Source organism: Streptomyces sp. NPDC051907, assembly GCF_040681075.1.
GTDB lineage: Bacteria > Actinomycetota > Actinomycetes > Streptomycetales > Streptomycetaceae > Streptomyces.
Genome location: NZ_JBFAYB010000084.1, coordinates 1 through 40426 on the forward strand (window position 1 = coordinate 1; position 40426 = coordinate 40426).

Genomic DNA, 40426 nt, shown 5'->3' on the forward strand with positions numbered 1-40426 from the left:
CCTTGGGCCGCTCGATCACCGCGGAACGGATCTCGGGGTCGGCCTCCTGGGTCAGGACGTGTCCGCGGGGCTCCCAGTTCTTCAGGTCCTTGGAGAGCGACGGATCAAGGCAGGCGGCCGCCCCACTGCCTGGTCACTTGACGCAAGCAACCGCAGTGGGTTGCATACGTTCTGTGATCGCGCACCGGGCTCCAACCGCACCTTGCCGCATGACCCGACGGGCCCGAGGAGTCATCTCGTGGACCCGGTGATCGTCGTCGGCGCAGGGCCGGTCGGGCTCGCGCTCTCCCTCGCCCTGGCCGACCAGGGCGTCCCCTGCGTACTCCTCGACGAAGGCCCCGGCAAGGAGGAGCCCCGCCCCGCTCGCACGGTCGTACTGCGCCCCGACACCGCCGCACAGCTGGAGCGGCTCGGCTGCGCGACCCTGCGCGACGAGGGGGTGCGCTGGACGGGCTGGCGCTCGATGCGGCGCCGCCAGGAGGTGCGCTGCCTGGACCTGGGCGAGGACGGCGCCCACGCGCCCCTGCACATTCCGCAGCAGGCGCTCGCCCGAGGGCTGCGGGACGCGGCCGCGCTGCACGACCTCGTCCACGTCGTCGCCGACAGCCGGCTCGACTCGCTGGAACAGGACGTGAGCGGGATCAGCGTGCACACCCGGGGGCCCGAGTCGACCTGGTGGCGCGGCAGCTATCTGGTCGGCTGCGACGGCGCGCGGTCGACGGTCCGCAAGCTGCTGGGCGTTCGCTTTCCGGGGCGCACGGCGGTGGAACGCCACGCCGTCGCCGCGCTGCGCACCGAACTCCCCTGGCCTGAGGAAGCGTTGCTGCACCGCCAGCCGCCCTGGCGCACGGGCGGCCCCGAGGTCGCCGCGCGCCCGCTGCCGGACGATGTGTGGCGGCTGGACTGGCTGCTGCCGCCGCGGGGCGAGCTGGTCACCCCCGACGCGCTGGTGGCGCGCGTACGGGACACCCTGGCCGGCTGGTGCGGCGAGACGCCGCCGTACGACCTCCTCGACACCGGCGTCTATACGCTGCACCACCGTCTCGCCCGGCGCTGGCGCGTGGACCGGGCCTTCCTGGCGGGCGACGCCGCGCATCTGCTCGGCGCGGTGGGCGCGCAAGGGCTGGACGAGGGGCTGCGGGACGCCGACAACCTGGCGTGGAAGCTGGCGCAGGTCTGGCACCACGGCCCGTCCGAGCAGCTGCTCGACAGCTATCAGGCGGAGCGGCGGACGGCCGTCGCCGCCCGGCTGCGCGCCGCCGACCAGTCGCTGCCGATACTGCGCGGCAGCGGGGCCCTGCGTACACGCCTCCCCGGCGTCGCGCGGGGGCACGATTCCCTGCTGGCGGACGGGCATCTGGGACGTGGAGCGCTCGGTGCGCCCCCCGTCTACACCCACTCCCCCCTCGCGCCCGAATACGCCCCCTCGCAGACGCTCGTCGGCACGGAGGCGGGCGCTCCGGTCGAGGACGTGGTGGTGACCGCGCCCGACGGTTCGAGCACCCGCCTGCGGGCCCGGCTGGGCCGGGGGCGTCTGCTGGTGGTGCTGGTCGCACCGGGAACCGGCGTCTGGGACCGGCGGCACTGGATGAGCGCGGGCATCATGCCGCGGCTGGCCGCGGCGGTCACGGCGCTTCCGGTACGGGCCGAGCTGCTGGTGACCGAGAGCTACCCCGAGGCCTCGGCTCATACGGTCCTGCTGGTCCGGCCGGACGGGCATCTCGTGGCGGCGTTCACGGGGGTGCGGCCCGCCGAGCTGTACTCCGCGGCGGACGCGGCACGCGGCGGAGCTCCTAGCAGCAGCTCGTCCCCGACCGGCCCGGCGGCGCCGCGGTCTCCGGCCGACTCCGCGCCCGCGTCCTCGTCGGCTTCCTCGTCGGCGTCCTCGTCGGCATCGGCGTCGGCGTCCTCGTCCGGATCCGGTTGACCTCGTCAGCGGTGCTCGTCAGCGGTGCGCGGTGACCGCACTGCGGACATCAATTGACCCTCGAGGGTCCGCATGGTCTACTCCGGAGCGTGACCGACACCGATGTGCGCCTGTGGCGGAGGGTCCATATGGACCTCGTCCGCTATGCGGGCTGCGTGTGTCGACCGTCCTGCTGAATTCGCCTTCCCTCGCGCTGCGGCTTGCTGAGCCCGCGCGCACTCCAGCGAACTCCCAGGACGGTATCCGTGTCCCAGCCTGTCTCCACCGTCGTCGTTTCCGCCGACGGCTCTGCTGCTGACGCTTCTTCCGCCGGCTCCGCCGACTCCGCCACTTCCGGGGTCGGCCGTTCACTCACTTCCGGCTCTGCTGCCTCTGTCTCCTCTCCTGCCTCTGTGCCCTCTATTGGCTCTGTCTCCTCTGCTGGCTCTGTCTCCTCTGCTGGCTCTGTCTCCTCTGCTGGCGCTGCTTCCTCCGTCGGGGCTTCCTCCGTCGGGGCTGCTGTCGGCTCTGCTTCCGCTTCACCGACCTCTGCCGATTCACCGAGCTCTGCCGAGCTGCTCGACTTCGTCCGACGCACCGCCGCCGACCGCGAGCTCATCGCCTCTCTGCCGCTCGACCCCGACGGCCGTACGTGGGTACGCCTCGAAGGCCCGGCCGGCAGCGAAGCCTGGCTCATCGCCTGGCCGCCCGGCACGGGCACGGGCTGGCACGACCACGCCGAGTCCCTGGGCGCCTTCGCCACGGCCTCCGGCGAGCTCAAGGAGCACTCTCTCGCCGTACGCCTCCCCGCCAGCGGCTGGAAGACCCTGGAGCTGAAGGAGGGCGTCGACCGCGAGCGGCGGGTGGGCGCGGGGCAGGGCCGGGCCTTCGGCAGGCACCATGTGCACGAGGTGCTCAACGAGTCGTCCGACGAGCACGCCGTGTCCGTGCATGCGTACTACCCGCCGCTGCCGCTGATGCGGCGCTTCAGCCGCAGCGGCGCGGTGCTCCGTCTTGAGCAGGTCGAGCGTCCGGAGGACTGGCAGTGAGCGACCGCGTCTCGATCGACGAGCTGTTGGAGCGGGTCCGCGAGGACCTGGACCGCGTCGAGCCTCAAGAGGCCTTCGAAGCGGCGGCGGACGGCGCCCTCCTGGTGGACATCCGTTACGCGGAGCTGCGCGACCGGGACGGGCTGATCCCCGGCGCGCTGGTCGTGGAGCGCAACGAGCTCGAGTGGCGGCTCGATCCGCAGGGCAGCCACCGCGCGCCGGAGGCGACCAGTCACGATCTCCGGGTCGTCGTGATCTGCAACGAGGGATACGCCTCGTCTCTCGCCGCCGTGTCCTTGCGGCAGTTGGGGCTGCACCGTGCGACCGACTTGGTCGGCGGCTTCCAGGCGTGGAGGGCCGCCGGCCTGCCGGTCGCACGGTAGGAGCCCGTCGTGAGAGCTCGCTATGAGTTTCTCCATGAGTGCTCTCTCTATGAGTGCTCTCTATGAGTGCTCTCTATGAGCTCAATGCGAGCTGCGCGCGAGCTCCGTGCCAGACCCGGCGCTACTGCCGAGCCGTGGCGACGTCGACCGGGCGGATCCTGAGGGCCGCCCGGCCCGGCAGCGCCGTTGCGGCCAGGGCCAGCAGGGCTGCCACGCCGACCACCGTCGCGTAGACCAGCTGCCGCACAGCAGGCGCCGCGCTGCCCGTCATGCCGACGCTGAACGCCGTCAGCACGGCCAGCGCCATGCCGGTGCCTATAGCTGCGCCGATCAGCACCACCACCACGGCCTCGGTGCGGAGCATCCGCAGTACCTGACGGCGGGTGGCGCCGGCCAGGCGGAGCATCGCGAGCTCGCGCACGCGCTCGGAGACCGACATGGCGACCGTGTTCACGGCGGCTATAGCGGTGAAGGCGAGCACGAGGCCCATAGCGAGCAGGTTGACCTCCGCGTTCGCCCGCTGGCGCTCGGCGTGCACCGCGTCGGCGGCCGCCGGGGCGAGGACGTTCATGCCCGGGAACTCCTTGACCGCGGCCGCCAGTCCAGCCCGGTCGCCGCCGCTGACCAGGACGGTCGACGCGAGCGGGTTGTCCTTGTGGTGGGCGACCGGGTCTCGGGGCAGGGTCAGATCGCCGAAGCCGAGGCCCTTGGCGTAGACGGCGACGACGGTGAAGGCGGCCGGAGTGCCGTCGCCGAGGGTGAGCTTCAGCGGTGATCCGGGCTTCAGGCGGAGCCGCTCTGCGGCGAGTTCGCTGACGGCCGCGCTGGTGGGGCCGAAGGCGTCCAGCGAGCCCTCGGTGACGCCCGGGTCCCAGGTACGGGCGAGGCCCGCAGGGGTGACGCCCTGCGTGGAGTACTTCTCCAGGCCGACCCGGACCGTGGTGCGCACGACCTCGGTCGCGGCGGTGACGCCCTGCGCCCGGCGGATCTTCGCCACGGCTTCCGCCGGGACCCCCGGGCCCTGGGCGGCCAGCACCCAGTCGGCGCGCAGCCCTTCGCGGGCCTGAGCGCGAGCGGCGTCGCCGAGGGTGGGCTGGACGAACAGGACCGTGCACGCCATGCCCACGAGCAGAGCGAGCGGTGTGACGGCGGCGGCCATCCGGGCGGCGTTGCCGCGTACGTTGGCGGCGGCGAGGGCGCCGCTGGAGCCGGTGAGCCCCAGCGGGCCTGCGAGCAGGGCCATCGCCGCCTTGACGATCAGCGGGCCGAGCAGCGAGACGGCGGCTGCCAGGACGACGACGGCCGCGAAGGTCACCGGCGTCGCAGCAGGCTCGGTGCGCAGATTGCTCAGCACGGCGACGAGGACCACCCCGCCCGCGAGGAGCACCACGCCTGCCACGAGCCGGCCCCAGGGGCGGCGGCGCTCGACTGCCGCCTCGGCCATCGCCTCCGCCGGTCGGACCCGGCTGATGCGGCGACCGGAGATCTGGGCCGAGATCCACGCCCCGAGCACGGTGACCGCGACTGCTGCGAGCATCGGGAACACACCAGGAGCCCGCTCCAGCGTCTCGGGGACCGCTTCGAGTTCGACGAACCGGCCGTGGAGCCAGGCGGCGAGCGGAAGTCCGGCGAGCGCGCCGAGGACGCCGGCCGCGGTGCCGACGAGCAGGGCCTCGCGGCCGAGGAGCCTGCGGATCTGCTTCGGCGTCGCGGCTATGGCGCGCAGCAGCGCGAGCTCGCGGTAGCGCTGCTGGATGGAGAGCGCGAAGGTGCCGACGACCACGAGGACGGCGACCGTGAGGGCGCTGCCTCCGATCGCGCCTCCCATAGAGACCAGCTTGACCCGGGCGCCGGCAGCGTCCAGGAACTCCACCGGACCGCGGTCATCGCCGGTCGACACCTGCGCTGTGGTCCCGGCGAGCGCCTTCTTGAGGCTCGCGGCCAGCTGCCCGGCACTGGTTCCGCTTTCGGGTACGACGCCGATCGCGGTGACCTGGCCCGGGCGGGCGGCGAGCCGCTGTGCCTCGGCGGTGGAGAAGAAGAGTGAGCTCTGACGGTCGAGCGCGCTGCTGATCCCGGTGACGGTGTACGTACGCGGGGACTGCGTCGACTGGACCGCCAGCCGGTCTCCGGGCTTGAGGCGCGCACGGTCGGCGAGGGCGCGGTCGACGACGAGGTCCTCGGCGGCCTTGGGAGCGCGGCCTTCGAGCAGCGTGAAGGGGGTGAGCGCGGCCGAGTCCCAGGCGTGCCCGTACGAGGGTCTGTCGGACGATTCTGCGATCAACGGCTGGGCGGGGAAAGTGAGCTCGGGCAGGACGATGCGCACGCCCTCGACGCCGCGGACCGCGGTAACGGCGCTCTGCGGCAGCCACGCCCGCTCGGCGACCGGCTTGGCCTTGTGCTTGACCTTCGTCCTGCCCTTCTTCTGCTTGACGGTGGTCTGGTGGACGTTCTGGTCGGCCGAGACGATCACGGGGGCGGCGGCGTACCGCTCGGTCGCGATCGTGCCGCGCAGACCGGTCTCCAGCAGGGATCCGCAGGCGGTGATGAGCGCGGCGGCGCACATCAACGCGGCGAAGGCGCCGAGGAATCCTCCTTTGCGGTCCCGGATGGTCTGCAGGGCGTAGCGGAGCATCATGGCTGGTCCTCGTGCGGGGAGTGGAGGGCGTTGAGGGTGTCGAGAGGGAGGGCGAAGAAGCGGGTGAGCACGGTGCGGGCGCCGGGCGGGGTGTCTGCCTCAGGGCGCTTGTAGCGGTTGAGGAGCGCGATGTACTCCTCGAAGAACTCCCGTAGTTCGGGGAGCGCGAGCGTGATCGATCCACGGGAGTACGGAAAGGCGTCGACCCACTCGCCATAGCCGTCGCCATAGCCGTCGTCGCCATAGCCGTCGCGGTCGCGGAGGCTGTCGCGGTCGCCGTCGTCTGGTCGGACGCGTGGGGCGGCCTCGCGCTGTAGCCGCTCGAAGAGATCCAGGTCGGCGGCGTACGCCTGGTGGTTCAACTCGTCCATGACGAGGCGCGTCTCGGAGCTCTGCCGGCTGCGCGGGGGAAAGCGCCGATCGCCGGGCACTGCCCGCCACCACCGCTCCCGCCGCGGGCTGGCGCCCTCGGTCTCCTCGACGAATCCATAGCGCGCGAGTTCACGCAGGTGGTAGCTGGTCGCGCCGGTGTTCAGCCCGAGAGCCCGGGCCAGGATCGCCGAGGTCGCCCGGCCGTAGAGGGTGAGCTGCTGGAGGATCAGCTGCCGTCGGGGCTGCGCCAACGCTTTGAGCGCTGCGAGATCGACGATCTCGGTGATCTCGCCTCTGCGGGCGGGTGCCTGCGTCATGCCGTACACACTGCTCTGTGCACAGATGCCTGTGCACTGGAGCAACCCGGCCTCCTGATACGGGGGTTACCCCCCACCCCCTACCGCGCAGCCTGGTCGCCCGGCACCTCATCAGCCGGCCTACGGACGGCACCCCAGCAAGGCGTAGCCGACGGGACCTCAAGGGCTGGTGTCGTTTGTCGGTGGTGCCGAGCCCGCCCATAGCAGTCAGCCTGCGGGGACCGGAACAGGCTTGGGCAGGCGCATGGGCATCGGCAAGGGCATGCGCCTGGGCACCGGAACGGGTGGTTCCGAAGGGCAGAGACCCGATGCCGGAGCGGCCCATGGGCCGGACGACCGAGCAGGCAGACAGGCAGGCAGGCAGCACGCTCGGACGGAAGGTTCGGACCGAGGGGTCGAACCAAGCAGTCGGGCCGAGGGGGCGGACCAAGTGGCCGGACCGAACCATCGGACCGCGGGGCAGGGCCAAGCAGTTCGGACCGAGCAATCGGGCCGTGCAGCCGGACCGAAGGGCTGGGCCAAACAGTCGGACCGGGCAGCCGGCCCAAGCAATCGGGCCGCGCAGTCGGGCCGAGGGCCTGGGTCAAGCAGTCGGGCCGCGCAGCCGGCCCCAACGCCCTAGAAAGGCTCGTCCAGCCCTTCCGTGTCCTCGCCTTCCTCCTCCAGCGCCTGCCGGACCACGCGCAGGGCCATGCCCTCGGAGTAGCCCTTGCGGGCGAGCATGCTGGCCAGGCGGCGCAGCCGGCGGTCGCGGTCGAGGCCGCGGGTGGAGCGGAGCTTACGGGCGACCAGTTCGCGCGCGGTCTCCTCCTCCTGGTCGGAGTCGAGCTGCCCGACCGCCTCGTCGATCAGGGCGGAGTCCACGCCCTTGGTGCGCAGCTCCCGCGCGAGCGCGCGGCGGGCGAGCCCCCGGCCGTGGTGCCGGGACTCCACCCATGCGCCCGCGAAAGCCGCGTCGTCGATCAGCCCCACGTCCTCGAAGCGGGAGAGGACCTCCTCGGCCACGTCCGAGGGGATCTCACGCTTGTGCAGCGCGTCCGCGAGCTGCTTGCGGGTGCGCGGGGTCCCGGTGAGCAGGCGCAGGCAGATCGCCCGCGCCCGCTCAGCCGGATCCTGGGGCGACAGCTCCTTCTCGGCCCTCGACGAGTCGGTGCTGTCACCCAGCCATTCGGTACGCCGGGCCATGGCCTAGCCCTTGGCCGCCGCCGTCTTGGACGCCTTGGCCTTGGAGGCAGGCGCGGGCACCGACTTCGCCGCGTCCTCAGCCGGCGCCGCCGCGGTCACGGCGTCCGTGCCGGGCTCGGCCGTCGGGGCCTCCGGCCTGACGCCGACGCCCAGCTTCTCCTTGATCTTCTTCTCGATCTCATTGGCGAGATCGGGGTTGTCCTTCAGGAAGTTGCGGGCGTTCTCCTTGCCCTGTCCCAGCTGGTCGCCCTCGTACGTGTACCAGGCGCCCGCCTTGCGGACGAAGCCGTGCTCCACGCCCATGTCGATCAGGCCGCCCTCGCGGCTGATGCCCTGGCCGTAGAGGATGTCGAACTCGGCCTGCTTGAAGGGCGGCGCGACCTTGTTCTTCACGACCTTGACGCGGGTGCGGTTGCCGACCGCGTCCGTGCCGTCCTTGAGGGTCTCGATACGACGGATGTCGAGTCGCACCGAGGCGTAGAACTTCAGCGCGCGGCCGCCGGTCGTGGTCTCCGGCGAGCCGAACATCACGCCGATCTTCTCGCGGAGCTGGTTGATGAAGATCGCGGTGGTCTTCGACTGGTTCAGCGCGCTGGTGATCTTCCGCAGCGCCTGGCTCATCAGGCGGGCCTGGAGACCGACGTGCGAGTCGCCCATCTCGCCCTCGATCTCCGCACGCGGCACGAGCGCGGCGACGGAGTCGATGACGATCAGGTCGAGCGCGCCGGAGCGCACGAGCATGTCGACGATCTCGAGTGCCTGCTCGCCGTTGTCCGGCTGGGAGAGGATCAGGTTGTCGATGTCGACGCCGAGCTTCTTGGCGTACTCAGGGTCGAGGGCGTGCTCGGCGTCCACGAAGGCCACCGCTCCGCCGGCCTTCTGCGCGTTGGCGACAGCGTGCAGGGTCAGGGTCGTCTTACCGGAGGACTCCGGTCCGTACACCTCCACGACGCGGCCGCGCGGCAGGCCGCCGACGCCGAGCGCGACGTCGAGCGCGGTCGACCCGGTGGGGATGACCTCGATGGGCTCATTCGGCCGCTCGCCCAGGCGCATCACCGCGCCCTTGCCGAATTGCCGTTCAATCTGTGCGAGCGCGGCGTCGAGCGCCTTCTCGCGGTCGGTTCCTGCCATGGGTTCCACCCGGTTTGCTTGAGTCGATCGCTTCACGTCAAAGACGCTAACCCCTGCCACTGACAATGGGCCCCGACGTCCTTCCAGCCTGTGGATAACTCTCGGAAACCGAGGGCCGGAATCCCATAAGAATGGATGTTCGATTTTGGTGTCAAGCGCACCACGCGACACTGGGGACACGGGGCTCCAGCCCTCGGCACACGGGCCTCCAAGCCCTCGCCCGCCATGGCTCAGGGGTCCTGGACCGTCATCGGAGACGAGTGCCCCCGGGCCAGACGGCTCGGGGGCACTCGGGAGGCAAGGGACCCGGGTCAGGAGCGGCCGTCGTCCGCGGCGGTCGCCGGGGCAGGAACGCTGCCGTCCTCGCCCGCGCCGCCCTCGGCCAGGCGGCTCTTGCGCAGCGCCCGCCGCATCCGCGCGATCGCCGGGCCGCGGTGTCTGCTGTGACTGTGCACCCGCGGATCGTCGGTCACGTCGTACCGCTTCACATAGGCGCCCAGGAACGCCTGCAGCGTCGCGACCGCCGGGATGGCGATCAGCGCGCCGACCGCTCCGAGCAGCGCCGTTCCCGCGATCACCGAGCCGAAGGCCACCGCCGGGTGGATGTCGACGGTCTTGGCGGTGAGCTTGGGCTGCAGCACGTAGTTCTCGAACTGCTGGTAGATCACGACGAAGCCGAGCACCCATAGCGCGTACCAGGGGTCGACGGTGAAGGCGATCAGCATCGGCAGCGCGCCCGCGAGGTAGGTGCCGATGGTCGGGATGAACTGCGAGACCAGTCCGACCCACACGGCGAGCGCCGGGGCGTAGGGCACGCCCAGGATCTCCAGCAGGATGTAGTGCGCGATGCCCGAGATCAGTGCCATCAGACCGCGCGAGTAGAGGTATCCGCCGGTCTTGTCGACGGCGATCTCCCAGGCGCGCAGCACCTCGGCCTGCTTGGCCGGCGGCAGCACGGAGCAGAGCGCGCGGCGCAGCCGGGGCCCGTCGGCCGCGAAGTAGAACGAGAACAGGAAGATCGTCAGCAGTCTGAACAGACCACCGAGCACCGTGGCGGAGATGTCGAGCACGCCGCTCGCGCTGTTCTGCACGTACTTCCGCAGCCAGTCCGAGCGCAGCAGGCTGTCCTGCACCTCGACCCGGGAGAGCTCCGTCTGGAAGCTCTGGTTGATCCATCTGATGACGGAGTCGAGGTACTTCGGGAAGTCCTCGACCATGTCGACGATCTGGCCCGCGAGCATCGAGCCGAGGAGTACGACGAAGCCGATGGACGTGACCATGACCGCGAAGAAGACCAGGAAGGTCGCCAGTCCTCGGCGTACGCCACGGGCAGCCATCCGTCCGACAGCCGGCTCGATCGCCAGCGCCAGGAAGAACGCGATCAGGACATTGATCAGCAGCCCGATGAGCTGGTGGAAGGCCCAGCTGCCGAGCTGGAAGCAGGCGTAGAGCGCCAAGGCGAGCACCATGGCGCGCGGCAGCCAGCGGGGCATGCGGGCGTGACCGCTCGCCGTGGCCGCGGGCGCGGCGGGCGGCGCGGCCGGGGGGCTGCCGTCTCCCGCCGTCGCGCCCTGCGCGAACGCGTCGGGGGCTGCGGACGCCTGCCGGGCGGAGCTCTGCTGAGCAGGCATGCCCGGCTTGGCCGCGTCCGGCTTGGTCGTGTCCTGAGTGGAGGTTCCCTGCATGGACGTGTCCTGCGAGGACGTGTCCTGAGCGGTCTTGTCGGTCGGAGGCACCGGGCCAGTGTCGCCTACGGGCCGGGCTTCGTGTTGTCCGGCCCGTATCCCGCCCAGCGTCCCGCCCGCGCCTGGCTCTATAGCTCGCTGTTTGAGCCATACGGCAGGAGAGAAGCCGACGCGGACGGCGGCCAGGTCACGCGGTCGCCGCCCCTTGGCCGGTCACGCTCGGTCGGTCACGCCGGGGCGGTCACCCTCGGCCGACCGCCCCGGAGTACGGCCCGGGCGCTGCTCTCAGCGCTTGTCCGCGGGAACGCCGACCGCCGCGCAGACCCCTCGCCACACGTCCTTGGCCTCCCACCCCGCCGCCAGGGCCTCGTGCACCGTACGACCCCCGAGTTCGGCCATCACATAGTCGCGCGCGAAGGAGTCGGCGTATGCCTGGCCGAAGTGGTCAGCCATCCGCTCCCAGAAAATCGTCAACCGCATGACGCCAGTATCCCGCCCCTAAGGGTGCTGCCGCGTCCGTCCCGCTTGCCGAAAGCCCTTTCCGCCCTACGGTCAGAACATGGCTGGAACCGGAGCAACCCCCGCACCCCCGCTCGCGTCTCCTCTCGCCCGCGCCGAGCACTTCATCTGGCTGACGGCCCGCGTGCTAGAACAGCGCCGGTTCGCGTACCACTTCCTGGGCGGCGCCTCGGACGCCGTCGAGACCGCCCTGGCGGCACATCTCAACGAAGACGGCGGCTATGGGCACGCGCTGGAACCGGATCTGCGCGGTCCGGTCAGCCAGCCGCTGCACACCGCGCACGCGCTGCGCGTCCTGGACTCCATCGGACGCTGCGGCGGGCTGCGCGTCGAGCGGATCTGCCGCTATCTGACCGACGTCTCCACCCACGACGGGGCGCTGCCCGCGATCCACCCGTCCCAGCGCGGCTATCCGGCGGCGCCCTTCCTCTCGATCGTCGACTCGCCGCCGAGCGACCTGCTGGCGACCGGTCCCGTAGTGGGGCTTCTGCACCGCAACCAGGTATGGCACGCGTGGCTGTTCCGGGCCACGGACTTCTGCTGGGCCGCGGTCGACGCGATCGACAAGTCGCATCCGTACGAGATCCAGGCCGCGGTCGCCTTCCTGGACGGCGTTCCGGACCGCTCGCGCGCCGAGGCGGCGGCAGACCGACTGGGCAGGCTGGTGCGCAAGCAGCGGCTGGCGGCGCTGGATCCGGCCCGCCTCGACGACTACCCGGTGGCCTCGGGCTACGCGGAGGGCGAGCACCACTTCCCGTACGACTTCGCCCGCACGCCCCAGTCGCTCGCCCGCCGCTGGTTCACGGACGAGGAGATGGAGCGCTCTCTGGAGCATCTCGCCGGCGAGCAGCTCGAGGACGGCGGCTGGCCGATCCGCTGGCGCGCGTGGGCGCCCGGCACCGCCCTGGAGTCACGGCCGATCGTGACGATCGAGGCCCTGCGGACGCTGCGGGCGCACGGCCGCGCCATCGGCTGAGCGCCGGCTGCGCAAGGCCGCCGCCACGGACGCCGAACACGCGGACACCGAACACACGGCCGCCTCTCGATCGGCCGTCCTCGCCGAGAGTCCGTCCGAGCCGATCGACGAGGACAGTCGATCGGCTCTCCTAGGCTGTTTTCAGCCGCCGAGCGCCCGTACGCCCGCGGTGACCGCCACCGCGGCCCCGACCACGACGAGGAAGGGGGCTCGCAGGACGAGCGCGAGGGCCGCGGCGCCCAGTCCGGCGGCCCGGGCGTCGAGGACGAGCGAGTCGTTCACGCTGAACGTCTGCTGCGCGGTCAGCGCGGCCAGCAGCGCGACGGGCAGCAGGGCGGCCAGCCGCTGGACGAGGGGGCGCTCCAGCGCGTTCGCCGGCACGAGCAGCCCGACGAGCTTCACGAGGTAGCAGCCGACGGCGGTCGCCGCGATCGCGATCCAGATGGTCATCGGTCCTCGCCCTTCGCGTCGTTCGGCCTGCTCAGCCCGTTCACGTCGTCCCTCTCGTCGGCGTCGTTCCCCTCGCCCACGTCACGCACATCGCGTAGGTCTTCCGGCTCGCCGTCCTTCGTCTCGTCGCCGCCCATGGCGCGGCCCTTGAACCACAGCACCGCGGGCGCGGCCAGCGCGGCGACCAGCACCGGCACGCCGGCGGGCAGCACCGGGAGGAAGCCGAGCCCCAGCACGACCGCGAGCCCGGCGACGGCCCGTTCGGTCGTCGTACGCAGCATGGGCGCGAGGAGCGCCAGGAAGACCGCGGGTCCGGCCGCGTCCAGGCCCCAGGCCTGGGTGTCGCCGATGGCCTCGGCCCCCAGCGCCCCGAGGAGCGTGGTGAGGTTCCACAGCACATAGAGCGTCACGCCGGTGACGGTGAACCCGAGGCGGGCACTGCGCCGGGTCGGCTGGGCGAGAGCGACGGCCGTGGTCTCGTCGATGACCCAGTGCGCGGCGAGGGGGCGCAGGGCGCAGGAACCGGGGCAGGGCCAGCAGCTGGGACAGCCGCAGGCCATAGAAGGCGTTGCGCACGCCGAGGAAGAACGCCCCCGCAGCGGCGGTGAGCGGATTGCCCCCGGCGGCTATAGCGCCCACCAGCGCGAACTGCGAGGCGCCGGTGAACACCAGCAGGCTGAGCGCACAGGTCTGCAGGAGGCTGAGTCCCGCTCCCGCGGAGGTCACCCCGAAGGCGAAGCCGGAGAGGCCGACGGCTATACCGACGCCGAGGGCGTCGCGGACGACGGCCGAGTCCGGCTTGGACGGGGGCTCGGTCGCTGTCCGTGTCAGCGGATTCCTGTCTGCGTCACCGGTTGCACGGCCTCCATAGCCGCCCGGCTCGACCGCGCTGCCGTCCGTGTCGCGGGCCGCACGGCCTGCTGCGGGATCCGCCGCGCGAATCCCGTCGTGAATATCTGGCTGAGCTGTCTGTTCTGGCACGTCGGGGACGTTAGTCGGGGCTCTCGCCGATGGTCTTGTACGTTCTTGCGCGCTCTTTGCGATAAGCGCCCGGCGGCACGCCGACGATCCGTGTGAAGTGCCGGTTCAGATGCGGCTGGTCGGTGAAGCCGACGGCGACGGCCGCCTCGGCGGGCGCGGTGCCGACGTCCAGCAGATGGCGTGCGCGCCGTACGCGCGCGTCCGTGAGCCAGGTGTGGGGCGGCATGCCGTACTCCGCCTTGAAGGCCCGCAGCAGCGCGAAAGGACTGGTGCCGAGCTCCTGGGCCAGCCGCTCCAGGGAGGGCGGCTCGGCCATCCGCTCCTCCAGGAGCTGCCGGGCGACGGCTGCCGTGCGGGCGCCGGAGGCGGCGGGCGTACGGGAGGGGAGTGCGCGTCCATAGCGGCCGAGCAGCCGGGCCACGGCCATGCGCAGCAGGCTGTCGGCGGCGAGGGCGTTGCCCTGCTCCGCGGCCTGGTGCACCCCGCGTATCAGCTGGGCGGTCTCCGGGTCTTTCACGATCGTCTCGGCGAATCCGGGGGTGCCGCGGATCGGGGTCACCGCCGCGGCGATGTCGGAGACGAGCTCGACTGAGGGGTAGAGGGTGGAGTAGGTCCAGCCTTCCGGGACGCCGGCCCGGGCGGAGTGCGGCACCTCCGGGTTGATCATGACGACGGTGCCGGGGCCTGCCCGTACGAGGCCGTCCGGCATGCTCACGTCCTCGAGCCCGCCGGTGACCGCGCCGAAGGTGAAGCCCTCGTGGCTGTGGCGGGGGAAGGTGTGCCGGACGTATCGGGCCCGCAGCAGGTCGAGGCCCGGCAGCTCCTCGTGCTGCCAGTGCCTCGCCCACTCGTGCTCGTGTTCCGTCAGCCGCCCCATGCAGCCATTGTGCGCCGTCGGCCGCGCCCCTGACCTGGACGTCCATGGCCTGGACCCTGATTGTCAGTGGTGCGGTGCACGATGGGGGACATGGCTGGCACCGCGCTCGACTCCTTCTCCTCCGCGACCCGCGCCTGGTTCACGGGGGCCTTCAACGCGCCCACCGCCGCGCAGGAAGGCGCCTGGCGGGCCATCGCGGAGGGCTCGGACGTGCTGGTGGTCGCGCCGACCGGCTCCGGCAAGACCCTCGCCGCATTCCTCGCCGCCCTGGACCAGCTGACGTCCACGCCCCCGCCAGCGGACGCGAAGAAGCGCTGCCGCGTGCTGTACGTGTCGCCGCTCAAGGCCCTGGCGGTCGATGTGGAGCGCAACCTGCGCAGCCCGCTCACCGGAATCCGGCAGGAGTCCGTGCGGCTCGGGCTGCCCGAGCCGGAGGTGCGGGTGGGCATCCGCTCGGGCGACACCCCGCCCGCCGAGCGGCGGTCGCTGGCCTCCAAGCCGCCGGACATCCTGATCACCACGCCCGAGTCGCTGTTCCTGATGCTCACCTCCTCGACGCGGGAGGCCCTGTCGGGCATCGAGACGGTGATCCTGGACGAGGTGCACGCCGTCGCGGGGACCAAGCGCGGTGCGCATCTGGCGCTGTCGCTGGAGCGGCTCGACGAGCTGCTGCCGCGTCCGGCCCGGCGGATCGGCCTGTCGGCGACGGTACGGCCGGTGGACGAGGTGGCCCGCTATCTCTCGCCGCAGCGCAAGGTGGAGATCGTCCAGCCGCCCTCCGGCAAGGAGTTCGACCTCTCCGTCGTCGTTCCGGTGGAGGATCTGGGCGAGCTCGCCGGCTCCCCCGCCACCGAGTCCGACCCGGGCGAGAAGCCGTCGATCTGGCCGCATGTGGAGGAGCGGATCGCCGACCTCGTCCAGGCGCACCGCTCCACGATCGTCTTCGCCAACTCCCGGCGCCTGGCGGAGCGGCTGTGCAACCGCCTCAATGAGATCGCGTACGAGCGAACCATGGGCGAGGCGCTGCCCGAGGGCGGTCCGCCGGCGGAGGTGATGGCCCAGTCCGGCGCCGCGCGCGGCGCGCCGGCCCTGCTCGCCCGCGCGCACCACGGCTCGGTCTCCAAGGAGCAGCGGGCCCTGGTCGAGGAGGACCTGAAAGCGGGCCGGCTGCCCGCCGTGGTGGCCACCTCCAGCCTGGAGCTGGGCATCGACATGGGCGCGGTCGACCTGGTCGTCCAGGTCGAGTCGCCGCCGTCCGTCGCCTCCGGCCTGCAGCGGGTGGGCCGCGCGGGACACCAGGTGGGCGCGGTCTCCACAGGCGTCGTCTTCCCCAAATACCGGGGCGACTTGGTGCAGGCGGCCGTGGTCACCGAGCGGATGCGCACCGGCTCCATCGAGTCGCTGCGCATTCCGTCGAACCCGCTGGACGTGCTGGCGCAGCAGCTGGTCGCCATGGTCGCCCTGGACACCTGGCAGGTCGACGACCTGCTCGCCCTGACGCGCCGGGCGGCGCCGTTCGCCTCGCTCCCCGAGTCCGCGTTCACCGCCGTCCTCGACATGCTCGCCGGGCGCTATCCCTCCGACGCGTTCGCCGAGCTGCGCCCACGCGTGGTGTGGGACCGCGTAGCGGGCACGGTCACCGGCCGACCCGGCGCCCAGCGCCTCGCCGTCACCTCCGGCGGCACCATCCCCGACCGCGGCCTGTTCGGCGTCTTCCTGGCCGGGGCCGACCCGAAGAAGGGCGGCGGCCGGGTCGGCGAGCTCGACGAGGAGATGGTGTACGAGTCCCGGGCGGGCGACGTCTTCACCCTGGGCACCACCTCGTGGCGGATCGAGGACATCACCCGCGACCGCGTCCTGGTCACTCCCGCGCCCGGGGTGCCGGGTCGGCTCCCGTTCTGGAAGGGCGACCAGCTGGGCCGGCCGCTGGAACTGGGCCGCGCGGTGGGCGCGTTCCTGCGCGAGGTGGGCGGCCTGTCCCAGGAGGACGCCCGGCTGCGGCTGCTGGCCGCCGGTCTGGACGCCTGGGCCGCTGACAACGTGCTGGCCTATCTCGACGAGCAGCGCCAGTCCTGCGGCCATGTCCCCGACGACCGGACGATCCTGGTCGAGCGGTTCCGGGACGAGCTGGGCGACTGGCGGGTCGTGATCCATTCGCCGTTCGGGGCGCAGGTGCACGCCCCCTGGGCGCTGGCGCTGGGGGCGCGTCTCGCCGAGCGCTATGGCATGGACGCCCAGGTGATGCACGCCGACGACGGGATCGTGCTGCGGCTGCCGGACGCGGATCTGATGGGCCTGGACCTCCTCGACCAGGAACCCGTTCACCTCGACGCGGCCTATGACAGCGAGCAGGCGCCCATCGGCGCGGCGGACGCCGTCTTCGACAAGGGCGAGATCAGCCAGGTCGTCACCGACCAGGTGGGCGGCTCCGCGCTGTTCGCCTCCCGGTTCCGCGAGTGCGCGGCCCGGGCGCTGCTGCTGCCGCGGCGCAGCCCGGGCAAGCGGACCCCGCTGTGGCAGCAGCGCCAGCGCGCGGCCCAGCTGCTTCAGGTGGCGAGCGAGTTCGGCTCCTTCCCGATCGTCCTCGAAGCGGTCCGCGAGTGCCTACAGGACGTCTTCGACGTCCCCGGGCTCACCGAGCTGATGGGCGACATCGAGTCCCGCCGGGTCCGGCTGGTGGAGGTCACGACCGCCGAGCCGTCGCCGTTCGCCCGCTCCCTGCTGTTCGGCTACGTCGCCCAGTTCCTGTACGAGGGCGACTCGCCGCTCGCCGAGCGCCGGGCCGCCGCGCTCTCCCTGGACTCGCGGCTGCTCGCCGAACTGCTGGGCCAGGCCGAGCTGCGCGAGCTGCTCGACCCCGAGGTCCTGACCGAGCTGGAGCGGGAGCTGCAGTGGCTCACCGAGGACCGGCGGATCAAGGACGCCGAGGGCGTCGCCGACCTGCTGCGGATCCTCGGCCCGCTCACCGACGCGGAGCTGGCCGAGCGCGGGAGCGACCCGCGGTGGCCCCAGGCGCTGGCCGCCGCGCGCCGGGCCATCCAGGTGCGGATCGCGGGCGCCGACCACTGGGCGGCGATCGAGGACGCGGGCCGACTCCGCGACGCGCTGGGGACGGCCCTCCCGGTAGGCGTCCCCGAGGCCTTCACCGAGCCGGTCAAGGACCCGCTCGGCGACCTCCTCGCCCGCTTCGCGCGTACGCACGGCCCGTTCACCTCCACCCAGGCCGCCGCCCGCTTCGGTCTCGGCGCAGCCGTCACCGACGGGGCGCTGCATCGGCTCGCCGCCGCCGGGCGCGTGGTCCAGGGCGAGTTCCACCCCTCCGGCATCGGGCAGGAGTGGTGCGACGCGGCCGTGCTGCGCCGGCTGCGCCGCCGTTCGCTGGCAGCGCTGCGCCAGGAGCTGGAGCCGGCGCCGCCGGCGGCGCTCGCCTCCTTCCTCCCGCAGTGGCAGCACCTGGGCAGCAACAGCCTGCGCGGCATCGACGGGCTCGCGCGCGCCGTGGAGCAGCTCCAGGGCACCGCGGTCCCCGCCTCGGCGCTGGAGAAGCTGATCCTCCCGTCCCGCGTCCTGGGGTACGCCCCCACGCTCCTGGACGAGCTGACCACGACGGGCGAGGTCGTCTGGGCCGGAGCGGGCTCGCTGCCCGGCAAGGACGGGTGGATCTCCCTCTACCTCGCGGACGCCGCCCCGCTGCTGCTGCCCCCGCCGCACCCGCTGGAGCTCTCCGCCCTCCACGAGTCGGTCCTCAGCGCGCTCGCCCCCGGGTACGGCCTGTTCTTCCGCCAGATCGCCGACCAGATCCGCGCCACCACGCACCCCGACGCCGCAGACCCCCAGATCGCCGACGCCGTCTGGGACCTGGCCTGGTCGGGCCGGCTCACCAACGACACCCTGGCCCCGCTGCGCTCGCTGCTCGGCTCGGGCCGCACGGCGGGCTCGACCGCCCACCGCGCCAAGCGCACCGTGCCCCGCGGGCGCTATGGCAGCCTCACGGCGGCGGCCCGCCCCGCCTCCCGCACCGGCCCGCCGACCGTCTCCGGACGCTGGTCCCTGCTCCCGACCCTCGAACCCGACCCGACGCACCGGGCGCACGCACTGGCCCGCACCCTTCTGGACCGCCATGGGGTGGTGACCCGGGGCGCGGTGGCGGCCGAGGGCGTGGAGGGCGGGTTCTCCGCGACGTACCGCATCCTGTCGGCCTTCGAGGACAGCGGGCAGGCGCGCCGAGGCTATGTCGTGGAGGGGCTGGGCGCGGCCCAGTTCGCCATGGACGGCGCGGTGGACCGCCTGCGCGCGGCCGCCAACGCCAAGGACCGGGCCGACGTGCAGAGCGCGCCGCGCGCCCTGGTGCTGGCCGCAGCCGACCCCGCCAACGCCTATGGAGCCGCGCTGCCCTGGCCCGAGCCCCCGACCGACGCGGGCCACAAGCCGGGCCGCAAAGCGGGCTCCCTGGTCGTGCTGGTCGACGGAGAGCTCACGCTGTACATGGAGCGGGGCGGCAAGACCCTTCTCGCCTGGGCGACCGAACCGGACGACCCAGCCCTGCACGCCGCCGCCGAAGCCCTCGCCTCCGCGGCCCGCGCGGGCGCGCTGGGCACCGTCACGGTGGAGCGGGCCAACGGCGCGTCGGCGCTGACCTCCCCGTTGGCGCGCTCCCTGGAGACCGCCGGCTTCCACGCCACCCCGAGGGGGCTACGGCTGCGGCCTTGATCACCAGAGCGCTCCCTCCCGGGCCGCCGCTCCGCGTGGGCGTCGAAGGCGAGTGGACATCGAATCCGCGTGGACGTCGAAGGCGAGGGCGCCGTGCACCGGCCGACCCGTGCACCGGCCGACCGGGGACCGCCCACACCCCCCCACCCCGCCGTCGTCGCGCATCATGGATGCCATGCCCGAAGGAGACACCGTCTGGCTGACCGCCAAGCGTCTGGACACGGCTCTCGCCGGCCGGACGCTGACCCGGTCCGACCTGCGAGTCCCGCGGTTCGCCACCGCCGACCTCACCGGCCGGACCGTCGCCGACGTCACCCCGCGCGGCAAACACCTCCTCACCCGCATCGAGGGCGGTCTCACCCTCCACTCGCACCTGCGGATGGACGGCGCCTGGCAGGTGTACGACCCGGGCGCCCGCTGGCGCGGCCCGAGCCACCAGATCCGGGCGATCCTCGGCAACGCCGAGCACACTGCGGTCGGCTACCGCCTGCCGGTGCTGGAGCTGCTGCGGACCCAGGACGAGGAGAAGGTCGTGGGCCACCTCGGACCGGATCTGCTGGGCCCGGACTGGGACCCGGACACGGCACGTGACAATCTGCTCGCCGACCCCTCCCGCGCCCTCGGCGAGGCCCTGCTCGACCAGCGCAATCTGGCTGGGATCGGCAACGTCTACAAGTCCGAGCTGGCCTTCCTGGCCCGCGTCACGCCCTGGCTCCCCGTCGGCGAGCTCCCCGAGACGGTCCCCGAGCGGCTCATGGCCACCGCGCACCGGCTCCTGGAGAGGAACAAGAGCACCTTCGAACGCCAGACCACCCCGACCGACCGCAGCGTGCCGGCCGGTCCCCGCCGCGGCCCTCTCGGCCCCCGGCTGTACGTCTACGGCCGTGCGGACCAGCCGTGCCTGCGCTGCGGCGCCCTCATCCGCAGAGCCCAACAGGGTGACGGCAACGCCGAACGCGTCACCTACTGGTGCCCGGGCTGCCAGTCAGGCCCCTCGGGACCCACCGCCTGACGACGGCGCACGCGGCCCCTCGAAGTGGGGCGCGCCGACGGCGAGCCTGAAGGCGGCGACGGCGCCCGCCCCCGCCCCGACGACGGCGAGCCCGCGACGACGCTCACGCCCGCCCCGGCAACGCCCTAAGCGCCGCAGCCCGCCCACGGCACCCTCCCGGCCGGCCCGCCCGGCCCGCGCTCCCGGCCCCCGGTCGATCTCGGCCCGACCCAGCCCGCGCTCCCGTCGGGGCCCGCCCGACCCACGCTCCCGGCCCGGCCCCGGTCGATCCCGCCCGCGCCCCACTCCCCCAGCCGCGCACCCCCAGCCGAGCCCCCCCAGAACCCAGAACCCACCCACCAGTTGACGACCCGTCAGCTCCAGTCGTACCGTCCCCGCATGCCACTGCTGAAGGCGTACGACCTCACCGGCCGCACCGCGTTCGTCACCGGCGCGGCCAGCGGCATAGGCCGGGCCGCCGCGCTGCTGCTCGCCGAGGCGGGCGCCGCCGTGCACTGTGCGGACCTCGACGAGAAGGGCCTCGACGAGACCCGGGAGCTCATCGCGGAATCGGGGGGCGAGGCCCACGTCCACCCCCTCGACGTCGCCGACCGCGCACAGGTCAGAGCCGCCGTCGCGGCCGCGGGCGGCCTCGTCGACATCGTGGCCGCCATAGCGGGGATCATGCACACCAGCTCCGTGCTGGAGACCAGGGACGAGGACCTCGACCGCGTTCTCGCGGTCAACTTCAAGGGCGTTCTGCACACCTGCCAGGAGACCGCCCGCGCCATGATCGCCGCGGGCTCGCCCGGCTCCATCGTCACTATGGCGTCCGGCGCCGTGGACGCGGCCCAGGCCGGCCTGCTCTGCTACAGCGCCGCCAAGGCCGCCGTCGTCCAGCTCACCAAGACCCTGGCGACCGAGCTCGGCCCGCACTCCATACGCGTCAACGCCGTCGCGCCCGGCTGGGTCCGCACCGCCATGACCGACCGTCATGACGCGGAGCTTCAGCACCAGACCGAGGCGGGGATGGTGCGGATGTCCCCGCTCCGCCGCGTCGGCGAGCCCGAGGACGTCGCCCACGCCGTCCTGTATCTGGCGTCCGAGGCGTCGTCCTTCACGACAGGCCAGATCCTGCGCCCGAACGGCGGTGTCGCGATGCCCTGGTGACAGGGCGTCTCGATGTCCTGGCGACAGACCGGGGCGCGGCCACATGGACCGGCAGCAGGCTCAGCCCCCAGCCGCCCGCGACCATCGCTCCCTCGACGAGCCCCGCCTGCTCGGGCACGAGGGCCAGCCGCAGCACGGCCCACCACCACAGCACGCCGGCCACGACCCCGAGGACGACCGCAGACACCACGGCGACCCCGCGCACCGCCATAGCCGCCTCCTCCGGTTCACGCCACTCCGGCCGGTTCACGCTAGTGCGACGGGATCATCTGCCGTCAGGGCGCACGCGGTGCAGGTCCGGCGCACCGGAGCACGGCGCCGCCCGCCGAGAGGCACGACAAGAGCTCTCTCTCGCCCCACGCGCCCCACGTGCGCACCCACCGGCCGAGCGTCCCCTCGCACGCGAGGCGCCGCCCGCCCGATGGATTCCACCTACCCGCGTCCCAACGAGGCCCGCATCCCGGCCGCCCCGATTCCGCATTCCCGGCTGCCCCGAACTCGCGCCCAGGGCCGCCCCGCGTCCCGCCTACGCGCTCTCCGCCTGGAACATCCAGGCATGCTTCTCAAGGTCCGCGGTCAGCGTGATCAGCATGTCCTGGCTGACGGGATCGGGGTCCGCGGTCGCCTCGATCCGCTCCCGCATCCGCACGACCACCGCGCCGAGCGCGTCCACCAGGATCTGCACGGCGTCGACGTCCTTGACCCATCCCTCGGGCACCGCGCCGATCGCGCTCTGCTTGGCCACGGTCGCGGCCCGCCCGTCCGGCGTCACGCCGATCGCGGACGCCCGCTCGGCCACGATGTCGGAGTGCTGCCGAGCCGTGTCCACGACCTCGTCGAGCTGCAGATGAACGGACCTGAAGCGCGGGCCGACCACGTTCCAGTGCACCTGCTTCGCCACCAGCGAGAGATCCACCAGATCGACGAGCGCGCCGCGCAGGGCGTCGCCCACCGTCTTGAGGTCCGCATCGGACAAGGGGCTCTTCACGACAGACATCCGTGTCCTCCATCCGGTTCTCAGGCATCCGGTTCTCAGATACCTGTCACGATGGCACAGCTACCCCGAACAGGACATTCGGCACCTCAGACCGCCAGATCATCGGAAGAGAACCGGCAGACCACCGGGAGAGAACCGGAAGAGCAGCCGAGAAGAGGCGGAAGAGCAGCAGAAAACGCCGCAGAGAAGGACGCGGAGAACACGCAGAGAAGCCCCGCGGACACAGCTGAGCCCCGACTGGTCGCAGTGGACCAACCGGGGCTCAACCGTACAAACCAAGCCGTGCAGAGCCGTACGGATCAGGCGGCGACGACGTCGACCGCCTCCGCAGGCGCCTTGATCGTCACCCGCTCCGTCGGCACACCCGCCACCGACGTCACGGAGACGGAATTGAGCATCGGGCGTACTGGCGCAGGCACCGGCTCACTCGCCGCTGCCGACTCGGCCAGCTCGGCCAGCGACAGCTCGTCGCTCACTTCACGCATGAGCTCGGACATCCGTACGTCAAGCGCGTCGCAGATCGCGGAGAGCAGCTCGGAGGATGCCTCCTTCTGCCCCCGTTCCACCTCGGAGAGATAGCCGAGCGATACTCGGGCGGACGAGGAGACTTCGCGCAGAGTACGGCCCTGGCGCTGGCGCTGCCGACGCAGCACGTCACCCAGCAGGCGACGGAGCAGAATCATCGGTGGCTCCCTCCTCGGACCGCGTAGCCGCATCCTTCACGCCCCACCGTACCGCCTCGCGCCGCGGCCGTGCGGGGAGCGATGTCGTGTTCACTCAGGGCTGCAAACATCAAGTCCCCCCGTTCTGTTCCGTATCCTGTGTCCGCGCATTCTCGTGCAGTTCGCCGGAGAGCAGGTCGAGCACTCTCCGTACACTCTCTCTACGGATTTCCGCCCGGCTCCCGTTCAATCGCAGCGCGGCTGCTTTCCTTTGGCCCAGCGGCCCGGCGACGGCCACGAAGACCGTCCCCACAGGCTGTCCGTCCTGCGGCTCCGGCCCGGCCACACCGGTGGTCGAGATCCCCCAGGCGGCGCCGAGCATCCCCCGTACCCCGGCCGCCATCTGCTGTGCGACCTCGGGATCGACAGCTCCGCGCTCCGCCAGGAGGGTTCCGTCGACTTTCAGGAGGTCCCTCTTGAGAGTGGTTGCGTACGCCGTGACGGACCCGAGGAAGGTCCGGGAGGCTCCGGGGACGGACGTCAGCTCGGCGGCCACCAGACCGCCTGTGAGGGACTCGGCGACCGCCAGGGTCTCGCCACGCTCCGCAAGCAGCGCCAGCACCCGCTCCGCCGCGCCGCCGCCCCCGTCGCCGCGGTTCACCGCTCGCTGCCCGCCGCGGCCCGCTCCTCGGCGAGCCCCTTGCGCCTCAGCACGATCGCCTGCCGCACGTAGTCGAGGCCGGTGACGACCGTCAGCAGGACGGCCACCGCCATCACCCAGAAGCGCAGGGTGGCCAGTGGACCGGTCAGCGCGAGGACGTACATCCCCACCGCCGTGCCCTGCGCGAGGGTCTTCATCTTGCCGCCGCGGCTGGCCGGAATGATTCCGTGCCGGATCACCCAGAACCGCATCAGCGTGATCCCGAGCTCGCGGAAGAGGATGACGCCGGTCACCCACCACGGCAGGTCGCCGAGCGCCGAGAGGCAGATCAGTCCGGCGGCCATGATCGCCTTGTCGGCGATCGGGTCTGCGATCTTCCCGAAGTCGGTGACCAGGTTGTACGTGCGCGCCAGATGCCCGTCGAAGATGTCGGTGATCATGGCGACCGCGAACGCCGCCCACGCCCAGGCGCGCCAGGCCGGGTCGTAGCCGCCGTCCTGGAGCATGAGCACGACGAACGCCGGCACGAGGACCAGCCGCACCATGGTCAGGATGTTGGCGATGTTCCACAGGCTGGCCTGATTGACGGCCGCGGCGCCCAGCTTGCCGCCGGGAGCCGGCCTACCGGTTCCGCCCGCCGCGGATGCCGGCACTCCCGTCATCTGCCCGCCTCCTCGCCCAGACATTCGGCCACCAGGTCGACGCCCTCCGTGCCCACGACCTTCGCCACGACCATACGGCCGGGCACGAGGCCGTCGCTCTCCACGAAGACCACCTGTCCGTCCGTCTCCGGCGCCTGGTGCGCGGCGCGGCCCACAGCGCCGTCCTCGCCGTCCACGGACTCGACCAGCACCTCCAGGGTCTCGCCGAGACGCTCCTCCGCGCGCTGCGCGGTGAGCTCCTCCGCGAGCCGCGACAGGTGCTCCAGGCGCTCGGCGATCACGTCAGCGTCCAGCTTGCCCTCGTAGGAGACGGCCTCGGTGCCGTCCTCGTCGGAGTAGCCGAAGACGCCGATGGCGTCCAGGCGCGCGCCGGTGAGGAAGCGTTCCAGCTCGGCGAAGTCCGCCTCGCTCTCGCCGGGGAAGCCGACGATGAAGTTGGAGCGCACGCCGGCCTGCGGTGCCTTGCCGCGGATCGTCTCCAGCAGCTCAAGGAACCGCTCGGTGTCGCCGAAGCGCCGCATGGCGCGCAGCACTCCGGGCGCGGAGTGCTGGAACGACAGGTCGAAGTAGGGCGCGATCTTCTCGGTCGACGTGAGCACGTCGATGAGGCCCGGGCGCATCTCGGCGGGCTGGAGGTAGCTGACGCGGACGCGCTCGATGCCGTCGACGGCGGCGAGCTCCGGCAGGAGGGTCTCCAGCAGCCGGATGTCCCCGAGGTCCTTGCCGTACGAGGTGTTGTTCTCGGAGACCAGCATGACCTCCTTGACGCCCTGCTCGGCCAGCCAGCGGGTCTCGCCCAGCACGTCGCTCGGCCGGCGGGAGACGAAGGAGCCGCGGAAGGAGGGGATGGCGCAGAAGGAGCAGCGCCGGTCGCAGCCGGAGGCGAGCTTCACCGAGGCCACGGGGCTGGCGCCCAGCCTGCGGCGCAGCGGCGCGCGCGGCCCGGACACGGGAGCGACCCCCTCCGGCAGGTCCTCGGGGGCCGGGGCGATCTCCCCGTGGCCCGGCAGGGCCACGTCGGAGACGGCCTCCTGCCGCTCGACCGGGCTCAGCGGCAGCAGCTTGCGGCGGTCGCGCGGGGTGTGGGCGGCGTGGTGGCCGCCGCTGAGGATGGTCTGCAGACGGTCGGAGATGTCGGCGTAGTCGTCGAAGCCGAGCACGCCGTCGGCCTCGGGCAGCGCCTCGGCGAGCTCCTTGCCGTAACGCTCGGCCATGCAGCCGACGGCGACCACCGCCTGGGTTCTGCCGTGGTCCTTCAGATCATTGGCTTCGAGGAGGGCGTCGACGGAGTCCTTCTTGGCGGCCTCGACGAACCCACAGGTGTTGACGACTGCGACGTCCGCGTCGGCGGCTTCCTCGACGAGCTCCCAGCCGTCCGCTGCCAAGCGGCCTGCGAGCTCCTCCGAGTCCACCTCGTTACGGGCGCAGCCAAGAGTGACAAGGGCGACGGTACGGCGTTCGGGCATGGGCTCAAGACTACTTTGTCCTGGCCCACGCCCCCGCCGCGAGGGCGCTCGGCCGCCGGGGCCCTGGTGTGGCTAGCCGACCTCGGGGTCGCCCTTGGTGTAGGAGAGCCGCTCGACCTGGCCCGATTCGAACTGGTCGTCGACCCTCTTGCCATTGACGAACAGCTCGATCGCCCCGGCGTTCCCGAGGATCAGGTCGACCCGCTCGTCGTCCTGGAAGGTCTTGGACTCGCCCTTGAGGAGCAGTCCGTCGAAGAGCAGCTTGCCGTTGTGCGACTTGGCCGAGATCCAGCTCTTGTCGTCCATGGCCGACAGCTTCACCGTCACCTTGTCCTTCGGCACCGCCGCGATGGCGCTGTCGGAGGGCTCGGGCTTGGGATCGACCGGCTTGGCCGGCGTCGGCTTGGCCGGGCTGGGCTTCTTGTCGGGCGCGGGGCCCTCGGCGACGCGGTTGTTCTGCTTGCCCTCGTCGCCGTCGAAGAGGGTGAAGCCGACGAAGCCGATCACGGCGACGATCGCCGCGACCATGGCGGCCGTCCAGTTGGGGCGGCGCGGTTCGGGGCGGATGCGCTCGGCTTCGAACAGCGGCGCGGCAGGCGTCGGCGAAGGGCGCCCGCCGTGATCGTCGTCGTACTGTTCGACGAGCGGATCGGGGTCGATCCCGACGGCGCGCGCGAGCGTGCGGATGTGCCCGCGGGCGTAGACGTCGCCGCCGCACCGCGAGAAGTCGTCCTGCTCGATGCCGTGCACGATGGGGATGCGCACCCGGGTGGAGGAGCTGACCTCGTCAACGGTCAGACCTGCGTCGATGCGAGCTTGCTGGAGCACACGACCGATCGAAGGCCGGTCGTCCTCGAGAGAAGGCCGGTCGTCGTCGGGGGAGTTGCCGATGGACACGGGGGCGCCTTTCGAGCGTGTAGCCACCTGCTGGAGGTTCAGTCTATGGGTGGTACGAAAGGGTGGGGCAACCGGGCGGAGGGTGTTTGTACGCCATCAGAATGGCCGGACGTGATAACCGGACACCGTGATGGCCCGTAATGGTGGGACATGGGTCTGTCCCTCCCTCCAACTTGACGTACGCCTAAGGGAAACGGTTGCCCGCCAAACCCTTACGAATGAGACTCCCCCCGGATCACGGCGAGCACTCCATCCAATTCGTCGGGCTTGACGAGCACGTCACGCGCCTTGGAGCCCTCGCTGGGCCCCACGATGTTCCGGGACTCCATGAGGTCCATCAGCCGTCCGGCCTTGGCGAAGCCCACCCGCAGCTTCCGCTGGAGCATGGACGTCGACCCGAACTGGGTGGAGACGACCAGCTCGGCGGCCTGGCACAGCAGATCGAGGTCGTCGCCGATGTCCTCGTCGATCTCCTTCTTCTGCTTCGTGCCGACCACGACGTCCTCGCGGAAGACCGGCGCCATCTGATCCTTGCAGTGCTGGACGATCGCCGCGACCTCGTCCTCGGTGACGAAGGCGCCCTGCATACGCGTCGGCTTGTTCGCGCCCATGGGCAGGAAGAGCCCGTCGCCCTTGCCGATCAGCTTCTCCGCGCCCGGCTGGTCGAGGATGACCCGGCTGTCTGCGAGCGAGGACGTCGCGAAGGCGAGCCGGGAGGGCACGTTCGCCTTGATCAGACCGGTGACGACGTCGACCGAGGGCCGCTGGGTGGCCAGCACCAGGTGGATGCCGGCGGCGCGGGCCAGCTGGGTGATCCGGACGATCGCGTCCTCGACGTCGCGGGGCGCCACCATCATCAGGTCCGCGAGCTCGTCCACGATGACCAGCAGATACGGGTACGGGGTGAGCTCGCGCTCGCTGCCCTCGGGCGCCTTGACCTTCCCGTTCCTTATGGCCTGGTTGAAGTCGTCGATATGGCGGTACCCGTACGCGGCGAGGTCGTCGTAGCGCAGGTCCATCTCCCGCACGACCCACTGGAGCGCCTCGGCGGCCCGCTTGGGGTTGGTGATGATCGGCGTGATCAGGTGCGGAATGCCCTCGTACGCGGTGAGCTCGACCCGCTTGGGGTCGACGAGCACCATCCGCACGTCCTCCGGGGTCGCCCGCACCATGACGGAGGTGATCAGGCAGTTGATGCAGGAGGACTTGCCGGACCCGGTCGCTCCGGCCACCAGCACGTGCGGCATCTTGGCGAGGTTGGCCATCACATAGCCGCCCTCGACGTCCTTGCCGAGCGCGACCAGCATCGGGTGGTCGTCCTCGGCGGCGTCGGCGAGGCGCAGCACGTCGCCGAGGTTGACCATCTCGCGGTCGGTGTTCGGGATCTCGATGCCGACCGCGGACTTGCCCGGGATCGGGGAGATGATCCGTACGTCCGGGCTGGCGACGGCGTACGCGATGTTCTTGGTCAGCGCGGTGATGCGCTCGACCTTGACGGCCGGGCCGAGCTCCACCTCGTAGCGGGTGACCGTCGGACCGCGGGTGAAGCCGGTGACCGCCGCGTCGACCTTGAACTCCATGAAGACGTTGCTGAGGGAGGCGACGACGGCGTCGTTGGCGGCGCTGCGGGTCTTGCCGGGGCCGCCGCGCTCCAGCAGGTCGAGGGAGGGCAGCGAGTAGGTGATGTCCCCGGCGAGCTGGAGCTGCTCGGCGCGCGCGGGGAGCGGCTGGGAGGCCTCCCGGGCGGGCTTGGTCAGATCCGGCACGGAGGCGCTCGCCGCGGGCTCCTTCGCGGCGGCCTTCTCGGCCGCCGGACGCGGAGCCTCTCGCTCGCCGGCCTCGCGGGCCGACGGGACGGGCGACGCCGCCCGCTCCCGCTCGGCGGTGACGTCCCGGGTCAGGTCGGCGACGATCGGCGAGGGCGGCATGCCGTTCAGCACGGCGCCGTCCAGCGCGGCGGCCGCGGCGGCCGCCACGTCCACGGCGTCCATCGGGCGCCCCATGGGCGGCTGCACGGAGGTCCTGCGCGGTCGCCTCCGCTGGGAGAGCGCCTCCTGCTCCGCCTCGTCGGGGTCGTACTCGCCGGCTTCGCTCCGGCGCGCGGAGGAGCGCCTGCCGCGCGCGGGCGGCGCCTCGCGCCACTGGTCGTCGTACTGCTCGTCGTAGGCGTCCTCGCCGTCCGCCCCCGGCTCGTACGCCGGCTCGACGATCCCCAGCTTGGAGCCGAGCAGGCGCAGCCGCTGCGGGATCGCGGTGACGGGCGTCGCGGTGACGACGAGAAGGCCGAAGACGGTGAGCAGGACGAGCAGCGGTACGGCGAGCACCTCGCCCATCATGAAGATCAGCGGCTTGGAGGCGGCCCAGCCGATCAGCCCGCCCGCGTCCTGCATCGCGTCGGTGCCCTCGGCGCGGCCCGGCGAGCCGCAGGCGATGTGCACTTGTCCGAGCACGCCGATGACCAGCGCGGAGAGGCCGATGACGATACGGCCGTTCGCCTCCGGCTTCTCGGGATGGAGGATCAGGCGTACGGCGATGACGCCCAGCAGTATCGGCGCGAGCAGGTCGAGCCGGCCGAAGGACCCGGTGACCAGCATCTCGACGAGGTCGCCGACCGGGCCGCGGAGATTGGCCCAGGTGCCCGCGGCCACGATCAGCGCCAGACCGAGCAGCAGCAGCGCCAGACCGTCCTTGCGGTGCGCGGGGTCAAGTCCCTTGGCGCCGCGCCCTATGCCGCGGAACATCGCGCCCACGGCGTGCGCGAGGCCGAGCCAGAGGGCGCGCGCGAGGCGGTACACGCCCCCGGTGGGCGAGGGCGCCGGTTTCGGCGCGGGCTTCTTCGCCGCCGCCTTCTTGGCGGGCGGCTTCTTCGCGGGCGCGGCCTTCTTCGCGGCCGCTGCCTTGGGGGCCGCCTTCTTGGCGGGCGCCGCCTTCTTCGCCGCGCCGGTCGTACGGCCGGCGCGCGGCTTCGCGGTGCCCGCCGCGCCCTGGGAACCGTTGCCGGACGTACGTGAGGCCATGGTGGTGAGGTTACCGGTGTCGACGGCAGTGGCAACGTGTGCCTACTGCTTCACCCGTTCGTGTCGTCGCGGTCAGGCGGGAAGCTGACGCCTTCTCAAGCACCGGGCCGCGGTTCAGTTCTGCGAGGGGAGGGTAGGGGTGCCGCCGCCGGTTCCGGGCTCCAGTGCGTCGAGCGCACGGCGCAGACCGGTCAGCTTGCGCTCCAGGTGAGCCGCGGTGGCCACGGCCGCCGCGTCCGCCGAGTCGTCGTCGAGCTGTTTGGAGAGGGCTTCGGCCTGCTCCTCAACTGCCGCGAGCCGCGCGGACAGTTCGGCCAGCAGCCCCGCGGGCTCCTTGGAGTCGCCCGCGCCGGTGTGACCGCCGCCCTCCAGCTGGAGGCGCAGCAGGGCGGCCTGCTCGCGCAGCTGGCAGTTCTTCATGTACAGCTCGACGAACACCGAGACCTTGGCGCGCAGCACCCATGGGTCGAACGGCTTGGAGATGTAGTCGACGGCGCCCGCGGCGTAGCCCCGGAAGGTGTGGTGCGGGCCGTGGTTGATGGCCGTGAGGAAGATGATCGGGATGTCCCGGGTCCGCTCCCGCCGCTTGATGTGCGCGGCCGTCTCGAATCCGTCCATGCCCGGCATCTGGACGTCCAGCAGAATGACCGCGAAGTCGTCCGTCAGCAGCGCTTTGAGCGCCTCCTCCCCTGACGATGCCCGCACCAGTGTCTGATCGAGCGCCGAGAGGATGGCCTCCAGCGCCAGCAGATTCTCCGGCCGGTCATCGACCAGGAGGATCTTGGCCTTCTGCACCATGGCCCGTCCTCCTCGCCCCGGAAGTGCACCGGGCGCCGCCCCAGGGGACGACTCCCTTGCGCCGCCCGTCCTTGTGCCGGTCATGGTAGCCGCACCCCGCCTGTCGCCACACCCTGTCACCGCGATGTCACTGTGCACGTAGCAGAAACGTAGCGGGAGACCAGAAGGTTCCCCGAATACCGCCGTCTCACACGCCGTCGGCCACAGTCTGTCAGCAACTCATCAGGATCCACTCCGCCATCGATCACTCCCCGCGCATCCATTGCTCCATCACCGAGAGCAGGTGATCGGGATCAACCGGCTTGGTGACATAGTCGGAAGCTCCCGATTCGATGGCCTTCTCGCGGTCCCCCTTCATCGCCTTCGCGGTGAGCGCGATGATCGGCAGCCCGGCGAACTGCGGCATCCGACGAATCGCAGTTGTCGTGGCATACCCGTCCATCTCGGGCATCATGATGTCCATCAGTACGACCGTCACATCGTCGTGCTGTTCCAGGACTTCGATGCCCTCCCGCCCGTTCTCCGCGTACAGCACCGACAGGCCGTGCTGCTCCAGCACGCTGGTGAGCGCGAAGACGTTGCGGATGTCGTCGTCGACGATCAGCACCTTCTCGCTGTCGAAGGCGAAGGTGCGCCGCTGCTCCGGCGCCTCCTGCGGCGCGCTCGCCGTGCTCCAGGGCTCCTGGGCCGGCGCCGAGCCGTTCGCCCGCCCCGGCAGCGCGGGCGGCTGCTCCACGGCGCCGAGCGCCTTGCGCCGCCGCCGGAACAGCGCGGCGGGCCCGGCGTGGGCGTCGACGGGCGCGCTCGGCTCCGACTGCGGACCCGACTCCTCGAGCACCCCGTCGTCGGCGACCCCGTGCGGGTCGACCGCGCCCGGCGCGAGCTGCGGGTAGCCCTGCGGCGGCAGTTCGCTCGGGTGCAGCGGCAGGTAGAGCGTGAACGTCGAGCCGCGGCCCGGCTCGCTCGCCGCGTGGATCTCGCCGCCCAGCAGCCGGGCGATCTCCCGGCTGATCGACAGCCCCAGGCCCGTACCGCCGTACTTGCGGCTGGTCGTGCCGTCCGCCTGCTTGAACGCCTCGAAGATGACCCGCATCTTCCCGGCGGCGATCCCGATGCCCGTGTCGGTGACCGAGAAGGCGATCAGATCGCCGTCCGCGTCCCGCAGCGAGCCGGCCTCCAGCAGCTGCTCCCGGATCGACTGCGGCACATCGGCGCTCGCCGGACGGATCACCAGCTCCACCGCGCCGCTGTCGGTGAACTTCACCGCGTTCGACAGAAGGTTGCGCAGCACCTGCAGCAGCCGCTGCTCGTCCGTGTGCAGCGTCGCCGGCAGCTCCGGCGACACCCGTACGGAGAAGTCGAGGCCCTTCTCCGCGGTCAGCGGCCGGAACGTCGCCTCCACGTAGTCGACCAGCTGCACCAGCGCGATCCGCGTCGGGGAGACGTCCATCTTGCCCGCCTCGACCTTCGACAGATCGAGGATGTCGTTGATCAGCTGGAGCAGGTCGGAGCCCGCCCCGTGGATCGTCTCGGCGAACTCCACCTGCTTCGGCGAGAGATTGCCCTCCGCGTTGTCCGCGAGCAGCTTGGCCAGGATCAGCAGCGAGTTGAGCGGCGTGCGCAGCTCGTGCGACATGTTCGCCAGGAACTCCGACTTGTAGCGCATGGAGACCGCGAGCTGCTCCGCCCGCTCCTCCAGCACCTGCCGGGCCTCCTCGATCTCGGTGTTCTTCACCTCGATGTCGCGGTTCTGCTGGGCCAGCAGCTCGGCCTTCTCCTCCAGCTCGGCGTTGGACGCCTGCAGCGCCTTCTGCCGGTTCTCCAGCTCCGCCGAGCGCTCGCGCAGCTGCTCGGTCAGCTCCTGCGACTGCTTGAGCAGCACCTCGGTCTTGGTGTTGACGCTGATCGTGTTGACGCTCGTCGCGATCATCTCGGCGATCTGGTTGAGGAAGTCCCGCTGGATCTGGGTGAAGGGCTGGAACGACGCCAGCTCGATCACCCCGAGGACCTTCCCCTCGAAGAGCACCGGCAGCACGATCACATACGCGGGCGAGGCCTCGCCGAGCCCCGAGGAGATCTTCAGATAGCCCGGCGGCACATTGACCTGGATCGTCCGCTTCTCCTCGGCGGCGGTGCCGATCAGCGTCTCGCCCGGCCTGAAGGTCGTGGGCATCAGACCCGCGGAGTAGCCGTAACTGCCGCGCATGCACAGCTCGTACGACAGCTCGCCGCCGGGCGCCACGTCAGGGCTGTGGCCCGAGGGCATCGCCAGGAAGAACGCGCCGTGCTGCGCCGAGACCACCGGCGTCAGCTCGCTCATGATCAGCGAGGCGACGTCGTCCAGGTCCCGCCTGCCCTGCATCAGACCCGAGATCCGGGCCAGGTTGCCCTTGAGCCAGTCCTGCTCCTCGTTGGCGAGGGTGGTGTCGCGGAGGTTCGCGATCATCGTGTTGATGTTGTCCTGGAGGACCTGGATCTCGCCGGCCGCGTCCACGTCGATCTTGAGATTGAGGTCGCCGCGGGTCACCGCGGTCGCCACGGCCGCGATGGCGCGCACCTGGCGGGTGAGGTTCCCGGCCATCTCGTTCACCGACTCGGTGAGGTCCCGCCAGGTGCCGTCGACGTCCCGGACCCTGGCCTGACCGCCCAGCTGCCCGTCGGTGCCCACCTCGCGGGCCACCCGGGTGACCTCCTCGGCGAACGACGACAGCTGGTCGACCATGGTGTTGATGGTGGTCTTCAGCTCGAGGATCTCGCCCCGCGCATCGATGTCGATCTTCCGGGTGAGGTCGCCCTTGGCGATGGCCGTGGTGACCGTCGCGATCTGGCGCACCTGGCCGGTCAGGTTGGACGCCATGGAGTTCACGGACTCCGTGAGGTCCCGCCAGGTCCCGGAGACGCCCGGGACGTGCGCCTGGCCGCCCAGCTCGCCCTCCGTGCCCACTTCGCGGGCCACGCGGGTCACCTCGTCGGCGAACGACGACAGGGTCGTCACCATCGTGTTGACGGTGTCGGCGAGCTCGGCGACCTCGCCGCGCGCCTCGACGTCCACCTTCTTGGTCAGATCGCCGTTGGCGACCGCCGACGACACCCGGGCGATGTTGCGCACCTGGCTGGTCAGGTTGTTGGCCATCAGGTTGACGTTGTCGGTGAGGTCCTTCCAGATGCCGGACACGCCCCGCACCCGCGCCTGGCCGCCCAGCACGCCCTCCGTGCCCACCTCGCGCGCGACCCTGGTCACCTCGTCGGCGAAGTCCAGCAGCTGGTCGACCATCGTGTTGACGGTCGTCACCAGCTCGAGGATCTCGCCCTTCGCGTCGACCGTGATCTTCTTCGACAGATCGCCCTTGGCGACCGCGGTCGTCACCTCGGCGATATTGCGCACCTGCGAAGTCAGGTTGTTCGCCATGAAGTTGACGGACTGGGTCAGGTCCTTCCAGGTTCCGGAGACTCCCTGCACCTCCGCCTGGCCGCCCAGGATGCCCTCGGTGCCCACCTCGCGGGCCACCCGCGTCACCTGCTCGGCGAACGACGAGAGCTGGTCCACCATCGTGTTGAGGGTGTTCTTCAGCTCCAGGATCTCGCCGCGCGCGTCCACGTCGATCTTCTGCGACAGGTCGCCGCGGGCCACCGCCGTGGCGACCTGGGCGATGTTGCGGACCTGGCCGGTGAGGTTCTCCGCCATGCCGTTCACGGAGTCCGTCAGATCGCGCCATACGCCGGCGACGCCGGGCACCTGCGCCTGACCGCCGAGGCGGCCCTCCGTGCCCACGTCCCGGGCCACCCGGGTCACCTGCTCCGCGAAGGCGGAGAGCTGGTCGACCATGGTGTTGATGGTGTTCTTGAGCTCCAGGATCTCGCCGCGCGCATCGACGTCGATCTTCTGCGACAGGTCGCCGCGGGCCACCGCGGTCGTCACCTGCGCGATCTGGCGCACCTGCGAGGTCAGGTTCCCGGCCATGAAGTTGACGGAGTCGGTCAGCTCCTTCCAGGTGCCGCTGACGCCGTCGACGCGCGCCTGACCGCCGAGGCGGCCCTCCGTGCCCACGTCCCGCGCCATCCGCGTGACCTGGTCGGCGAAGGACGAGAGCTGCGCCACCATCGTGTTGACGGTGTTCTTCAGCTCCAGCATCTCGCCCGCCACGTCGACCGTGACCTTCTGCGACAGATCGCCGTTCGCCACCGCCGTCGTCACCTGCGCGATGTCGCGGACCTGGCCGGTGAGGTTGCGGAACGCCGTGTTCACCGAGTCGGTGAGGTCCTTCCAGGTGCCGGCCGCGCCGGGCACCTCAGCCTGGCCGCCGAGCCGGCCCTCGACGCCGACCTCCCGGGCCACGCGGGTCACCTCGGAGCCGAAGGACTGGAGCTGGTCCACCATCGTGTTGACGGTGTTCTTCAGCTCCAGCATCTCGCCCGCCACGTCGACCGTGACCTTCTGCGACAGATCGCCGCTCGCGACCGCCGTCGTCACGGTCGCGATGTCCCGCACTTGAGTGGTCAGGTTCCTGAAGACCGTGTTCACCGAGTCGGTGAGGTCCTTCCAGGTCCCGGCGGCGCCCGGCACCTGCGCCTGGCCGCCCAGCAGACCCTCGGCCCCGACCTCGCTCGCCACTCGGGTGACCTCGTCCGCGAACGTGCGCAGCGTCTCGGTCATCTGGTTGATGGTCTCGGCGAGTTGGGCCACCTCGCCGCGCGCGCTCACCGTGACCTTCTGCGACAGGTCGCCGTTGGCGACGGCCGTGGTCACCTCGGCGATGCCCCGCACCTGCGAGGTCAGATTCCCCGCCATCGTGTTGACGGAGTCGGTGAGGTCCTTCCACACGCCGGCCACGCCCGGCACCGTCGCCTGCCCGCCGAGCTCGCCCTCGGTGCCCACCTCGCGGGCCACCCGGGTCACCTCGGAGGAGAAGGAGGACAGCTGGTCCACCATCGTGTTGACGGTGTTCTTCAGCTGCAGCATCTCGCCGGCCACATGGACGGTGACCTTGCGTGACAGATCGCCCTTGGCGACCGCCGTGGTGACGAGAGCAATGTCACGTACCTGAGCGGTCAGCCGGTACGCCATGGTGTTCACCGAATCCGTGAGATCCTTCCACGAACCGGACATACCGCGCACCTGCGCCTGACCGCCGAGCTTCCCCTCGGTGCCGACCTCCAGGGCGACCCTGGTCACCTCGTCGGTGAACGCCGACAGCTGGTCCACCAGGTTGTTGACGGTCCGCGCGACCTTCAGGAACTCGCCGCGCAGCGGCCGTACGGCCCCGTCGTCCGTCCCGTCCTCGGAGTGCGAGCGCAGCTCCATGCGCTGCTCCAGATCGCCCTCGGCGACCGCGGACAGCACTCTGCCGACCTCGGAGACCGGCCGCGCCAGATCGTCCACCAAGGCGTTCGACGCGTCCACAGCGGCCGCCCAGGAGCCCTCGCAGGCCCCTGTCTCCAGCCGCTCGGTCAGCTTCCCCTCGCGTCCGACCATCCTGCGTACGCGCGCGATTTCGCCCGTCAAATGCAGATTGCGGTCCGCTACCTCGTTGAATACTGCGGCGATTTCCGACATGACGCCATCGCCCGACACCGTCAGACGCCGACGGAAATTCCCGTCGCGCATGGACGCCAATGCCGCCAGCAGCCTGTTCAGAGCCGCCGTATCCACCTCGGTAGTCCCATTGCTCCGGGACCGTCCGCCCTTCGCGCGCGTGCCCTTGCCACGCGCCGCCACGTCAGACTCCACCGTGTCCCTCCCGCAGGGGTTGACCGAACTGCCCAGGCTGTCTCAGGAAGCAAGCCCAGTGTTTCACTCTGGCCGAACCAGGCCATAACAGTTCGGCAGCTTCGCATAGCGTCCCCGCCCCCGCAGGGCGGAAACAGCGGCGACCGGCATCCGCTAGGACTGCGAAGGTAAGTAACCTGGCATCCGGCTGTCCAACCGCCCCGGTCCGCCCGGCGGGGGCGGCGTGGGACGTGAACTTCCACCGGGCACCGGGAGGGGCAGGGCCGATCATGGCAGAGCCGGGCGTCGAGACGCGTACGAGGAGTTCTGTGATCACCGCGCGGGCGGCCGCCAGCTTCGACCCCGTCGGGCGGTCCGTCGCGACCGCCCGCGCCTTCGTCCGCGACACACTCCAGGGCTGGGGGTACTCCGACGTCGTCGACGACGCCGTCGTCCTCACCAGCGAACTGGTCACCAACGCCGTCGTGCACGCGGGCACCTCGGCCGACGTGCTGTGTCTGCGCTCCGAGGACGGCGTCCGCGTAGAGGTCGCCGACCGCTACCCCGAGCGCGAAGTCCCCATGCAGGGCACGTCCCAGCAACTGGTCAACCCCGACCGCGAGAACGGCCGGGGGCTGCTCCTGTGCGCCGCCCTGGCCTCCCGCTGGGGCGTCGAGTACAGCCCGACCAAGAAGCAGGTCTGGTTCCAACTCGACCTCCCCCAGCGCCCGGTCGGCACCCGCTCCGCCGGCCCGGTCGTGCCCGTCGGCCTCCTCCCGGTCGCCGACGAGCGCGTACGCGTCGCCGTGTCCCAGATCGACCGCAGCGGCGCCATCTCCGTCTGGAACGAGGACGCCGAGCACCTCTTCGGGTACCCGGCCGATCAGGTCGTCGGCAAGCCCCTGACCGACTTCGCCGCCTGGCCGCACACCCCGGGCATCGGCACCGGCATCGCCGAGGCCCTCCAACTCTCCCGCTGGGAGGGCAGCTACGGCATCCGCGGCGCCGACGGCCGCGTCATCCCCGTCTACGCCTCCCACCTTCGGGTACGGGACACGCACGGCGAGCCCTCCACCGTCTGCCTGCTCGTGCGCGACGACGAGCGCGCGGTCCTGCAGACCCCGCAGCGGGCCCCGGTCACCGACTCCGTCAACGAGAGCCGCTCCGCAGACCCGTTCGAGGTATTCATCGGCTCCCCCGCCCCTGACGACCTCGACGGCCTGCTCCAGCGAACCGTCGAACGCGCCCGCGACATGCTCGACGGCGACGCCGCCTTCCTGCTGCTGGCCACGGACGACGAGACCGAGCTGGAGGTACGGGCCACCACCGGACTGCCCTCCGCACGGCAGCGCTTCGCCCGCGTCCCCGTCGAAGCCGGAACCGGCCGCTACGGCTCCGCCCGGATGCCGGCCGTCCACGAGGACCTCACCGCCGTCCCGGGCGCCGTCCCGCTGCTCAACTCCACGGGCATGCGCTCGGTCGTCACCGTCCCGCTCAAGGTCGAGGGCCGCCTCACGGGCTCCCTCGGCGTCGCCGCCGAGTCAGCCGGCCGCTACTCCAACGAAGAGGCCCTGCGCCTGCAGTTCGCGGCCGACCGCATCGCGCTCGCCGTCGAGTCCGCCCGCCTCGGCGAGCTGGAACGCCTGCGCCGCGGCTCCCTCTCCTTCCTCGTCGAGGCCTCCGACCTCCTCGCCGGCACCCTGGACCGCGACCAGACCCTGGCCCTGATGGCCCAGATGACCGTGCCGACGCTCGCCACCTGGTGCGCCGTCTACACGATCGCCGACCCGGCCTCGGAGCCGTACCTCAGCTATGTGCTCCACGAGGACGAGGAGCGCATCGACGGCCTCAAGGCCCTGCTCTCCAAGATCGCCCCGCCGGACCCGGTCCCCACCCCCGGCGCCCGCGTCTGGAGCGCGCCCGCCGACGCCGCCCAGCGGGCCGCCCTGCTCACCTCCAAGCGCGAGCTGGGCCTCGGCGCGACGCCGCCGGTCTCCTCCGGCATCGGCACCACCCTCGCCACGGCCGCCGCGGTCGGCGGCGAGACGGTCGTGCTCCCGCTCGTCGCTCGCAACCGCGTGATCGGCATGCTGACCCTCGGCAAGCCCTCCGACGACCACTTCCGCCAGGAGATCCTCGAACTGGCCGAGGATCTCTCCCGCCGAGCGGCGCTCGCCCTCGACAACGCCCGCCTCTACTCCGAGCGCATGGCCATCAGCCAGTCCCTCCAGCGCAGCCTTCTGCCGCCGGAGCTCCCCCAGGTCCCCGGCGTCGAGGTCGAGGTCATCTACCGCGCGGCCGGCGAAGGCAACGAAGTCGGCGGCGACTTCTACGACCTCTTCCCCATCCGCGACGGCGCGTACGGCTTCGCCATCGGCGACGTCTGCGGCACCGGCCCGGAGGCCGCCGCGGTCACCGGCCTCGCCCGGCACGCCCTGCGCCTGCTCGCCCGCGAGGGCTTCGGCGGCCCGGCCGTCCTGGAGCGGCTGAACGCCGCCATCCTCGACGAGGGCGCCCGCAGCCGCTTCCTCACTCTTCTGTACGGCGAGCTGTGGCCGCAGGAGGACGGCAGCGCGATCCTCAAGGTCGTCTGCGCCGGCCACCCCCTCCCGCTGCGCCTGCGCCAGGACGGCAGCGTCGAGCCGGCGGCCGAGCCCCAGCCGCTGCTGGGCGTCATGGACGACCTCGAGCTGTACGAGCAGGTGGTGACCCTCGATCCCGGCGACGTGCTTCTCTGCGTCACCGACGGCGTGACCGAGCGCCGCGAGGGCACGCGCATGCTGGGCGACGACGGACTGATCGACGTCCTCACCGCCTGCACCGGCCTCACGGCGGGCGCGGTCGCCGCCCGGGTCCTGCGCGCGGTCGAGCGCTTCGCGGCGGAGCCCGCGTCCGACGACATGGCGATCCTCGCGATGCGCGTCCCGGAGCCCCAGGTCTGAACACGAAGAAGGCCCCCGCCACTTGGCGGGGGCCTTCTTCACTGAGCCCCAATACGGAATCGAACCGTAGACCTTCTCCTTACCATGGAGACGCTCTACCGACTGAGCTATTGGGGCCTGCTGCGCTGCGGCAACGGGATAGATCATACCCCGAACACAGGGCCGCCAAGAACCACCCATTCCTCTGGACCGCCCGCCGCCCTGCTGCCACCATGCGCGAATGCTGACAGGCCCGAGAACACCCAGGCTCGCCGTCGCAGCAGCCGCTGTCGCACTCCTCTTAGCCGGCTGCGGCGACGGCGACGGCAAGGCCGAACCGAAGCCGAAGCCCAAGCCGTCCCCGGAGGCGAAGGAGACCCCGCGCCCCGGCGATCAGCGCGTCACCCTCACCTGGAAGGGCAAAAAGCGCGTGTACGCAGTGCACGCGCCGCCCTCGTACACCCCCGGCGCCAAGCTGCCGCTGGTCATCGCCATGCACCCCTACCCGAGCGACGGCACGTACGTCGCCCAGCTGACCGGCCTCAATGCGAAAGCCGACAAGGAAGGGTTCCTCGTCGCCTATCCCGACGGCCTGGACCAGGCGTACAACGCGTTGATCTGCTGCGGCGCCGAGGACGACGTCGGCTTCATCTCGGAGATGACCAAGCGTCTGCTGAACACCTGGCAGGCCGACCCGGACCGCGTCTACGCGACCGGGATCTCCAACGGCGCCGACATGGCGTACAGACTGGCCGTCGAGCTCCCGGGCACACTGGCGGCGATAGCCCCGGTCAGCGGTGGATACGGCGGCTCGGCCGCTGAAGACGCCGCCTATATGCCCAAGTCCCCGGTGCACGTCGCCACGTTCGTCGGGGGCCTCGACAAGAACTACAACCTGATGGAGATCGGCCTGAAAACCTGGCACAAACGGCTGGAATGCGAGGCCGGCCCCGCGGTGAGGCTGAAGGACAAGGTCACCAGGACGACCGCGAAGTGCCGGGACTCCTCGGAGTTCGTGACCTACCGACTCCCGGACATGGGCCACAACTGGCCCGGCAGCGAGGACCTGACCATGGGCGCCCCGACGGCCGGCGTCAATGCCACGGATGTCATCTGGGAGTTCTTCAAGGGCCACCCCAGGAAATCCCCCTGAACGCAAAAATGCCTCAACCCCCGAACAGAGTTCGGGGGTTGAGGCTAAAAATTGTTCGGCGGCGTCCTACTCTCCCACAGGGTCCCCCCTGCAGTACCATCGGCGCTGAAAGGCTTAGCTTCCGGGTTCGGAATGTAACCGGGCG

General features: G+C 71.5%; 28 protein-coding genes, 1 tRNA gene, 1 rRNA gene and 1 pseudogene. 10 read left to right on the forward strand and 21 right to left on the reverse strand.

Annotated features, from left to right (window positions below):
- The first annotated feature begins 238 nt into the window (after positions 1 to 238).
- The 4 genes from AB0M39_RS31815 (at position 239) to AB0M39_RS31830 (ending at position 3338) form a co-directional block, all read left to right on the forward strand.
- Complete coding sequence (locus tag AB0M39_RS31815) at positions 239 to 1927, forward strand: FAD-dependent monooxygenase (protein WP_365369855.1); 1689 nt, start codon at positions 239 to 241, stop codon at positions 1925 to 1927.
- Between the two features lie 104 nt (positions 1928 to 2031).
- Positions 2032 to 2103, forward strand: a complete 72-nt coding sequence (locus tag AB0M39_RS31820) for a putative leader peptide (protein ID WP_309544753.1) — start codon at positions 2032 to 2034, stop codon at positions 2101 to 2103.
- Positions 2104 to 2319: 216 nt separating this feature from the next.
- A complete protein-coding gene (locus tag AB0M39_RS31825; protein WP_365369857.1) occupies positions 2320 to 2955 on the forward strand; it encodes a cysteine dioxygenase in 636 nt (211 codons plus the stop codon).
- A complete protein-coding gene (locus AB0M39_RS31830; protein ID WP_365369859.1) occupies positions 2952 to 3338 on the forward strand; it encodes a rhodanese-like domain-containing protein in 387 nt (128 codons plus the stop codon). Before AB0M39_RS31825 ends, AB0M39_RS31830 begins: the two co-directional genes overlap by 4 nt.
- A 121-nt stretch (positions 3339 to 3459) precedes the next feature.
- On the opposite strand, the gene AB0M39_RS31835 is transcribed toward AB0M39_RS31830, so the two are convergent.
- From AB0M39_RS31835 to AB0M39_RS31860, 6 genes are all read right to left on the reverse strand, one after another.
- Complete coding sequence (locus AB0M39_RS31835) at positions 3460 to 5976, reverse strand: FtsX-like permease family protein (protein WP_365369861.1); 2517 nt, start codon at positions 5974 to 5976, stop codon at positions 3460 to 3462.
- Positions 5973 to 6665: a helix-turn-helix domain-containing protein gene (locus tag AB0M39_RS31840; RefSeq protein WP_365369863.1), complete on the reverse strand. Its 693-nt coding sequence runs from the start codon at positions 6663 to 6665 to the stop codon at positions 5973 to 5975. The genes AB0M39_RS31835 and AB0M39_RS31840 overlap by 4 nt, the downstream gene beginning before the upstream one ends.
- 618 nt (positions 6666 to 7283) lie before the next feature.
- Complete coding sequence (gene recX / locus AB0M39_RS31845; RefSeq protein ID WP_365369865.1) at positions 7284 to 7850, reverse strand: recombination regulator RecX; 567 nt, start codon at positions 7848 to 7850, stop codon at positions 7284 to 7286.
- A gap of 3 nt (positions 7851 to 7853) precedes the next feature.
- The gene (recA, locus tag AB0M39_RS31850) at positions 7854 to 8981 is read right to left on the reverse strand and encodes a recombinase RecA (protein ID WP_365369867.1); all 1128 of its coding nucleotides are present in this window, start codon (positions 8979 to 8981) and stop codon (positions 7854 to 7856) included.
- A 311-nt stretch (positions 8982 to 9292) separates the two neighbouring features.
- A complete protein-coding gene (locus AB0M39_RS31855; protein WP_365369869.1) occupies positions 9293 to 10717 on the reverse strand; it encodes an AI-2E family transporter in 1425 nt (474 codons plus the stop codon).
- Between the two features lie 234 nt (positions 10718 to 10951).
- Positions 10952 to 11146, reverse strand: coding sequence for a DUF3046 domain-containing protein (locus AB0M39_RS31860; protein ID WP_365369871.1), 195 nt, complete (start codon positions 11144 to 11146; stop codon positions 10952 to 10954).
- A 79-nt stretch (positions 11147 to 11225) separates the two neighbouring features.
- Here AB0M39_RS31860 and AB0M39_RS31865 point away from each other — a divergent pair, with 79 nt between their 5' ends.
- Complete coding sequence (locus tag AB0M39_RS31865; RefSeq protein WP_365369873.1) at positions 11226 to 12161, forward strand: hypothetical protein; 936 nt, start codon at positions 11226 to 11228, stop codon at positions 12159 to 12161.
- A gap of 141 nt (positions 12162 to 12302) precedes the next feature.
- Here AB0M39_RS31865 and AB0M39_RS31870 read toward each other — a convergent pair whose 3' ends face one another.
- The 3 genes and pseudogenes from AB0M39_RS31870 to AB0M39_RS31880 all read right to left on the reverse strand — a co-directional run bounded on the left by AB0M39_RS31870 (position 12303) and on the right by AB0M39_RS31880 (position 14469).
- Entirely contained in the window at positions 12303 to 12611 is a 309-nt protein-coding gene (locus AB0M39_RS31870; protein ID WP_365369874.1) for an AzlD domain-containing protein, read from the reverse strand.
- A pseudogene (locus tag AB0M39_RS31875) lies at positions 12608 to 13442 on the reverse strand (AzlC family ABC transporter permease). The gene AB0M39_RS31870 and the pseudogene AB0M39_RS31875 overlap by 4 nt, the downstream one beginning before the upstream one ends.
- A gap of 160 nt (positions 13443 to 13602) precedes the next feature.
- A complete protein-coding gene (locus AB0M39_RS31880) occupies positions 13603 to 14469 on the reverse strand; it encodes an AraC family transcriptional regulator (protein ID WP_365369876.1) in 867 nt (288 codons plus the stop codon).
- A 90-nt stretch (positions 14470 to 14559) separates the two neighbouring features.
- Between AB0M39_RS31880 and AB0M39_RS31885 the strand changes: the two genes are divergently transcribed.
- The 3 genes from AB0M39_RS31885 to AB0M39_RS31895 all read left to right on the forward strand — a co-directional run bounded on the left by AB0M39_RS31885 (position 14560) and on the right by AB0M39_RS31895 (position 21340).
- Complete coding sequence (locus AB0M39_RS31885) at positions 14560 to 19179, forward strand: ATP-dependent helicase (RefSeq protein WP_365369878.1); 4620 nt, start codon at positions 14560 to 14562, stop codon at positions 19177 to 19179.
- 175 nt (positions 19180 to 19354) lie between these two features.
- Entirely contained in the window at positions 19355 to 20191 is an 837-nt protein-coding gene (locus AB0M39_RS31890) for a DNA-formamidopyrimidine glycosylase family protein (protein ID WP_365369880.1), read from the forward strand.
- 378 nt (positions 20192 to 20569) lie between these two features.
- Complete coding sequence (locus tag AB0M39_RS31895) at positions 20570 to 21340, forward strand: SDR family NAD(P)-dependent oxidoreductase (RefSeq protein ID WP_365369882.1); 771 nt, start codon at positions 20570 to 20572, stop codon at positions 21338 to 21340.
- On the opposite strand, the gene AB0M39_RS31900 is transcribed toward AB0M39_RS31895, so the two are convergent.
- From AB0M39_RS31900 to AB0M39_RS31945, 10 genes are all read right to left on the reverse strand, one after another.
- Positions 21288 to 21551 carry a hypothetical protein gene (locus AB0M39_RS31900; protein ID WP_365369884.1) on the reverse strand — a complete coding sequence of 88 codons (264 nt, stop codon included), beginning with the start codon at positions 21549 to 21551 and terminating at the stop codon, positions 21288 to 21290. The genes AB0M39_RS31895 and AB0M39_RS31900 overlap by 53 nt on opposite strands.
- Positions 21552 to 21866: 315 nt before the next feature.
- Positions 21867 to 22337 carry a DNA starvation/stationary phase protection protein gene (locus AB0M39_RS31905; RefSeq protein ID WP_365369886.1) on the reverse strand — a complete coding sequence of 157 codons (471 nt, stop codon included), beginning with the start codon at positions 22335 to 22337 and terminating at the stop codon, positions 21867 to 21869.
- 299 nt (positions 22338 to 22636) lie between these two features.
- Positions 22637 to 23020, reverse strand: a complete 384-nt coding sequence (locus AB0M39_RS31910) for a helix-turn-helix transcriptional regulator (protein ID WP_019889909.1) — start codon at positions 23018 to 23020, stop codon at positions 22637 to 22639.
- Positions 23021 to 23129: 109 nt separating this feature from the next.
- Entirely contained in the window at positions 23130 to 23621 is a 492-nt protein-coding gene (locus tag AB0M39_RS31915; protein ID WP_365369889.1) for a nicotinamide-nucleotide amidohydrolase family protein, read from the reverse strand.
- Between the two features lie 35 nt (positions 23622 to 23656).
- On the reverse strand, positions 23657 to 24322 hold the full coding sequence (gene pgsA / locus AB0M39_RS31920; RefSeq protein WP_365369891.1) for a CDP-diacylglycerol--glycerol-3-phosphate 3-phosphatidyltransferase: 666 nt from the start codon (positions 24320 to 24322) through the stop codon (positions 23657 to 23659).
- Positions 24319 to 25788, reverse strand: a complete 1470-nt coding sequence (gene rimO / locus AB0M39_RS31925; RefSeq protein ID WP_365369893.1) for a 30S ribosomal protein S12 methylthiotransferase RimO — start codon at positions 25786 to 25788, stop codon at positions 24319 to 24321. The genes pgsA and rimO overlap by 4 nt, the downstream gene beginning before the upstream one ends.
- Positions 25789 to 25860: 72 nt before the next feature.
- Positions 25861 to 26685: a RodZ domain-containing protein gene (locus AB0M39_RS31930; protein ID WP_365369895.1), complete on the reverse strand. Its 825-nt coding sequence runs from the start codon at positions 26683 to 26685 to the stop codon at positions 25861 to 25863.
- A 212-nt stretch (positions 26686 to 26897) separates the two neighbouring features.
- Complete coding sequence (locus tag AB0M39_RS31935) at positions 26898 to 29702, reverse strand: DNA translocase FtsK (RefSeq protein WP_365369897.1); 2805 nt, start codon at positions 29700 to 29702, stop codon at positions 26898 to 26900.
- A 114-nt stretch (positions 29703 to 29816) separates the two neighbouring features.
- A complete protein-coding gene (locus AB0M39_RS31940) occupies positions 29817 to 30500 on the reverse strand; it encodes a response regulator (RefSeq protein ID WP_365369899.1) in 684 nt (227 codons plus the stop codon).
- A gap of 244 nt (positions 30501 to 30744) precedes the next feature.
- Positions 30745 to 36228 (reverse strand): HAMP domain-containing protein, encoded by a 5484-nt coding sequence (locus AB0M39_RS31945; protein WP_365369901.1) that lies wholly within the window; start codon positions 36226 to 36228, stop codon positions 30745 to 30747.
- A 269-nt stretch (positions 36229 to 36497) separates the two neighbouring features.
- Between AB0M39_RS31945 and AB0M39_RS31950 the strand changes: the two genes are divergently transcribed.
- Entirely contained in the window at positions 36498 to 39149 is a 2652-nt protein-coding gene (locus AB0M39_RS31950) for a SpoIIE family protein phosphatase (RefSeq protein WP_365369903.1), read from the forward strand.
- 44 nt (positions 39150 to 39193) lie between these two features.
- On the opposite strand, the gene AB0M39_RS31955 is transcribed toward AB0M39_RS31950, so the two are convergent.
- Positions 39194 to 39266 (reverse strand) — tRNA-Thr (locus tag AB0M39_RS31955).
- 103 nt (positions 39267 to 39369) lie between these two features.
- Here AB0M39_RS31955 and AB0M39_RS31960 point away from each other — a divergent pair.
- The gene (locus tag AB0M39_RS31960) at positions 39370 to 40281 is read left to right on the forward strand and encodes a PHB depolymerase family esterase (RefSeq protein WP_365369905.1); all 912 of its coding nucleotides are present in this window, start codon (positions 39370 to 39372) and stop codon (positions 40279 to 40281) included.
- Between the two features lie 53 nt (positions 40282 to 40334).
- On the opposite strand, the gene rrf is transcribed toward AB0M39_RS31960, so the two are convergent.
- Positions 40335 to 40426: ribosomal RNA gene (rrf, locus tag AB0M39_RS31965) — 5S ribosomal RNA — on the reverse strand; the annotation flags it as partial.

Coding starts and splice junctions, on each gene's coding strand:
- AB0M39_RS31835 (WP_365369861.1), bottom strand. CDS start 5,976: ATGATGCTCCGCTACGCCCTGCAGACCATCCGGGACCGCAAAGGAGGA.
- AB0M39_RS31840 (WP_365369863.1), bottom strand. CDS start 6,665: ATGACGCAGGCACCCGCCCGCAGAGGCGAGATCACCGAGATCGTCGAT.
- recX (WP_365369865.1), bottom strand. CDS start 7,850: ATGGCCCGGCGTACCGAATGGCTGGGTGACAGCACCGACTCGTCGAGG.
- recA (WP_365369867.1), bottom strand. CDS start 8,981: ATGGCAGGAACCGACCGCGAGAAGGCGCTCGACGCCGCGCTCGCACAG.
- AB0M39_RS31860 (WP_365369871.1), bottom strand. CDS start 11,146: ATGCGGTTGACGATTTTCTGGGAGCGGATGGCTGACCACTTCGGCCAG.
- AB0M39_RS31865 (WP_365369873.1), top strand. CDS start 11,226: ATGGCTGGAACCGGAGCAACCCCCGCACCCCCGCTCGCGTCTCCTCTC.
- AB0M39_RS31870 (WP_365369874.1), bottom strand. CDS start 12,611: ATGACCATCTGGATCGCGATCGCGGCGACCGCCGTCGGCTGCTACCTC.
- AB0M39_RS31880 (WP_365369876.1), bottom strand. CDS start 14,469: ATGGGGCGGCTGACGGAACACGAGCACGAGTGGGCGAGGCACTGGCAG.
- AB0M39_RS31885 (WP_365369878.1), top strand. CDS start 14,560: ATGGCTGGCACCGCGCTCGACTCCTTCTCCTCCGCGACCCGCGCCTGG.
- AB0M39_RS31890 (WP_365369880.1), top strand. CDS start 19,355: ATGCCCGAAGGAGACACCGTCTGGCTGACCGCCAAGCGTCTGGACACG.
- AB0M39_RS31895 (WP_365369882.1), top strand. CDS start 20,570: ATGCCACTGCTGAAGGCGTACGACCTCACCGGCCGCACCGCGTTCGTC.
- AB0M39_RS31900 (WP_365369884.1), bottom strand. CDS start 21,551: ATGGCGGTGCGCGGGGTCGCCGTGGTGTCTGCGGTCGTCCTCGGGGTC.
- AB0M39_RS31905 (WP_365369886.1), bottom strand. CDS start 22,337: ATGTCTGTCGTGAAGAGCCCCTTGTCCGATGCGGACCTCAAGACGGTG.
- AB0M39_RS31910 (WP_019889909.1), bottom strand. CDS start 23,020: ATGATTCTGCTCCGTCGCCTGCTGGGTGACGTGCTGCGTCGGCAGCGC.
- pgsA (WP_365369891.1), bottom strand. CDS start 24,322: ATGACGGGAGTGCCGGCATCCGCGGCGGGCGGAACCGGTAGGCCGGCT.
- rimO (WP_365369893.1), bottom strand. CDS start 25,788: ATGCCCGAACGCCGTACCGTCGCCCTTGTCACTCTTGGCTGCGCCCGT.
- AB0M39_RS31935 (WP_365369897.1), bottom strand. CDS start 29,702: ATGGCCTCACGTACGTCCGGCAACGGTTCCCAGGGCGCGGCGGGCACC.
- AB0M39_RS31940 (WP_365369899.1), bottom strand. CDS start 30,500: ATGGTGCAGAAGGCCAAGATCCTCCTGGTCGATGACCGGCCGGAGAAT.
- AB0M39_RS31950 (WP_365369903.1), top strand. CDS start 36,498: ATGGCAGAGCCGGGCGTCGAGACGCGTACGAGGAGTTCTGTGATCACC.
- AB0M39_RS31960 (WP_365369905.1), top strand. CDS start 39,370: ATGCTGACAGGCCCGAGAACACCCAGGCTCGCCGTCGCAGCAGCCGCT.